This is a genomic window from Streptomyces sp. NBC_01750, from assembly GCF_035918095.1.
In the GTDB taxonomy this organism is placed as follows: Bacteria; Actinomycetota; Actinomycetes; order Streptomycetales; family Streptomycetaceae; genus Streptomyces.
The window spans coordinates 803,236-860,906 of record NZ_CP109137.1 but is presented as its reverse complement, the minus strand read 5'-3'; the positions used below and the strand labels follow the sequence as shown (position 1 = coordinate 860,906).

Here is a 57,671-nt window from a genome sequence, read left to right as displayed (position 1 = left end):
AACGGCATCACCCGCACCGTCCGCCGCTCCACCGGCTTCGCCGGGACCGGCTTCTCGCGGCCCTCGATCAGGACCAGGGAGGCCTGATACGCCACCGACAGCGTGTACGGAGTCTGGTGGAGCATGCCCCACAGCTTGGACGTCTCGTCGATGTCCATCACCGTCGGCGTGAAGCGCACCTTCTGCGGCGACTCGGCCAGATCACTGCCCGCCAGATACGGACGCTCCGCAGCGAGCTCGATCAACTCCTTGGGCAGCACCGGGATTTCGTGCAGCGTCCGGACCACGCACCCGATCAGCCGCTGGCCGACCAGCTCCGCCTCCTCCCCGTACGCGCTGATCAAATAGTGCAGATCCAGCGGCATGGCAGGGCGCTTGAGCAGTGTGCCGTCCGAAGCGCGCGTCGGCAGGTCGTGATGGCGCATCGAAGGGTTCGGCGTGACCTGGTAGAGGAAGACATTGATGGTCGGCTCGGCCGGCGGCTCGGCCGGCGGCTTACGAGTCTCCACCTTGACCGCGAGGTCCATCTCGGGCCCCAGATTGCTCTCGATCAGCAGTGCCAGGGCCTGGGTGACCGTCGCGAGGGCCAGTCCATTGCTCATGACGTCAGTCCCTCTTCTCGCCGCGCGACAGATAGTCGTCCAAGGTCAGTGCCGGCGCGCGCCGTCCGGTGTGGTCGGAGCGGCCCGTGGCGGGGCGGTTCGCGCCCGCTGGCGGTGCCGCGCTCACTTCCAGCCGACCGATCTGTACGTGTACGACACGCTCGGCCGGCCGGGGCGCGCGCCGTCCCAGTCCGTTCGGCGCGGCGCCGCGGGCGGTGGCGGTGTCGGCGCTGCGGGGCCTTGCCGGGGCGGCGGTGACCGGGGGAGCGAGGTCCGCGGTACGTGGCGTGGCAGCAGTCGGTGTCCACGGCTCGTCGGACCCCGTGGGAGCGGGCGACCGGCGGGCCGGGCGTGGAACGTCGTTGGCGGCAGCTCGCGGTCCGGGAGCCGCGGGCGCCGCAGGCCGCAGCAGTGGTTCCGTGGGAGGCACGGCGGCGACGGCGGGCCGTTCGGGCTCACCGCGCCGGGCCGCCTCGGTCCGTACGACCGTGTGCCGGTCGGTCCGCACCTCCCGCTCCTGACGGACCGACCCGGCCGGTCCGAAGGCGGGGCCCGGAGCGGACGGGATCAGTGAGGCCGGCGCGTCGGGCTCCGGCGGACCGCTCCGCACTGCCTCGACCCGCTCGAACGGGCCGGGCAGCCGCGGCCGGACCCGCGCCGTGCCACCGGCACCCCCGGTCACCGGCGTGTACCGGGCGAGCAGCCGGTCGAAGTAGTCAGGCATCTGCGCACAGCTCCAGGTAGTAGCGACGCCGCAGCGGGCTGAGCGCCAGAATCTCCGGCTCGTTCCACCCGTAGGCGGTGGCGAGCAGATGGACATCGAGCATCAAGTCCCGTGCCCAGGTGTCCAGTTCGGTCCACAGATAGGAGGTGATGTCCAGCTCGGCCGGGGTGGCCTCACCGCACTCGGGGCAGGCGACGTTCAGCGTCACGTCGGCCGCCGGGTCGGCGTCCGCCGCCGTCTCGGCGAGCCGTTGCTGGACCCGCTCCGGCAGGAGCGAGGCCAGCCGCTCCGAGGGAATCGCCTCACCGCCCCGTACGGCCGAAACCGTGCAGCGCGTCACCAGCAGCCGACGGGCCGCCGCCGGATCCGGCACCGCACCGGCCGCCGCGAGGTCGGCGACGGTGGGAAGCCGGAACTCCACCACCCAATCGTCCTCCTCCACTCGCAGCGGCCCGTCCGGTGTACGCGTCCTGGCGCCCAGCAACGTCGCGTCGAGGTCGAACTCCATGGCCTCGCCGCACGACGCACACTCGACACGCACCTGCATGCGCTCGCCGAACAGCGCCCGGCGCAACGCGAACAGGTCCGCTTCCCGCTCGCCGACCGGCATCGACAGCAACTCGTCGGTGCCGGCCCCCGGGCGGGCCGCCCGGTGCAGCAGCAGGGACCTCCCGGATTCGTGCTGTGCCAGCCCGGCCTCCCAGGTGGCGAGCATCCCGGCCGGCCCCGTCGGCGTCATCCCTCATTCCTCCGGTGCATTCCTCCGGGCTCAGGCCGGATGGGTGAAGGAGGGCTCGACCGGCTCCTCCACCTCGTAGTCCCGCTCCCAGCCCTCGCATTCGAGCTTGACGCTCTGGATGGCGACGGCGTTTGCGTTGGCATCCAGCTCACCGAGCACCTGGTACTCGCTGACCCAGGCCCGGTAGAGCTTGTGCGAGACGGCGACCTGCCCGGCCTCGTTGAGTACCTGGATGACGATGTCCTTGCGGAAGTCCCGCAGCGAGACCTCCGCGCCGAGCCCGGCGCCGACCTGCCACACCTTGTTGGCCCAGCGGTCGAACTCCGGGTCGTGGGTGACACCCCGCTCGAGCGTGACGCCTTCGAACTCGGAGCGGCCGGGTGACTTGCGCGGTGAGCTCGGGTCACCGCCGTGGCGGTGCTTGACCACCTCGGTGGTGCGCTTCAGAGGACTGATCTTGCTGATGCCCGCGACCGTTCGACCGTCCCAGAGGACCAGGAACTTGAAATTCTTGTACGGGTCGAAGCGATGGGCGTTTATCTGGAACTCAGCCATCGGTTTCCTTCGTGTTCCTTTTCCTTGGGTTACGAGAGGTCGAACTGCCCGGCGATCTGCTGGATCTTGACGATCACGAACTCCGCGGGCTTGACCGGCGCGATGCCGATCACGACATTGACCACTCCGGCGTCGATATCGGCGTCGGTGGTGGTGTCCTTGTCGCATTTGACGAAGTACGCCTCGCGCGGTGTGCTGCCCTTGAACGCGCCCTGCCGGAACAGGTCGTTGAGGTACGCCGAGGCCTTCAGCCGGATCTGCTGCCAGAGCTGCTCGGTGTTGGGTTCGAAGACGACCCACTGGAGACCGCGGTGGAGGCTCTCCTCGACATGCAGCGCGAGCCGGCGCACCGGCACGTACTTCCACTCGCTGTCGAGCGCGTCCGCGCCCTCGAGCGTGCGCGCGCCCCACACCAGCGGACCCACTACGGGGAAGGTGCGCAGGCAGTTCACGCCCAGCGGGTTGAGCAGCCCGTTCTCCCGGTCGGTCAGCTTGACGCTCAGTGACCGGACACCGGCCAGCCGCGCCTCGGTTCCGGCCGGCGCCTTCCAGACGCCGCGCTCGCCGTCGGTGCGGGCGATGACGCCGGCGATGGCACCCGACGGCGGGAAGGAACGAAGCCGTCCGGTGAGCGGGTCGGTGAGCTGCAGATGCGGGAAGTACAGGCCCGCGTGGCTGCTGCGTACGGGGTCGAAAGCGCCGATCCCGGCCCGTGCGGCATCCACGCTGCCCCAGGTCGAGGGCGAGTCGACGAGCAGGAAGACACGCCGCTCCCGGCAGAGCTGCTCGGCCGCCGACAGTACGGTGACCATGTCTTCGGTGGACTCGTACGCCGAAAGTTCGGGCAGGGCCAGCAGGTTGACGTCGTCCACGTCGCGCAGCGCCTGGACGCCCGTCTTGCGGGCCTCGCTGCCGATGAGGTCGCGCGGACCGGGCGGATCGCCGTCCTTGCCGCCCTCAAGCGGAAAGACCGGCGGGTTGACCGAGGCCTCCAGGCCCAGGTCGTTGGCGCACTCGCCGACGAAGCGGACCACGTCGTCGGGGTCGACGGATCCGGCGACGACCTGGATGCGCCGGCCGAAGGCGGTGACCTCGGCGCCGGCGAAGGCGTGCTTGCCGGGAGCGTCCGGCAGCGCGCGCAGCTTGCGCTCCAGCAGGAGGGCGAGCTCCGTGACGTTGCACGGCGGCTCGCCGTCGTGGTCGGGGTCGTGGAGCGTGAACTCGCGCTCCACATCGTCGATCTTGACCTTCAACTCGACGTTCAGGTTGGGCAGTCCGGCCGCGAAGGGCTTGGAGACAGTGCCGGAGGGGTCGGGCCGGCCCTCGTCCAGAGCCTTTACTCGGACGAGGGAGGAGCCCGCGTTGACGACGGTCTCCACGAAGCGGCCGTGGCCGGAGTTCATCGACAGACCGGTGAAGGACTCGCGGGTCCCGCCGCGCGCGTCGAGGATCTGGAGATTGAACGTCTCGTCCGGAGCCGGGGTGTCGTGGTCGACGGCCACCCGCAGGCCCGAGCCCCAGACTCCGGGCTCCTTGGCGTGCACTTCCAGCACCGGGCACTCGCTGTGCCCCTCGGTGGAGTTGAGCGTGACGCAGGCTTCCTCGCCGGTGCCGGCCTTGGCCACGCGGACGATCACCGCGACCGAGCCGCCGTTGCCGAAGAACTGGTGCACCGCGTAGCTGACGGCGCTCCGCGAGGTCAGTCCGCCGAAGCGACGCTCGAAGTCCGCGAAGCTGGTGATCCGCACCGGTTGATTGAGCGGCCCCCGGCGGGTGTGCCCCACGAACGCGGTCACCGAGGTGGTGACCGAGGCGACGGTACGGATGCTGCTGGGAAGTTCCTCGATGTAAACGCCGGGATAGCCCATGTGCGTCGGCATTCCCCCTCCATTCCCTTCGCGCACCAAGAGATGAGGAGGGGATGTGGACGATCCGCGCGTATGGGTTGAGCGTGCATACGCGCACTCCACTGCATTCCCCCGTCACACACCCCGTGCGATATCGGTCTCGCAGGGCCATCGGCATATGCCTGCGCGTGTGGCTCCTGATGCATGAGTGCCTCCAGGGAGTCTGGTTTGCCTCTCGACGGTGGGTCAAGAGACCGATTTGGTCATCCGGCCATCGTCGGCTTCCGGGGCGATGAGAGGTGATTTGACGTGCTGAGAGTGATATCGCTGACTACATATGAAGAGGAATTCACGAGGGCTTCACAGGAAAATTCGATCCGAGGTGGGAAACAAGCCGAATGAACGCGGCATCGGCGCGCCGCCTTGTGTCCCTTTGGTGAGGGATTGCCGCATTGTTCGACTGCGGGCCGGGAACGCGGCCGCGGGCGCCGGGAGAGGAAGTGGCCTACAGGGGTGGGGACTTGGATGCGGCTCCGACGGGCACATCGGGGTTGCGGAACCAGTCGCTCCGCACTGCCCGCTGAATGAACATCAGGACAACGCCGATCAAGATGGCACCTATGCCGATGACGGACACGCCACCGGTCTCACCGAACAGCGGCAGGTCGATGACGGTGGTTCCGTACTCCGGGTCGGAGTAGACGTGGAAGGCCGCGTAACAGAACAGGCCCAGCAGCATCAGGGCGCCGAGCGCGGGGAGGAGGCCCTTCATGAAGAAGTCGGTGGCGCTGCGGGTGAGGACTCTGCGGAAGTACCACACGCAGGCGAAGCCGGTCAGCCCGTAGTAGAACGCGATACCCAGGCCGACCGAGGCGATGGAGTCCTCCAGGACATTGCCGCTGATGGCCGTCAGCCCGGCGTAGAAGGCGATCGACGCCAGGCCCATGGTGACGGTCGACCAGGTCGGTGTCAGGAAGCGCGGGTGGACACGGGCGAAGACCTCGGGCAGTGCTTTGTGTGTGGCCATCGAGAAGGTGGTGCGGGCGGTCGGCAGGATCGTGGTCTGCGTGGAGGCGGCGGCGGAGGTCAGCACCATCAGGACCAGCATCTTCGCCAGGAACCCGCCGAATCCTTCCGTTCCGAACACTTCGTCGCCGAAGCTGCCCAGGACGTCGCCCGCGTTGTCGGGGTTGGCCAGGCCGATGCCCTTGTCGCCGATCCCGGCGAAGGCCTGGGCCGAGGTGGTCACCAGGACGTAGATGAGGAGCAGTAGAACGGTGGAGATGACGGCTGCGCGGCCGGGGGTGCGTTCGCAGTCGGCGGTCTCCTCGTTGACGGACACGGCGGTGTCCCAGCCCCAGTAGATGAAGACTGCCAGCAGGATGCCCTGTGTCAGGGAGCTGATGGAGCCGATCTCGAAGGGGTTGAACCAGGCCAGGTTCACGTGCAGCGATTCCGTCGGCGCGCTGTCGCTGTACACCTTCACCAGCGCCACGACGGAAAGGACGGCGAGGAGGACGAGCTCGATGCAGAGCAGCCACTTCTGCAGGGCCGCGGAAATCTCGATGCCGATGTAGCAGATGGCCGTCATCACGACGATCCAGATGACGCCGGCGAGAGCCGTCCAGCCGCGGCTGTCGGCCAGGCCGTCTGCTCCGACCAGCCGGAACCCGTACTGGCCTGCGATCTGCGCCAGGTTCGCCATCACGATGATGTCGGCGATGATGATGCCCCAGCCGCCCATCCACCCGGTATGCGGTCCGAAAGCCCGCGCTGACCAGGTGAAGGTGGTGCCGCAGTCCGGGTCCACGGCGTTCATCGCCTTGTAGGCGTAGGCGATGAAGAGCATCGGGATGAATCCCAGAATCACCACGACCGGTGACTGGAGCCCCACGGCGAGGACGATGAAGCCGAGCGTGGCGGCCAGGCTGTACGCGGGGGCGGTCGAGGCGAGGCCGATGGCCACGGAGGAGACGAGGCCCAGCGCGCTGCTCTTGAGCCCCTTCCCGCCCACCGCGGAGGACTGCGGAGGCGGAGGGTTGGGGGATCCGCCGAAGCCTGTTTGCATGAGGCGGCCTTTCGCCGACGGCCACGGGCAGCCCGCCGCCGGAGCGTGTACGGGCGTGCACCGCCATGTATCCGGGATACACCTGTTTGCCCTTGATCGAAAGCTGAGAGCGTCTCTCCGGCCTGGGCAGGTTCCGGCGCGAGTGGCCTCGCAGCTCCAGCGGTCGGCGCGTCCCCACTGCCCGTCGAAGAGCACCGGGAACGGTGACCGGCCCGAACCGGAGTGGTGAACGCGTGCGTGGAGCGGGCCGTCAGACCCGGTCGACCGCGCCGTGCGGCTCGAACCAGCCGCCGCTGCTGCTGTCCTGTGGCGCGGCCAGGTGCCTGGGCTGAGGCTCGGGATGGGGCCGCGGCGGCGGGAGGTCGAGCGGGCGTGTACGGGCGTCCGGATCGATCCAGGTCACGGACGGTGGATCGAGGAACTGCTCCGCGTGGGAGACGTATCCGCGCGGTTGCACCGACGCGGGCAGCGGATCGCGGATAAGCGATTCTGCAGGCAGACCGCAGTCGTGGAGCAGCTCGGCGGTCTCCTGTACGAACATCACGGGGCCGCAGAGGTAGACGGTTTCGCCGGCCCACCCGCGGCGCGCGCTCAGATTGCTGTGCAGACGTTCCGCGGCGCGTATCCGGCCCTTGCCCCGCTCCTCGTACCACCAGTAGGCGCTCAGATAGGGGCGGGCCCGCAGGAGGTCGACGAGAGAGCCGCCGTCGTAGAAGTCGGCCTCGCCGCGGGCAACGACGTCGATACGGATACGAGGCGCGGGCCTGCGGGTGAGTAACTCGTCCAGGACCGCCTTGACCGGAGCCCAGCCCGTGCCGGCGGCGATCAGTGTGACGGCCGGGGTGCCGGGCGGCGGGGTGAGCGCGGATCCCGAGGCGGCGCCCAGCCGCAGCGTGTGGCCCGGCACTGTGCCGTCGCACAGGACATTGCTGAGCAGCCCTTCGGCGACCCGGCCGATATGGAACTCGAGCACACCGCCGCGGCCGGGGCGGCCGGCCAGGGAGTAGGGCCGCCACACGCCCGGCAGATCCGGGTGCTCGATCGTGGCGTACTGGCCGGGGAGCCACGGATAGTCGGCGGAGGGGGCGACGCGGAGGACTGCCGTGTGACCGCCGTGCAGGCGGTGCGAGACGACAGTGGCCTCCCACCACGCAGGCTCGTTCGCGGCGAGCGAGCTCTGCGCTCCGCCGGTCATGGCCGCGGCGACGAATCCGTACACCCGCAGCCAGGCCTTCTCGGTCCGGTCGTCCCAGGTGTGTGTGCTGTGGTAGCGGATGGCGGCTACGAGGCTCTCGCCGACGGCGGTGTAGTCGTCGTCGGCTATCCCGAACTTGCGGTGATCCCGGCCGAGTCGGTTCAGGTGTGCGGGGAGTGCGGGGTGGCCGAGATGCTCCACGACGTGTACCAGCGCGGTGAACAGCCGCTCGTACTGGTCGTCCATCGCGGCGGGGAACAGCGGGCGCAGCCGTGGATGGTGGGTGAAGAGATGCGCGTAGAAGTAGCGCACCACATGGCCGGCCCTGAGTCTGATTCGCTCCAGGCTCGCTGTGACCACATCGATGTCGTCGTCCATGAAATCCCCCGCGCTCCTGCGATGCACTGGCCTGGCCGCGCAGGGTTCGGGGGCGGCAGGGCGGCGCGTCAGCTGAACGCGCGTCAAAAGTGCTGAGCGAGCGCACCGTATCAACTCATGGGCGGTGTCGAGCCGTTGTGGCGCGAATTATGTCTCGACTGGAACATTCCTCTTTCTGCCGGGACGGCGGCGGCGCCCGCGTCCTTATATGCCCTGCCAGCCGGGCTTGGCGGCGTAGGTGTCGCGGAAGTAGTCCGCGCGTTTGAGGCTCGAGGCCGCCGCCTCGTCGACCACGACGGTGGCGTGCGGGTGGAGCTGCAGGGCCGAGGCGGGCACCACTGCCGACAGTGGGCCTTCGACAGCGAGCGCGACGGCCTCGGCCTTCGCCTCGCCGGTGGCCAGCAGCACCAGATGACGGGCTTCCAGGATGGTGCCGATGCCCTGGGTGATGACGTGGTGGGGGACCTCGTCGAGGCCGCTGAAGAACCGGGCGTTGTCCCTTCGGGTCTGCTGGGTCAGCGTCTTGATCCGGGTGCGGGACGCGAGCGAGGAGCAGGGCTCGTTGAAGCCGATGTGCCCGTCGGTGCCGATGCCGAGCAACTGGAGGTCGACACCGCCGGCTTCGGCCAGCGCACGGTCGTAGGCAAGGCAGGCGGCCGCGACGTCCTCGGCGGCGCCGTCGGGGCCCATGAAGGAGGCATCGGTCAGGCCGAGTGGCTCGACGACCTCACGGAGGACCACCGAGCGGTACGACTCGGGGTGGCCGGAAGGCAGCCCTACGTACTCGTCGAGCTGGCAGATCCGGGCGCGGGAAGCATCCACGTGCGCGGCGCGCACCTTGGCCGCGAGGGCCTCGTAGATCGGCAGCGGGGTCGATCCTGTGGCCACGCCGAGGAGCGCGTCGGGCTTGCGTCGCAGCAGTTCGGCCATGGCTTCGGCGATGAGCTCGCCGGCGGCGGCGGAGTCCGGAACGATGACAACTTCCACGGAGATCCCTGTCTCGAGGCGCAAGTGGTGTAGACCAATCTACCTCGTGGGTGGGGGTGCTGTCGCGTGAAGAGTGTCCTTACATATGAATGCGCCCATGTGAATGCGCCCGCCACCGGCGACTGCACGGGGCGCGCGCGAGCCCGCGGCTTCGAAAGCCGTACCCGGAGTGAAACCTGCCGGAAATCCCCGGTGCGGCGGCGGTTCTACGCTCGGATGAGGAACCGCGGGGGACACGGGAGGTGAACGGGATGGCCGCCGGCCTCGGACCGCACGCGACGGACCGGAGCAGACTGCGCTCCGTGAGCGAGGGCGATGTGGAACTGCGCCACCATGTGGTGCACGGCTACCGCCGCGCCTACCGGATCGCCGGGGACGGCCCTGCCGTCCTGCTCATTCACGGCATCGGAGACTCCTCCGCCACCTGGGTCGACCTCATGCCGGGTCTGGCCCGCAGATACACCGTCATCGCGCCCGATCTGCTGGGCCACGGAGCCTCGGACAAACCCCGTGCCGACTACTCGGTGGCGGCCTACGCGAACGGCATGCGCGATCTGCTCGGCGTGCTCGGCATCGACCGGGCCACGCTCGTCGGCCATTCGCTCGGCGGTGGGGTGGCCATGCAGTTCGCGTACCAGTTCCCCGAGCGCACCGAACGACTGGTCCTGGTCGGCGCGGGCGGTGTCGGCGGGGAGGTCAATCCCGTCCTGCGAGCCGTCTCGGTGCCCGGCGCGGACCTCCTCCTCTCGGCACTTTCCCTGCCCGGGATGCGGCGGGCGACCGGCCTCTTCACGCGGCTGATCAGGCGGCTGGACACCGATCTCGGGCAGGACGCGCCCGAGCTGCTCAACCTGGTGGACGCGCTGCCGGACGCGACCTCGCGCAGCGCCTTCATCCGCACGCTGCGAGCGGTCGTCGACTGGCGCGGCCAGGTGGTGACCATGCTCGACCGCTGCTATCTGACGCAGGGAATGCCAACCCTGCTGCTGTGGGGATCGCGCGACGGCGTGGTGCCGATGCAGCACGCGTACGGGGCCCACGACGCCATGCCGGGGAGCCGCCTGGAGATCTTCGAGGGAGCGGGCCACTTTCCCTTCCACGCCGACCCGGCGCGCTTTCTGGCGCTGGTCGAGGACTTCATCGAGACCACGCGGCCGGCCGACTGGAGTACGGAGCGCTGGCGGGAGCTGCTGCGTTCCGGGCGCGAGGTCGAGGACATCCTGCAGCTGGCGAGCGAGCGCAGCGCGACCTGATCGGCAGGGACAGCCGGCAGGGACAATGGGCCGGTGATCTATCGCTACCGCGTACTCGGCACCACTCAGGCGCTCCGCCCGGACGGCACCGGCGCACCGCTCGGCGGTGCCCGACTGCGGGCGCTGCTGGCCGCGCTGGCCGCGGGCGGTGGGCGGACGGTGGACGCCGAGGAGCTGGTCGCCCAGGTGTGGGGCGAGGGCGAGGAGCGGCCCGCCGATGAGACGGCGGCCCTGCAGGCGCTGGTGGGACGGCTGCGGCGAACGCTCGGCAGAGCGACGGTGGAGTCCGGGCCCGGCGGCTACCGGCTGGCGGCGGACCGGGACGACATCGATCTCTTCCGCTTCGAGCGGCTGGCGTCGCAAGGGACCGCCGCACTCGATGCCGGGGACGCGGCAAGGGCGGCCGGTCTGCTGGACGAGGCCCTTGAGCTCTGGCACGGCCGGGCGCTCACCGATCTGCCCGGCCGGGACGGCGATCCACTGGCCGTGCGCGCGGAGCGGCGCCAATCCGAGGCGCGCCGCACTCGGCTCGCGGCCGAGGTGGAACTGGGCCGGGCGGAAGAAGCGCTCGCCGAAATCACGGCGCTCGCCGCCGCGGCTCCACTGGACGAACCGCTCCAGGCGCTCCGGATCCGGGCCATGCGGACGGCGGGACGGCAGGCCGAGGCGCTGCAGGCGTACGAGGACATACGGGTGCGCCTCGCCGATCAGCTCGGTACGGACCCCGGCGGCGAACTACGGTCTCTGCATGCCGAGTTGCTGGCCCATGACGCGCAAAAACCCGTCGCGCGAGGCAACCTGCGCGTCAGGCTCACCTCCTTCGTGGGCCGCGAGGTCGAACTGGCCGACCTCGCGGAGCAGTTGAGTGCCCGCCGCTTGGTGACCCTGCTCGGCCCAGGCGGCGCGGGCAAGACCCGGCTGGCCATGGAGTCCGCCGGAGCCGCGGCAGGGACATGGCCGGACGGGGTCTGGGTGGCCGAACTCGCACCGGTACGCGACGGAGAGACCGTTCCCGAGGCGGTTCTGACCGCACTCGGGGCCCGGGAGGCCCACGTGCGCGGACCGGCCGCCGCGGAGGCCACGACCCGCGATCCGCTGGCCCAACTGGTCGAGTACTGCGGACGGCGGAGGATGCTGCTCGTCCTGGACAACTGCGAGCATGTGATCGACGCGGCGGCCCGGCTGGCGGAGGCGGTGCTCACCGGGTGCCCGGGTGTGCGGGTGCTGGCCACCAGCCGTGAGCCGCTCGGCGTCCCGGGCGAAACCGTACGCGGCGTCGGTCCGCTGCCGCAGGACGTGGCGCTGCGGCTGCTCGCCGAGCGCGGCGCGGCCGCCCGCCCCGGTTTCCGTACGGACGACGACGCGGAGGCCTGCGCCGAGATCTGCCGCAGACTCGACGGACTGCCGCTCGCCGTAGAACTGGCCGCCGCCCGGCTGCGCGCCCTCACCCCGCGACAGATCGCGGACCGGCTGGACAACCGTTTCCGGCTGCTCAGCAGCGGGAGCAGAACCGTACTGCCCAGGCAGCAGACGCTGCGGGCGGTGGTCGACTGGTCCTGGGACCTGCTGGACGAGGACGAGCGGGCCGTACTGCGCCGGCTTGCCGTCTTCTCCGGCGGCTGTGCACTGGCCCAGGCGGAGGCCGTGTGCGGGGCGGCCGCCCTCGATCCCCTCGAGCCCCTCACCTCGCTTGTCGACAAGTCGCTGGTGGTCGCCGTCCCTGACGGTCCCGGCGGTCCGGACGGCATGCGCTACCGGCTGCTGGAAACCGTCGCCGAGTACGCGGCGGAGCGGCTTGAGGAGGCCGGTGAGCGGGCCGATGCCGAACGACGGCACATGAGCGCCTACCGAGAGCTGGTCCGCGCCGGCGATCCGGAGCTGCGCGGCCCGCGCCGGGCCGAGTGGCTGGGGCGGTTCGAGACGGAGCACGACAACGTACGCACCGCGCTGCGCACCGCCGTCCGCCTGTCGGAGGAGCAGGAGGCGCTCTGTCTGGTGCTGTCCATGAACTGGTTCTGGCAGCAGCGCAACCACCAGGCGGACGCCCGTACCTGGTCGTCGGCGGCCGCCCGGCTCGGCTCCGACCCTTTCCGGTCGCCGGTACGGGTCGCGGTGCCGCTGGAGGAATGCTGCACCGACGCTCCGCCGCCCTGGCCCGATGAGCAGCTGTGGGAGGCGCGGCGCGGGGTGCGGCTGATGGTGCTCGGGAGCAGCACGGACGAGGACACCGCCCTGGGCGATCCGCGGATGCAGGCGTATCTTCGCCGGATCGTCGCCGCCTACCGCCCGGGGCTGCCACAGATCTGCCGGCAGCCGGGCTCCATGTGGTTCTTCGCCCGGTTGATGACGGGCGAGTTCGACGGGCTTGCCGAGACCATGGACGCCATCGTCGCGAGCTGTGAAGAGGCTCATCGGCCGAGTCGCCCGGGTCAGGACTGGCATCTCGCTTTCGCGCTGCTGCTGCGGGCCAAGCTGCGCGGCTACCGCACCGGCGGGCTCGAACAGTCCACGGGCGACGCCGGCCGGGCGCTCGCGCTGTTCGAGACCGCGGGCGACCTGTGGGGTATTGCCGAGTCGCTGTCCGCCCGCGGGGAGGCGTTCGAGTGGCGTGGCCGGTACGAGGAGGCCGCCGCGGACTTCGAGCGGGCCATGCGGATCTCCACCCGGGTCGGCGCCCACGCCCAAGTGTCGATCTCCAAAGCCCAGTTGGCGTCGGTGCGACTACGGACGGCCAGGACCCCGGCGGACACGGAGCGCGCCGAGCGGCAGCTGGTCGAGGCGGTGGCGGAGTCCGGCGAGTTCGCGGCGGAGGCCCTCAGTACGGCCCGGATGCTGCTGACCCAGTACTACGGCCGCACCGGCCGCACCGGTCCGGCACGGGAACAACTCGTAGAGGCGGAGAACGAGTTGGCTACCGGCACGCCGGGACTCTTCAGTGGCATCCTGGCCGGGGTGTACGGCTGGCTCGACTGCATCGACGGGGAGTACGGACGGGCCCGCGGCCGGATCGAGGAGGCGGTGCGGCGGCTGGAAAGCCTGGCGTATCTGCTCGACCCGCAGCTGATTGTCGACCAATTCCTGTGTGCCTCATGGGCGATGGCGCATCTGGGGGCGGCGCGGGACGGGGCACGGCTGCTCGGGGCGTACGACCGGGGCAGCCGACAGCCCGGCGGTCTCGGCTTCCGGCCGTTCGCCGAGGAGAAGGAGCTCCGGCAGCGGGCGGAGTCCGACCTGCGTGCGGCGCTGCCGGGACAGACGTACGAGCGCGCGTACGCCGAGGGCGGCGGCCTGTCCGCACGGGAAGCCGCCGCCCTGATCTGACCGGCCTCGGCCGGCCGCCTGCGGCTGCCGGTCCGGTTGACCCACGTCGCCGGGGTCACCCGGCTGAACCCGCACATGGCCACCGTCACAGAGGGCGCCTACAGGCGACCGGCAGGCCGCCCGCACGGGTCTCCGCGGGCGGGCCGTCAGCGGAGCTCGACCAGGCGGGCGAAGACCACGACGTTGCCGTCGTACCCGGTCTTCTCCGTATAGTCGCCGCCGCAGGTGATGACCCGCAGCTCCGGCTCCGGGCCGTCCGCGTACACCCGTGCCGCGGGGAACTCCTTCTTGGCGAACACCTCGACGTCGTACACAGCGAACACGGCCCTGCGTCCGTCCTCGCGCGGGATCTCGATACGGCTGCCCGGCTCGAGGGCGCCGAGCTCATAGAAGACGGCCGGCCCCGCCTTGTTGTCGACGTGGCCGACGATGACGGACGTGCCCCGCTCGCCCGGGCTGACCGACTCCCGGTACCAGCCGGCGAGGTTGCGGTTCTCCAGTGGCGGGGGTTCCACCCAGCCGTCCGCGTCGAGGCCGACCTCGATCAGCGGGGCGTCCACCTTGACGGACGGGACGGTGATCCGTTGCGGCGCGGAGTGGGGCACCGGAGGGGGTGCGGGTGCGGGTGGCAGCGGATCCGCTGTGGCGTGCCGGACCGCGACTGCGGAGCCGGGCTGGGGCGGGCCGTCGGCGACCTGCGTGGTTCCGTTGCGCAGGAGGAACAGTCCGAGCAGCAGCACGCAGACGACCGTGAACCAGGCGCCGCGCCTGTCGTACGTACGCATAGCCCTTCCTTGTGCTTCCTCAGGCCCTCATTTGGTGCTCCGCCGCGCCTGACCCTCGGTGACCCGGGGCGGCGGAGCCGCTCTGTCACCCCCGGACGCTGTCACCGGCGCGGCGGCGCAGCAGAGAGACGCTGCCGCCGAGCGCGCCCGCGAGGAGAACGGAGCCGAGTGCGATCTGCGCGGGGCTCAGATCGGAGACGCTGCCGCCGGCGCCGCCCTTGACGCCTCCGTCGGGCTTCCCGTTTCCGGATCCGCGGTCGGGCTTTCCGTTTCCGGATCCGCGGTCGGGCTTTCCGTTTCCGGATCCGCGATCGGGCTTCGCCGTGCTGGTGCCTGCGTCAGGTTTCGCGGCGGTGCTGGTGCCTGCGTCAGGTTTCGCGGCGGTGCCGGTGCCTGCGTCGGGCTTCGCCGTGCCGGTACCTGTATCGGTCCCGGTGCTCATCTCGGTGGTGTCGGCACCCGTTCCCGTCGTGGTGCCGGCGTCGCTTCCGGTGCCGGCATCGGCCTCGGTGCTCATCTCGGTGTCGGTGTCGGTGTCGGCGTCGGTCCCGGTGCTCATCTCGGTACCTGCGTCGGCCCCGGTGGTCATCTCGGTGGAATCGGCACCCGTTCCCGTTCCGGCACCCGTTCCCGTTCCGGCACCCGTTCCCGTTCCGGCACCCGTTCCCGTTCCGGCACCCGTTCCCGTTCCGGTATCGGCTCCCGTTCCGGTATCGGTATCGGTACCCGTACCCGTTCCCGTCGCGGTACCGGCGTCTGCGCCTGTTGCCGTCCCGGTGTGCGAGCCGGCGCTGCCGGTGATGGTAAGGGGCGTGGTGCCCTTCTCTCCCTTGCAGACGAAGGTGACGTCGTACTCGGCATCGGGTTTGGCGTCCGCGGCGATCTTCGTGGTGGCGGGCCGGCCTTCGTTGAGAGTGACGGTCTTGAAGACGCCGGAGGAGGCCGTCACGGTCGGCGCCTCGCACTCGGTTGCATGGAGCGTCACGGTGCCGCCGGGCGCGACAGTCGCAGGGGAGGCGGTGAAATCGAACGACGTCATGTCGTTCCCGTCGGCGGCGGCCGGGGCGCCGATCGCCAGCGCGGCGGTGCCGATCAGTGCGAAGGAGGCGACACGTATCGCACGCATGGTGAATTCTCCGAATTCCCGAGGCGCAGCCACGGATGTATTCCGCGAAACGTAAGAAATACACCTCGATGGAGAAGACGCTATGAGTGCCCATGGGGGTGCCGCATGTGGCAGGGGCTGCCCGGCCCGGTGTGTCACCGCCGTCTGTCGCCGTGGCCGTGATGGTCGTGCCAGGTCACGCGGTATGGCCGGGCGCCTTGTCGATCCGTCGGGCGCGCAACTCCGAAAGGGTGACGGGGTCACTCCGGCGGGCTCTACGGTCCAGAGCCCGCCGGAGCAGGGCGGCCGGCCGCTGACGGGGCGTCACGGACGACTCGGTCACCTGCCCGAGCCCGACCCCTGCGCCCATCCGAGCCCGCGCTCGCTTCCGTAGAGACGAGCGGCATCGCCTCGGACGGCTTCCGCGGGCGTCACACCTTCCGGTACTCGTACGCCTCCGAGGCCGCCGCTTGGACCGCGTCCAGGTCGCCGCCCGCCGACGCCGTGACCACGGCGGCCACCGCGCCCTCCAGGAACGGCGCGTCCACCAGCCGTGTGCCTTCCGGGAGTTCGTCACCCTCGGCCAGCAGAGCCTTTACCGTCAGTACGGCGCTGCCCAGATCGACGAGCACGGCCACCCCCGTACCCTGGTCGACCGAGGCGGCCGCCGCCGCAATCAGCTCCGAGCTGGTGCCGAGGTCACCGTCCGTAGTGCCGCCCGCCGACGCGACGGGCGCCGTTGTGCCGCCGCCCGCGAGCCCCGTCGCCAGCTCGGCGACAGCCGCGGCCACCTCCCTGCTGTGCGAGACCAGCACGATCCCGACCGGCTTGGCGTCGCTCATCCCGCCACCTCCACCAGCGCGGCGATCAGCAGGGCCGAGGAGGTCGCCCCCGGATCCTGGTGCCCGATGCTGCGCTCACCCAGATAGCTTGCCCTGCCCTTGCGTGCCTGCAGTGGCACGGTCGCGAGCGCGCCCTGCTCGGCCGCCTCGCTGGCCGCCGCGAACGACGTGGTGGTGTCGCCGAGGGCCGCGACCGCCGGCTCGAGCGCGTCCAGCATCGTCTTGTCCCCGGCCTTGGCGCCGCCGAGCTGCGCCACCGCGGCCACACCCGTGCGCAGCGCCTCGGCGAACTGCCCCGGCGTCACCTCGGCGTCGTCGCCGAGCGCCTTGCCCGTACGCCGCAGCAGCGTCCCGTACAGCGGACCCGATGCGCCGCCCACCGTAGAGATCAACTGCCGTCCGGCCAGCGTGAGTACGGCCCCGGGGGTCGGCGGCGCCTCCTTCTCCAGGGCCGCCGTCACCGCCGTGAACCCGCGCTGGAGATTGCTGCCGTGGTCGGCGTCACCGATCGCCGAGTCCAGTTCGGTGAGACGGTCCGCCTCGCGGTCCACTGAGACCGCGGCGGCCGTCAGCCAGCGGCGGAAGAAGTCGGCGTCGAGCACATGAACTCCCTGTGATGAGTCGGGCGTGGACGGGTCAGCGACCCCAGCGGAGCCCGGGTGTCTCTACCGGCGCGTCCCACAGCCGCAGCAGCTCCTCGTCGACCTGGCAGAGCGTCACAGAGCAGCCGGCCATGTCGAGCGAGGTCACATAGTTCCCGACGAGGGTACGGGCCACGGCCACGCGATGCTCGGTGAGTACGCGCTGCACCTCGGCATTGAAGCCGTACAGCTCCAGCAGCGGAGTCGCCCCCATGCCGTTGACGAGCACCAGCACCGGGCCCGTCGGAGGCCGATCCTCCAATACCGCATTGACCGAGAAGTCCGCGATCTCCCGCGACGTCATCATGGCGCGCCGCTCACGCCCGGGCTCACCATGAATACCGATGCCCAACTCCAGCTCGCCCGAAGGGAGATCGAAGGTAGGACTGCCCTTGGCGGGTGTGGTGCCGGCGCTCAGCGCGACACCGAAACTCCGGGAGTTCTCGTTCACCTGCCGGGCGATCGCCTCGACCCGCTCCAACGGCGCGCCCTCCTCGGCGGCCGCGCCCGCGATCTTCTCGACGAACAGGGTCGCACCGGTGCCGCGGCGGCCCGCCGTGTACAGGCTGTCGGTCACCGCCACATCGTCGTTGACCAGGACCTTGGCGACACGTACCCCTTCATCCTCGGCGAGCTCGGCGGCCATGTCGAAATTGAGGACGTCGCCCGTGTAGTTCTTGACGATGAACAGCACCCCCTCGCCGCTGTCCACGGCAGTGGCCGCCCGCGCCATCTGATCGGGGACGGGAGATGTGAAGACCTCTCCGGGGCAGGCGGCGGCGAGCATTCCGGGGCCCACGAACCCGCCATGCAGCGGCTCGTGCCCCGAGCCGCCACCGGACACCAGCCCCACCTTCCCGGCGACGGGCGCATCGCGCCGTACGATCACCCGGTTCTCCACGTCCACGGACAACTCGGGGTGCGCGGCCGCCATGCCACGGAGTGCATCCGCGACAACGGTCTCCGGCACATTGATGAGCATCCTCATGACTACCTCCAGGTGAGATCGGCAGGTGAGCCGCCGGCCAGGGGCTTCGCTGTCGGGCTGGGGAACTGTCGGCTTAAGTCCAGTATCGACGGAACTCTGTCCCGGGTCACGGACAACGACGCCGGGTCCGGGCAACCGGCCGGCGCCGACAGCGGGCCGGGCCGCTCCGGGCCGGGACGGCGGTGGACAGCGGCGGAGCCGCCCGTGGTACGTCTCGACGGCCGGGCGCCGCCTCCATAGGCCACCTACCGTGGTGTACAGGAGGGAGCCGAAGGCGGCTGGGGCCATGACGTGCGGCTGCCGAGCCCTGCCGGTCCTCTCGCCGCCGCGCAGTCCGGGGGCAGGCCGCGCAGTCTGGAAGAAGGAGAGACACCATCCCGGGCCCCTGCTGCGGCCCCGAGGGACGGAGACAGCGATGACCACGGTGGCCCCACTGCTGAACATGCTGCCGCCGGAAGGCCGCGACAGGATGATGGAACTCGCAACGGAAACGGCGTTCGCGGCCGGCACACGCATCTTCGAGGAGGGCTCGCGCGCGGATCGCTTCTGGATCATCCGCACGGGATCCGTCGACCTCGACATGCACGTTCCGGGACGGCGCGCCGCCTTCGTCGAGCAGCTCGGCCCGGGAGATCTGCTGGGCTGGTCCTGGCTCTTCCCGCCGCGCAGCTGGCATCTGGGCGCCGCGGCGGCCACCCCGGTCCGGGCGCTCGAATTCGACGCCGCGAAGGTGCGAGCCCTGTTCGATGAGGAGCCGGAGCTCTACCAGGCGCTCACACTCCGTATCGCGGAGGTGATCGCACACCGGCTCCAGTCCGCCCGGGGCCGCCTGCTCGATCTGTACGGACCCGCCGGCGGCGGAAACCTGCGTCGCTGACGGCCGCACCGTGCCGGCCGATGTCCGCTTCAGCACCGGCCTCCGTCCACGAGGCCGCCGCGGCCTCATGGACGCCCGGGCAGCAAGGGGCCGAAGGTCCGCGGCGAGGGCCGAAATGCCTCGCTTCGCACCGCAGCGGGCGTGTCCCGCAGGGGCGTCGGTCCGGTGCCGCACCGTACTGGGGAAGCGGCTGGGCCGGGTCGAAGTGCAGCCTGGCCCGTACCGTGTCGGGTCCACGGAACCGTGAGGCGAAGGCGACCAGCTCACAGCTGTTCCTGGGCCGGCAGTCGACCGCACGACCGTCGATGCTGGTGAACGAGACCGACACGGCGATCTCCCGGTCCATGCGGCCCTGGTCGGCGCGCCTTCGATGCTGCTGCGGTCATGGACGACCTTGACGACCGCGCCCGCCTCGGACCCGACGGTGACGTCGCCGTCAGATGCGGGACGACGGCCGTCCGCGAATTCCGCGGGCGGCCGTCGTTGTTCAGCGGGTCGTTCAGCGGGTCGGTCAGCGGGTCAGACGGTGATAATGGCCGGGTCGCTCACGCCGGGCTGCCCGTTCTCGACGTGTCCGGCGAACCGGCGCAGGAATGTGCTGTCCTTGTCGGACACCACGGTCAGGTCGTACCAGCGCCTACTGGCGCGCAGGTCCACCGTGTGCACCACGCGCGAACCCTTGCGCACCGTGAATGTCTCGCGCTTCCCGCCGTACGCGTTGGTGACCTTCACGTGGCAGTCGACGCTGCCCCCATTGGTCATCGTCAGCTCGAGACAGCCGCCCGGGACATGGCGGGCCGTCACCTCGGGGCCCGCGGTTCTACCGGGTCCCCTGAAGGTGCGCAGAAAGCCGTTCGGGCCGAACACCGAGAGGTCGTACACGTCCTTCGAGTAGGCCGTGTTCCAGGTGTCGGAGAGCTTCTTGCCGGCTTCGGCGGTGTACGTCCACGGTCCGTCCGTGCGGTTCGCCGACGTGACGGAGAAGCACGCGCCCGCCGTTGCGCCGCCGCTGAAGGTGAGTGTGAAGCGGCCGGTCGTCGGCGTCGCGGCCCCGTCGACCAGCGGTGCGTACGGCAGCGGGCGCGCGGGCCTCGAACCCCGCTCCTGCTTGGGCAGCACCGGGTTGGCAGGCGGCTTCGGCACGTAGCTGGGGTGCCGCTCGCGGTCCGGCGGCTCGTACCCGTCGGTGCCGGGGAGCGAGGCGGGCCCGGTGTCCTTGAGACGGAAGTCGAAGGCCGAGGCGAGGTCGCCGCAGACGGCACGCCGCCACGGTGAGATGTTCGGCTCGCCCACGCCGAAACGGCGCTCCATGAACCGGATGATCGAGGTGTGGTCGAAGACCTCGGAGCACACGTAGCCGCCGGTGCTCCAGGGGGATACGACGAGCATGGGCACACGCTGGCCGAGACCGTAGGGTCCGGCGGCGTAGTTGCTGTTCCCGCCGAAGTGGTCGAGCTTGGCGTCCACGGTGGACAGGCCCTGGGCGGCGGAGGCCGGCGGGTAGGGCGGGGTGATGTGGTCGAAGTAGCCGTCGTTCTCGTCGTACGTGATGAACAGCGCGGTCCTGCTCCACACCTCGGGGTTGGCCGTGAGCGCGTCCAGCACCTGCGAGATGTACCAGGCACCGTAGTTGGCGGGCCAGTTGGGGTGCTCGCTGAAGGCCTCGGGCGCCGCGATCCAGGAGATCTGGGGGAGCTTTCCGGCCTTCACATCGGCCTTGAGTATGTCGAAGTAGCCGTCGCCGCCCTTCGCGTTCGTGCCGGTGCGCGCCTTGTCGTGGAGCGGATCGCCGGGCTTGGCATTGCGGTACTTGTTGAAGTACAGCAAGGAGTTGTCGCCGTAGTTTCCGCGGTAGGCGTCCTCGATCCAGCCCCAGGAGCCGCCGGCGTCCAGGCCGTCGCCGATGTCCTGGTAGATCTTCCACGAGATCCCGGCCTGCTCCAGCCGCTCGGGATACGTTGTCCAGTCGTATCCGGCCTCGTCGTTGCCGAGTACGGGCCCGCCGCCCTTGCCGTCGTTGCCGGTGTGCCCCGTCCACATGTAGTAGCGGTTGGGGTCGGTGGCCCCGATGAACGAACAGTGGTAGGCGTCGCACACGGTGAACTTGTCGGCGAGCGCGTAGTGGAACGGGATGTCCTCGCGCGTCAGATACGCCATCGTCCCCGCGGATTTGGCGGGAATCCACTGGTCGTACTTGCCCTGGTTCCAGGCCTTGTGGCCGCCCTGCCAGTCGTGGTTGAGCCCCTCGATGAACTGCATGCCGAGGTCCTCGGCGTCCGGGCGGTAGGGCAGTACGTCCTTGGTGCCGTCCGACTGGTGCCAGACCGACTTGCCGCCGGGCAGTGTGACGGGACGGGGGTCGCCGAAACCGCGTACGCCCTTCAGCGCGCCGAAGTAGTGGTCGAACGAACGGTTCTCCTGCATCAGCACGACGATGTGCTCGACGTCCTTGATGGTGCCGGAGCGGCGGCTGGCGGGGATGGCGGCGGCGCGGTCGATGCTGCCCTCCAGGGCCGCGAAGCCAGCGGTCGCGCCTGCGATCTGGAGGAAGCGACGCCGATTGAGTTCAGGCATGAGAGTGGGCACCTCTTGGAGTGAGGAGACAGAAGTGAGCGGAGTTTCCAAGAGGAGCGAGCGGAAAGGAAGGGGCGGTGTCGTCTGTGTGACAGCACGACGTACGCGCCGCGAACAGCGCAGCCGGTCCCCTGTTGAGGCCGGACGGCGCCTGATGGCGCCGTGGCCGGGAAACCGGCGGCGCGGCGCCGGCGCCACGGTTCGGTGGTCGGCCGCGACGAACGAACTCGCGGATCCATGGCCGACGCGACACCGCCTCGGTGGTCAGGTGCCGGAGGAGGAGCTCCCGGGCGGACCACGGCCTTGGGCTGTGGTCCGCCGCGAACGCCGTTGAGCGCGGACGCCACATCGACGCCTTGCTCACCGGACGTGGCGGCCGGGAGTCAGAGCTCCGGCACCTGAGGAGTCACTGCCAGGGAGAAGGAGTGTCCGGCCGGGTCGGCATAGACGCGTACATCGCGCGGGCCGCCGTTGTCCTTGGTGTCCACCGGCCGGGCGCCGAGGCTGATCGCCTCGCGTTCGGCCTCGTCCATGTCACCGCGGGCCACCAGGATGCGCAGATGCGACTGCTGGGAGTCCTCCGGCCGTGGCCAACTGGGTGGCGCGTAACCGTGATCCTTGCGAACCGCCAGATGTACGCCGTCGTGACCGATGACTTCCACGAAGTCGGGGTCGTGCCCGATGCGCAGCTCCGCGTGGAGCAGGCCGGCATAGAACTCCGCCAGCTCTGCGGGCTCGGCACAGTCCAGGACGAGGACACTCGTTTTTTCGACCGTCATGGGCTGTCGGGTACCCGTGGCCCTCAAGAGCACACCGCGTTCATGGCGCGGGCGTTCAGCGCCGTTCGACGGGGTCCTGGTGGACCGGGCCGCTCTGCCGCAGTACTTGGTCCGCGTGCTGATGGGTGAGCGCCGCGAAGGTTCGGGCCTCGTTGAGAACATCGCCGCGCTCGCGGACCATCTGGTCGTAAATCGGCGAACCTGGGGTATGGGACTGGGAGGACACGCTTCGGGATCTCTTTCAGTGTCGGGCAGTGAACAGACGGGGCGCTCCTGCCCGCAAGGGCGCCGATCATGCTGAGTGAATGGTGTGGCAGGGCCCTGGTTACTGAAAGTAATCACACGAATGGCGGGTGTGAATGCGCCGCGCGAGAATGAACGGCCGGGTGACGCTCTTTCGAGCGGGAGCCCGCTCCGATAGTCCGCCCTTGTGGCCCGACGCCCGCTGGTGCTTTCAGTCAAGGAGGGCACTGATGTTGATGCCGGATGCAGGTGTGATCGCCGGGCTGATGGCCCGCTACCGGGCTCAGGAACGCCTCGTTCTTGTCGCCCCCCACGACCCTCGTGCCCGGAGCCGCTTCGAAGACACCGCGTACACCCTGTGCGTGCTGATGGGTGAGCGCACGGCCGCCGAGGCCGTCATCGCGGCGGAACGCTACATCGCGCAGACCCGGCCGAATCAGCGGCCCGTGCAGCGGCAGACCGCACCCCGGCGGTGCTAGTTCCTCCTCGGGCTGGCCGCGTCGGCCCGGTCGGGCAATAGTCGAATGGACCGGAAGAACGTCAGGAGGCGGGAGAACCCCATGGTGTCGGGAGTAGCCGGGCAGCCGCCGGGGGAGGGTGCGCCCGGCAGAGGGCGTCTCCGTGTCGAAGTGAGAGCGGGCGCCGACGCCGTCGTACTCGTACTCGACGGCGAACTCGATCACGACACCGCCCTGCCGCTGCGTGAGGCACTCGTCGAAGCCGTGGAGGCACGAGCCGAGCGGATTGTGGTCGACTGCGCCGACCTGCGGTTCTGCGACTCCACCGGCCTGAACGTACTGCTGCGGGCGAGGCTCGCGGCGAGTGAGGCGGGTGGCCGCGTGGAGCTCGCCGGGCTGCGACCACCGGTGGCGCGCATGTTCGACATCACGGGCGCGCACGCGGTGTTCCGGGTGTACGCCACTGTCGACGAGGCGCTGGCGGATCAGCGGCCGAAATAGCGGAGGAGCCGATGGGCATGAGCCTCCGCGGGCAGGGGCAGACCCGACGTCTGGCGCTGTTCGGGACCAAGGGGGTGGTGAGCCGCTGCCGTGACTTCACCAGAGAGGCGCTGGAGGACTGGGGCTGGATGCCCGCCGCGGCGGGGGCCCAGGCGGAGGAACCGGCGGAGGAACCGGCGGCGGGAGAGGCGGAACTCGTCGAGGACGTGCTGCTCCTCGTCTCCGAGGTGGTCACCAACGCCTGTCTGCACGCGGGCGGGCCGACGGAACTGGTGCTGATCCATGCCGGCGAACGGCTGCGGATCGAGGTCGCCGACGCCAGCCCGGAGTCTCCGAGGCCCCGGCCGCCCCGAGACGCCTCTCAGCCCGGCGGCCACGGTCTGATCGTGCTGCAGCGGCTCTCGCGGAGCTGGGGCTGGGCCCCGCGCGGCGGCGGCAAGGTCGTCTGGCTCGAGGTCAGCTCTCCCTCGGGCGCCGAGCCGGCTCGTCCCACCCGGAACCGGTAGTGACTCGTCGTGCCCGGAACGGTTGGTCGCCCTGGGGAGCGCGTCGTCGAGCAGCGCGGTACGAAGAGTCGCGTCCCGGTTCTGATGCTTTGATGTCGGTTTATGGGGCACCGGCAGGATATGGATCGGGCACAGAAAGAGCGGCGAGCGACCTACAGCCGCCGATTTCCGCTGGGGGGCGGGCCGGGCGTGGTGGGTCAGTGCCGCGACCTGACGCGGCAGGCGCTCGACGAGTGGTTCAGCCTCTCCGGCCCGGCCGGGAGCGTCGTACGAGGTGATGTGCTGCTGCTTGTCTCCGAGGTCGTCACCAATTCCTGTATGCATGGTGGGGCCCCGTGCGAGCTGAGGCTGGACCGGACCCCCGGGCGTCTGTGGGTCCAGGTCAGCGACACCAGTCAGGTGCGGCCGCGGCCTCATGGCCCGCACCGTGCGGCCCGGTCTTCGGGGCATGGCCTCTATCTGCTCGAGCGGCTCTCCGCCGGCTGGGGATGGGTGCCGCGCGGAACCGGCAAAGCGGTCTGGTTCGTGGTGGCCGTCCCCGAGTGACCGGGCGGCGCGTGCGGGACCGGGCCGTCCCCGAGTGGCCGGGCGGCGTCTGCGGGACCGGGCGGTGTCGGCGCGGGACCGGGCGCTGCCTTGGTCACCGGAGGATGTGTGCCTGCTGCCCCGGGTGTCCGGACCGATACCGCGTGCCACAGTGGGAAGAGCCGTTGAGACCGCCACGCCGCGGCATCTCACGGCACGGCGACGCAAGCCACGACAGCGCGAGGTCAGCGATGGATGTGCCTGCCCACACGCCTGATCCCCAGCAGGCCCGGCTGCCCGCAGAGCTGAGCGAGGAAGGGCTCAGGAAACTGCTGGCCGGGCTCACAGCCGTACGGGACGGTGACCTCTCGGCCCGGCTTCCCGAGGCCGAAGGGCTGCTCGGCGAGATCGCGGTCATCTACAACGGCATGGTCGACCAGTTGACGCTGGTCACCTCCGAGGTCACCCGGGTCGCCCGGGAGGTCGGCGGACAGGGACTGCTCGGCAGTCACGCGCAGGAACCGCGCGTCAGTGGCGTGTGGCAGGAGCTCACCACCGGCGTCAACACCATGGCGGACAACCTGACGTCCCAGGTCCGGTCCATCGCCCAGGTCGCGACCGCCGTGGCTCGCGGCGACCTCACCCAGAAGATCAGGGTGGAGGCGCGCGGGGAGATCCTGGAGCTCAAGGAGACCATCAACACGATGGTGGACCGGCTGTCCTCGTTCGCGGAGGAGGTCAGCCGGGTCGCTCGCGAGGTGGGAACGGACGGCAAACTCGGTGGTCAGGCCACCGTCCGAGGAGTGTCGGGCACCTGGAAGGACCTGACCGACAACGTCAACTCCATGGCGACCAACCTCACCAACCAGGTTCGCAACATCGCCCAGGTCACCACGGCCGTCGCCGGTGGCGACCTGACGCGCAAGATCGATGTCGACGCGCGGGGGGAGATCCTGGAACTCAAGACCACGATCAACACCATGGTCGACCAGCTGTCCTCCTTCGCCGCCGAAGTCACGCGGGTGGCCCGTGAGGTCGGCAGCGAAGGGCGGCTGGGAGGCCAGGCCGAGGTGGAAGGGGTTTCCGGTACCTGGAAGCGGCTCACCGAGAACGTCAACGAACTGGCCGGCAATCTGACCCGCCAGGTGCGTGCCATCGCCGAGGTGACCAGCGCGGTCGCGGAAGGCGATCTCACCCGGTCCATCACGGTGGAGGCCCCCGGCGAGGTCGGAGATCTCAAGGACAACATCAACGCGATGGTGGAGTCGCTGCGGGCGACGGTCCGGGCCAATGAGGAACAGGACTGGCTCAAGACCCATCTGGCCCGCATTTCGAGCCTCATCCAGGGGACTCGAAGCCTCTCCGCGGTTGCCGAGCTGATCATGACGGAGGTGCCCCCGCTCGTCTCCGCCCAGTACGGCGGCTTCTTCCTGACCGGGGACGAGGGCCGTGGAACAGAGCTGGTCATGATCGCCGCCTACGGTGCGCCCGACGACCCGGCAGCAGGACCGCGCCGTTTCCTGCTGGGCCAGTCGCTCGTCGGCCAGGCCGCGCAGAGCCGCCGGACCATCACCGTGGAGGACTTGCCGCCCGGCTACGCGACCATCGTGTCCGGCACCGGCCGTATGGACCCCAGCAACCTGATCGTGCTGCCGATCGTCGTGGAGGAGCAAGTGCTCGGCGTCATCGAACTGGCAGCGCTGCGGCCGCTGACCGACATCCACCGGGACTTCCTCGACCAGTTCATCGAGACGGTGGGAGTGAATGTCAGCTCGCTGATCGCCAATGTGCGTACGGACGAACTCCTGGACCAGTCGCAGCGGCTGACGGCCGAACTCAGCGCCCGCTCCGGAGAGTTGCAGGCGCGTCAGGAGGAGCTGCAGCGCTCCAACGCCGAGCTGAAGGAGCAGGCGGCGCTGCTGGCGGACCGCAACCGGGACATCGAGCGCAAGAACCTGGAGATCGAGCAGGCCCGCCAGGAACTGGAGGCCCGCGCCCAGCAGCTCTCCCGCACCTCGATGTACAAGTCCGAATTCCTGGCCAATATGAGCCATGAATTGCGTACACCGCTGAACAGCCTGCTGATCCTTGCCCAGTTGCTCGCGCAGAACATCGAGGGGAACCTGACGCAGAAACAGGTCGACTACGCCGAGGTGATTCACTCCGCGGGGTCCGACCTGCTTCAGCTGATCAACGACATCCTGGACCTGTCGAAGGTCGAAGCCGGAAAGATGGACATCCACGCCGAGCCGTTCGCGCTGCACCAGCTCCTGGAGTACGTCGAGGCGACTTTCCGTCCGGTGGCGAGCGAACGCGAGCTGGAGTTCCGCGTGATCGAGACGCCGGGACTGCCCGACGAACTCGTCACCGACGAGTCCCGGCTCCGGCAGGTGCTGCGCAATCTGGTCTCCAACGCACTGAAGTTCACCGAGCAGGGCAGCGTCGAACTGCGCGTCCGCCCCGCCGCGGGTGACGAGCTGCCCCCTGCCCTGTACGACCGCGGTCCGGTTGTCGCCTTCCGTGTCACCGATACCGGAATCGGCATCCCGGCCGACCGTCTGCAGAGCGTGTTCGGAGCCTTTCAGCAGGGCGACGGCACTACATCCCGCCGCTACGGCGGCACCGGCCTCGGACTGTCCATCAGCCGGGAGGTGGCTCAGCTCCTCGGCGGTGCCATCGTCGCGGAGAGCGCCGTGGGCCGGGGCAGCTCTTTCACGCTCTACCTGCCGGCGCGCGCCCCGGCGCTCCATCAGCGATCGCTCGACGGTACTCAGGAGGACTCGGACGCTGTGCCCAGCGGCGGCGAACCGGCCATCGGACACACGGTGTTGGTGGTGGACGACGACACCCGGAACATCTTCGCGCTGACCCAGGTCCTGGAACGCGAGGGAATGCTCGTGCTTCAGGCGGACAACGGCAGAGCCGGGATCGATCTGCTCATGGCGCACGACGAGGTGGATCTCATCGTGATGGACGTGATGATGGCCGGGATGGACGGCACCGCCACCATGGCAGCGATCAGGGAACTGCCCCGCTTCGCCGATGTGCCGATCATCGCGGTCACCGCCAAAGCCATGCCGGGTGACCGCGCCAAGGCCCTGGCCGCAGGGGCCAATGACTATGTGGCCAAACCCGTGGACGCGGACAATCTGATGGCGAGAATCCGAATGTGGCTGGCGCGCGGCGGCTGAAGGCGAGGGGCGGCGCCCTGCCCGACAACGGCCCGGCAACGGCCCGTCAGGGGTCCGCGCAGACGCGGACCGCGATGAGACTCGTGTCGTCGTCCGTGTCGCCCGTGGCGCCGCTCAGCAGCCGGTCGGCCTGCTCCTCGACCTCGCACGAGCTCAGCTTCTCCGCCGCCAGCCGGAGTGTGGCCAGACCCTCGTCCAGTCCGTCATGGCGGCGCTCGATGAGTCCGTCCGTGTACAGCAGCAGTGTGTCGCCCGGCAGTAGCTGCGTGGTCGTCTCCCGGTAGGCGAAGGACGGCACAGCCCCCAGCAGGATGTCCCGTGGCGGATCGAGCAGCCGCGCTCTGCCTTCGCGTACCAGCAGCAGCGGCAGATGCCCGGCGCTCGCCCAGCACAGCGTGCGGTCGCCCGGATCGTAGAGCGCACAGACCGCGGTGGCGGTCGGGTGGCCCTGCGTGCTCAGTGTGACGTCGTTCAGCCATTCCATGAGCCGAGCGGGGGTGTGCCCGGTGAAGGCCAGTGCCCGCAGCGCGTTCCGCAGGGCGACCATTCCGGTGGCGGCGTCGATACCGTGCCCCGCTATGTCGCCGACCGCCACCAGCACCTTGCCGTTGGGCAGCGGGACGACGTCGTACCAGTCGCCGCCCACGCGGTATTCCTGAGCCGCGGGCCGGTAGCGGGCCGTGGCCTGCAGTCCGGGCAGCCGCTGAAGGGCGGGCATCTCGGGGACGATCGCCTGCTGGAGCTGGAGAACCAGCCGGTGCCGCAGCGCTGCCTGCGCCTGTACCGCGGTGAGCTGGTCGAACGTCGCGCTGAGGGCGACCTCCGTATGGAATCCCGCGGAGACGTCCTGGTAGACGCCGGTGATTCCGGTGAGGGCGTCCTCATCCATGAGGGGCTCCGCGGCGATACGTACATGTCGCAGTCCGCCGTCGTCACGGATGAGGCGGATGACCGCGACCGCGCCCTTGCGCCGCTCGGTCAGGGTCGTGAGAAGTTCGGCCAGATCGTCGCCGTCCTCCGGGTGCACACGGAACCTCAGGTTGGCGAGGGGGATCGGTTCCGACTCCCGGTCGATGCCGAGAATTCCGTACGCCTGTTCACTCCACGTCGATGTGCCCCTGGTGAGATCGTCCTCGAAAGGCGCGACGCCCTGCAGCTGGCCCAGCGCACGTATGGCGGACATCCGCCGGTCGCTGTCGGTGTGCCACAGCACGGCGGTGCGTTCGGCGCCGACCGGCAGGACCCGGACGTCGAGAAGAGACGTGCGGGCGTCCGCGCCGTGCTCCGGCGGCAGCCTGGCCGCGCGCTGAAGTGAGGTGCCGGAGTGCGCGCGCTGGGAGAGAAGCGCGAGATCGGAGTAGTGCCGGGGCAGCGCGACTTCGAGGGGCTGCCCGGTCTGGTGTGTCCCGCCGAGAGCTTCGGATGCCGGCTCGTTGAGGTGCTCCACCGACAGCTCCGCGGTGGCCGGATCGCGGCGCAGGATCATCGCGGGATGGGCCAGCGCGTCGACCAGGTCGTCGAGGAGCGGTGACGATGACGGTTCGGCGTCCGTGGCGTTAAGGACCCTCGCCGCCACTTCGATCACGTCGGTGAGCGCCCGCCGGACGCCTTCGTCAAGATCCGCGCGGCCCGGCCAGACGGCGAGAGCCAGCCCTACGGTCGTGCCCCTGAGCCGCAGCGGGAGGACGGCACGGGCAGCTTCGGGGCCGGGGCCGGGCAGCGCCACATCCGGTGACGGCCCGGAGGGCAGCCAGACCGGCGAGCCTTCTGCGATGACCTGCTGGAACAGCGCCGGGGCCGCCGGCGGGATCCACTGCCACCGCGCCGCTTCCCCGGCGCTCACCCCGGCGTGTCCGGCGAGGCTGAGACAGTCGGATTCTGTGAGCCGCCACAACCAGAGGCTCTCCACCCCGAGCGGGCTCATGCCGCCCTTCAGCAGGGTGTCCGCGGCCTCGCTGACGGTGTCGTTCGCCTCGGCGGCGGTGGCGACGCGGCGTATCCGGCGGGCCTCGGCAACGGCTTCTCGGCCACCGGCGGGCGTCGCGGGTGGCGCGACGGCCATGGTTCCCGCCGCGCTGTTCACGATGTCCGCGGCGAGATCTTCGGTGCTCAGGCCGGTTGCCCCGGCGAGCCGCACGAGGTGTTCGGCCGCCTCGGCGGGAGACGCCTCCAGCTGGGTCACCAGGATCCCGGTGGCCAGGTCGATCAGATGCCGTCGGGTGAGTCGCTCGCGGAGAATGGCGTTCTCGGCGGCCAGGCTGTCGACCGCTGCGGACAGTTCTTCGCGCCCGCCGCCCGAAGCCGGAGGCTCCTGCGCAGGCATGGTCACGACTACTCCCATTCCAGGCAGACAGCGCGAAGTATCTGATCGCGCCCGATCTGGATTCTACGCGGACCTCCCTTGCCAGGCAGCCGGCCAGGACCCGGTTTTCCCGCTGCGCCGCAGGTCACACTGGTCGGTACCCGGCCGCGGCGGTATACGGCGCAGCGCAGGTTCGTGGGTCTGAAGGTCCTCAGGGGTGTCGCACGCCCCGTCACTCCCGACGGTGGTCGGGCAGGGCCGAGAGCGCGGAGCGCAGTGCCGCCCGGATCGGCTCGGCAGGCGGTTCTCCTGCGACGCCTTCCACGATGTGCTGCGCGATATCGCGGAGTTTGATGTTCGTGTGCTGGGAGACGCTCACCAGCACTTGCCAGGCCTGGTCCGGCGTGCATGAGGCGGTCGCCATGATGACCCCGCGCGCCATGTCGATCACCGGGTGCGTGCTGAGCGCGTGGCGCAGACCCGCCAATTCCTCCCGCAGCGCCTGCACTTCGAGGTTCGCGCCGACTACGCGGTACTGCGTCTCGTCCGAGGCCGCCCACGCCGCGGCAGAAGTGCTCCGGGGGGCGGATCCGGTGTCGTCCATCCGCGTCATGCTCATGCTCCCTTTCGGCTCCCGGGGCCGGTTGGCACGCCCTGCGCCTCCGCCACGCTGCTGCCCTGAGAACCGGGCAGGACACGTGATCGCGGGCTGCCTGGCCGAAGGAAATCCCTCCGAGCGGCGTTTCGGGCGCCGTGATCGCGGTACTGGACCAGGACGTTCTCTGCGTACGAGGGAACGGAGGCGCCGGTCCAGTTGGGCCCATCAGCTGCCGGCGCCGCCCCATGCCGTGGTGGCGGTTTGTCCCGGCGCGTTGCGGTTTGACGTATTCCGGGTGCAATCTGATAGTGACCCAGAAGCGACAAAGGCTCACTCTTCGTACTCGGGGTTCCGCATGCGAATGGGTGAAGCCGTCGCGGTGAGGAGCCACGGTCATGAACGTTCCGGACACCTGCCGCTACAGCATCGAAGTGTCGGCATCAACCGAGCGGATCCCGCAGATCCGGCGCATTCTCGCAGCGCACCTTCGGTACTGGAGCCTCGAGCCCCACATCGTGCCGGTCTGTCGTGCCGTCGACGAGCTCGTCGGCAACGTCGTACAGCATGTGCCGGGCGACAAGACGTGTGTGGTGGAGCTGCGTTGGACCGGGAGGCACGTGATCGCGTCCGTGGCCGACAAGGACCACCGGATGCCCCGGATCCACACGTCCTCCCCGTCGAAGGGCGGACTGGCCACGGTCGCTGTCCTCAGCGACAGCTGGGGGACGTGCGGCACGGCCACGGGCAAAGTCATCTGGTTCAGCAGGCGCGCGAAGGCTGCGCAGCGCGTGGCTGCGAAGCGGCCGGCACCGATGCCGTTGTTGCGCGAGTTCAAGCCGCTGTCCTCGAGCTCGCCGGTTCCTGGGGACGTTGTCGTGGCAGGTGGCGAGCCCGCTGTGGCGGCGCGCGTCTGAAGCGCATGTCCGAAGGGCCGATGCCCAGATGCATGGGGCTCGTACACGTATGAGACTCGTTCACGCATGGCTGGTCCCGGCGCGGGTACTCGGTCGCGACCAGCCGTTCGTACCGAAAGGTGAGTCATATGGGTCTCGGTGGGTGCATCATCCTGATCGCCGCAGGAGCGATTCTCACGTTCGCCACAGACTGGAAGGTGCAGGGCGCCAACCTCGACGTGGTCGGCCTGATTCTGATGGCCGTCGGCATCATCGGCGTCGCCACCTTCACCAGCATCGCCAAACGTCGTCGTGTCGTCGTGCCGCCGGCGACGCCGGTGATCGATGAGGAGCGAGGCCGCCGCTACGAGTGACGGTTCCGGTTTGGCGCGGTGGCCCAAGAGGCATCCGCGCCGGGCCGTTCGCCGCACCACCCCTTCCCGCAACACACCTTCCGCACCACACCTGCTCCCGCACTGGAGTCGATTGTGAGTCGTAGCCGTGTTGTTGTCGTCGGAGCCGGGTTCGCCGGCTTCCAGGCCGCTCGCGCTCTGTCCCGGACCGTCCGGGACCGGGCCGAGATCATCGTGCTCAACCCCACCGACTACTTCCTCTATCTGCCGCTGCTGCCACAGGTCGCCACGGGGATCCTGGAACCGCGCAGGGTGACCGTCTCGATCCCCAACGCCCTGCCACGGGTACGTCTGGTGCTCGGCGAGGCCACCGGGGTCGACCTGGCGGAACGGAAGGTTCACTACACCGATCCCGAAGGCCGTTCCGGCGCGCTCGCGTACGACCGCTTGGTGCTTGCCGTCGGAAGTGTCAACAAGCTGCTTCCCGTGCCCGGGATCGCCGACCACGCGCATGGCTTCCGTGGTCTGCCGGAGGCGCTGTATCTGCGCGACCACATCACCCGCCAGATCGAGATGGCCGCCGACGCCGCGACCGCCGAGGAGAGCGCCTCCCGTCGCACTTTCGTGGTCGTCGGCGCCGGCTACACCGGCACCGAAGTCGCCGCCCAGGGAAAGCTGTTCACGGACGAACTGACACGTAAGCGGCACACCGGGGAACGGCACGGCCGGGCCCGCTGGCTGCTGCTGGACGTCGCCGACCGGGTGCTGCCCGGGCTGGACCCCAGGCTGTCCTCGACGGCCGACCGGGTACTGCGCCGTCGCGGCGTGGACGTGCGCACCGGGACCTCCGTCAAGGAGGCCACCCATGCCGGAGTCCAGCTGGACGACGGGGAGTTCGTCGACACGAGGACGCTGGTCTGGTGCGTCGGCGTACGTCCCGACCCGCTGGTGTCCGAGGTCGGACTGCCGGTCGAGCGCGGCCGTCTGGTCGTTGACTCCCGGCTGAACGTGCCCGGCCACCCCGAGATCTTCGCCTGCGGCGACGCGGCGGCTGTACCCGATCCGACCCGGCCGGGGGAGTACACGCCGATGACGGCCCAGCACGCCTCCCGGCAGGGCAAGCTGGCCGGACTCAATCTCGCCGCCACTCTCGGCCACGGCGAACAGCGCAGCTACGAACACCACGATCTGGGCTTCGCCGTGGACCTCGGCGGGGTCCAGGCCGCGGCGAATCCGCTGGGCGTCCCGCTGTCGGGACCGCTCGCGGGCGCCGTCACCCGCGGCTACCACCTGGCCGCCATGCCGGGGAACCGGGTGCGCGTCGGCGCCGACTGGCTGCTGGACGCGGTTTTGCCGCGCCAGTGCGTCCAGCTGGGCCTCGTCCACTCCGAGGCGGTTCCTCTGGACAGCGCCTCGCCGGAACTCCCCCGACTCCCGGGAGCTCCTCCCAGGCAGTGACAGGTGACCAATGCGCTCGACCAGGCACGTACCGAGTCCTGGCCGGAAAGGGACGGTGGGGACGCCGGGGAAAATGATGAACGGCGGCCCTCAGGGCCGCCGTTCAACATGTGATTCTTTTCCGCCGGCTGTCCCAATGGAACCTTGTGCCCGTGGGTGTCTTACTGCGATCACAAATCCGAGAGGCAATTGGCGCTGGCCCCAGCTCGTGTTTGGTCGCCATGACTCGGGGCAGACGCAATTCGTGCTTCGGACCGGAGGCACGTCCGTGGGAGTTGCACGGCGCGCCCCCTGGACTGGCTGCGCGTGCATTCGTCATTCCGGCGGTGGCAACCGTTCCGCACTGTTGAGGGAGTGGCAGCGCATCATGCGTACACACACGAGCAGGAAGCATCCGCACGACGATGCCCCCGACACCGCAGCCGAATTCGACCGACTGGCGCATCTGCCTGAGGGAGCCGAACGCGAGGCCGTACGCCCGCCTGCGGAAGCCGTCAAGCCCAGGCTGCGGCGATTACCGGAGCGGGAACGGAGAATCCTCTACATGCGGTTCTTTCGCGATATGACACAGCGCAGTATTGCCGAGGACCTCGGCATCTCCCAGATGCATGTGTCACGGCTGATCAGCAACTCCTGCGAGCGACTTCGCCGCGAGATCATGCAGGACGCCGCATAAGGAGTGCGATATAAGGGGAACGTGCCGCACGGACACGATGGAGGCGCCCGGTGATGCAACAAGGCGGAAACGGTCTCCAGCGCGGTCGGCACGAGACGCCGGAGGAACGGGCTGACCGGCTGTGGGGTGAACTGCTGCAGGAATTGCGGGTCGCCCAGACAGGTGTGCAAGTCCTGTTCGGATTCCTGCTCACAGTGGCGTTTCAGGCCCGTTTCGCCGGCCTGTCCGACACCGACCACAATATCTATACGATGACCATCCTGCTGGGGGCGGCGACGACCGGAGCGCTCATCGGGCCCGTGTCCATCCACCGGCTACTCGCCGGCCGGCGGCTCAAACCGGAGACAGTCCAGTGGGCCTCCCGTCTGACGGTTGTGGGACTGTTTCTGCTGCTGTGCACGATGGCGTCGTCGCTGCTGCTGATTCTGCGGCTGGTCGTGGACGACACACTCGCCCTGTGGCTGGTGGTCGGCATGGTCGTCTGGTTCGTCGTCTGCTGGATCCTGCTGCCGCTCTGGACCCGCGCCACGAACCCGGCCAGGGAGTGACGGCGACGCATCAGTCCGCCGGAGCCTCCGTGATGTCGAGAAAGACATGATCCGCCTGCGGCCAGGCCGTTGAGATCAGCCGTTTGATGCGTACGCAGACCAGCTCGACCTCCTCGCTGTCGAAACCGGGGGTCAGATCGACCCTGGCGGCCACCAGCGTCGAGTCCAGGCCGAGTTGCATGGTCAGCAGCGCGGCGACATTGTCGATCTCGGGCTGGTCGTCAAGGAGTTCACGGATACGGTTGCGCAGCTCCGGTTCGACCGCCTCGCCGATCAGCTGGTCGCGGGCCTCCCTGCCGAGCCGGTACGCGACGTACACGAGCAGCAGGCCGATCGCGATCGATGCCGAGGCCTCCCAGATGACCTTCCCGGTGATGAGGTGGAGCACCATGCCGGCCATGGCGAGCAGGACGCCCAGCACTGCGGTGCTGTCCTCCGCGAGAACAGTCCGCAGGGCGGGGTCGCGGGCTCCGTCCTTCTGTTTGCGCAGCTGGTGCACGGCACGGAGCAGCGAGGCGCCCTCGGCGAGCAGGGCCACGGTCAGGACGGCCAGCCCGGCGACATAGCCGGCGTGGGACTCCTGCTTGTCGGCGCCCAGCGCATGGAAGCCCTGGTAGAAGGAGAAGCAGCCACCCATGACGAATATCCCGACGGCGGCGAGCAGCGCCCAGAAATAGCGTTCCTTGCCGTATCCGAACGGATGGCGGAGATCCGGCGGGCGACGACTGCGGCGGACCGCGAGAAGAAGAAACACCTCGTTCATGCTGTCGGCGGCCGAGTGAGCGGCCTCGGACAGCAGCGCGGGAGACCCCGCGGCGACTCCGCCGACGGCCTTCGCCACCGTGATCACCAGATTCGCGGCGAGCGCGACCAGCACAGTGACGCGGGTCTTTCCGTCGGATTCCTTGCGATTCATTTCGGTCACCGAATGCGCGGGGTCCTCGGGGGTATGACATGTGGCTGTGCTTGTACTTGACATGCTGAGCTTCGTCCCTTCTGTGCCCTTTCTCGGGGCGGGTACCCGCGACCGCCTTTCCCGAACGCCCGTCGTGGTGACGCGAGTCAAAAACGTGATGGGTGGGGCGGGTGCACACCCGAGGGGGCGTGGCGGTACTGTGCGCGCACCGCCAGATGGGTGGCGCGGCAATCGTGGAGGAACGAGTGACAACAAACAACAGATCGTGGCGGCGCGCAGGCGCCTTCGCAGCGGTCGCGGCGGCCGGAGTGTTCGGCGTCGGCCTGGCGGCCGGAACCGCCCAGGCGCACACCCCGGAGTGGAAGGTGACCTGCACCGACGTCACCGTCCACCTCACCGCCTACAGCTCCAAGGACGACAACACCGTGACCGTCACGGTGGACGGCAAGGACCTGCTGCCCACCGAGACGTTCAGGGGAAGCTTCGACAAGAAGCTCGAGCTCCCCAAGCACGACAAGGAGCTCTCCCTTCGCCTCGTCGTGAAGGCGGGCGACAACGACAAGTTCTCGCGCGACCTGACCGAGACGGCGCCGGTGTGCGAGAACAACACCCCCAGCCCGACCCCGTCGGAGACCCCGAGTTCCACTCCCTCGCCGAGTGAGACGCCGAGCGACACGCCGAGCACGGCCACCAGCTCCGCCGAGGTGCCGCCGGCTTCGGCCGAGCCCAGCTCCCCCGGTGACCTGGCCGAGACGGGCTCCTCCAGCTCCACCCCGCTGATCGCCGGCGCTGCCGCCGTCGTCATAGTCGCGGGTGGCGGCATCATGTGGGCCGCGCGCAAGCGGCGCAGCGCCCAGCACTGACTTTGGCGGGCTGCCGCGGCATGAACCGCGGCGCGTCACCGGTGCGGGTGCACACGGGGAGGGCGGGCCGTCGGTTGACGGCCCGCCCTCTCTGCGTCGTTGTCAGGCCGCGGCAGCAGGCGTGTAGTGAGCCGCCTCGTCCCCCTCGACGACCCGGCTGAGACGGCCGTCGACACCGACCGGGACATCGCCGGCAACCGTCACCCGGTGCAGCAGACGCGGCAGATCGCCGTAGTCGTCGGGCGCGTAGTGCTGGGTGCTGCGGTTGTCGAAGAGGACCAGGTCACCGGGGGCCCAGCTCCAGCGGACGACATTCTCCGGGCGGGTCACGTACGACTGCAGGATCCGCAGGATGTCGCGGGACTCGGACGGCGAAAGGCCCACCAGACTCTGCGCGAAGCCCCCGATGAACAGACCGCGCTCGCCCGACTCCGGGTGGACGCGGACCACCGGGTGTTCGGTGCGGTACTTCGTGGAGACGAACTGCCTGCGGTGCTCGGCCGCCTTCTGCGACCTCGGCTCGGCGTAGTCGTACGCATTGGTGTGGACGGCCCACAGCCGGTCGGCCAGTTCGCGCAGCGCCTCCGGCAGATCCCGGTAGGCTGCTGCGGAGTTGGCGATCAGGGTGTTGCCGCCGTAGGGCGGGACCACCAGGCTGCGCAGCGTGGACGCCTTCGGCGGCGTGCGCAGGAACGTGACGTCCGTGTGCCACTGGTTCGCGCGGATGCCCTCGTCCCCGTCCACCGGGAGGATGTGCGGCTGGCCCTCCACGGAAGGCACCGTGGGGTGCGCGGTCGTGAGATCGCCGAAGAGCGAGGCGAAGCGTATCTGTGCCGCGTCGTCGAGCTGTTGGCCGCGGAAGAAGAGCGCCTTGTGCTCCACCAGCGCCGCGTTGATCTCGGTGACGATGGCGGGGTCGAGGTCGGTGGAGATGTCGGCGCCGAGGATCTCGGCGCCGATGCGGCCGCCGATCCGGCGGATGTCGAAACCGGTGCTGGTCATGCGGGTGCTGCCTTTCTCTGGGCGGATGAGTGAACGGGGTCGGTGGACGTCAGTGGGCAAGCGCGGGCCGGCCTGCGGGTCGCTCCAGCCCGTAGCGGTCGCGAAGGGTGCGACCGCTGTACTCCGTACGGAACAGGCCGCGCGCCTGCAGCAGTGGCACCACCTGGTCGACGAAGTCCTCCAGCCCGCCCGGCAGATACGGCGGCATGATGTTGAACCCGTCCGCCGCGCCCTCGGTGAACCACTGCTCCAGCTGGTCCGCGATCTGCTCGGGGGTGCCGGCGAAGACCCGGTGGCCGCGGCCGCCGCCGAGGCGGGCGATCAGCTCCCGGATGGTGAGCTGCTCGCGCCGGGCGAGTTCCGCCACCAGCGTGAAGCGGGACTTGTTGCCGTTGATGTCCTGCTCCTCGGGGAGGTCGGGCAGCGGACCGTCGAGCGGCAGGCCGCTCAGATCAGTGCCGAGCATCCCGGACAGCTGCTGCAGCCCGTACGCGGGGACCTGCAGGTCCGTCAGCTCGTCCTGCAGCGCCAGGGCCTCGGCCTCGGTCGCGCCGATGATGGGGCAGATCCCCGGGAGGATCTTCACCTGGTCGGCCCTGCGGCCGTACTTCGCAAGCCGTGACTTGAGGTCCTTGTAGAAGGTCTGGCCGTCGGCGAGGGTCTGCTGGGCGGTGAACACCGCCTCCGCGTACCGGGCGGCGAACTCCTTGCCGTCCTCGGAGGAACCGGCCTGCACCAGCAGCGGATGGCCCTGCGGCGAGCGCTGTACGTTGAGCGGCCCGTCGACCCGGAAATGCTTGCCGCGGTGTCCGATCGGCCGCACGGCGCCGTCCTCCGTGTAGACCCCGCGTTCGCGGTCGATGACCGTCGCGTCGTCACGCCAGCTGTCCCACAGCTCCTTGGTCACCTCCAGGAACTCGGCGGCCCGCTCGTAGCGCAGAGCGTGCTCCAGATGCTCCTCGCGGCCGAAGTTCCTGGCCTCGGCCTCATTCCCGGAGGTGACGATGTTCCAGCCGGCGCGCCCGCCGCTGAGGTGGTCGAGCGAGGCGAACTTCCGTGCCACATGGAAGGGTTCGTTGAATGTGGTGGAGACGGTGGCGATAAGACCGATGTGCTCGGTGGCAACGGCCAGTGCGGACAGCAGAGTGAGCGGCTCGAAACCGCCGACCGCGTTGAAGCGGGCATTTCCCCACAGGGCGACGCCGTCCGCGAGAAACAGCGAGTCGAGTCTGCCGCGCTCTGCGGTACGGGCCAGCTCCTGGAAGTACGAGAGCTCGGTGATCCGGTCGGGCCGGGTGCGCGGATGGCGCCACGCGGCGTCGTGATGGCCGGCGTTCATGAGGAACGCGTTGAGATGGAACTGGCGGGGGGCGTCGGCGGACATGGGCGGATCCTCAGTTTCCGGTCGGGGTGCGCCAGGACGTGAAGCGGCGCTCAAGAGCCACGAGCAGCTGGTTGAAAGCCACGCCGATGGCGGAGATGGTGATGATCCCGGCGTACATGTCGGGGATCGCGAAGTTGAACTGTGAGGCGTTGACGAGATAGCCGAGCCCGGCCTTGGCGCCCACCATCTCGGCGGCGACGAGGACCAGGATGGCCACCGCCCCTGCCATCCGGATGCCGGTGAAGACGGTCGGCACGGAGGCAGGCAGGATCACCTTCTGGAAGATCCTCGGAGCGGGCAGGTCCATCGACCTGGCCAGCCTGAGCAGCGTTGGATCGACGCTGCTCACGGCGCTGATGGTGTTCAGCAGAATCGGCCAGGTGCAGGCGTACAGGACGATGGAGACCTTAGAGGTCTCGCCGATGCCCAGCAGCAGGACGAAAACCGGCAGCAGGGCGAGCGCGGCGGTGTTGCGGAAGACCTCCAGCAGTGGCCCGAGGAGTTGCGCGAGCGGCCGGTACCAGCCGATCAGCAGGCCGAGCGGTACGGCGATGACGACCGCGAGAGCGAAGCCGGTGAACGAGCGCTGAAGGCTGGCCTGAGTGTGTTCGGCGAGCTGGCCGTCCAGGAGCAGTTGCCACCAGGCGACGGCGACCTCCGAGAACGGCGGCAGGAACGTCCGGTCGACCAGGCCGAGCCGGGGGGCGCTCTCCCACACCGCGAGCAGCGCGGCGATAGCGGCGGTCCGGGTGAGCAGGGTCAGCAGGATGCGGCCGGCGCGGCGGACCGGGGCGGGCAGTGCGCGGGTCCGGAGCGGTGGGGGCGGTGCGGGGTCGGTGTCCTGCGCCGCGCGGTTCACATCGACGGCTGTCGCGGGCGCCTTCTCGGTGACGATGCTCATAGCGTTGCGGCCTCCCTCTCCTCTTGCTGCGCCCGGCTGACCTCGTCGCGCAGCAGGTTCCAGATCTGATGGCGGTGGTGTGCGAACTCGGGGCTGGAGCGCGGGTCGGTGTCGGCGCCGCGGTCGCCGAGGCCGATCGGCACCACCTCCTTGATCCGGCCGGGACGGGAGGTGAGGACGGCGACCCGCTGTCCGAGATGGACCGCCTCGTCGATGCCGTGCGTGATGAAGACGATCGTCTTGCCGGTGCGCTGCCAGATCCGCAGCAGCTCGTCCTGGAGCGACTCGCGGGTCTGCGCGTCGAGTGCGGCGAACGGCTCGTCCATGAGCAGCACATCGGGGTCATAAGCGAGGCTCCGGGCGATGGCCACACGCTGGCGCATGCCACCGGAGAGCTCGTGCGGATGCCGGTCCTCGAAGCCGGAGAGCCCGACGAGCGCCAGATACTCCCTGGCCCGCTCGGCCCGCTCGCGGCGGGGCACCCGGGTGGCTTCCAGGCCGAACTCCACATTGCCCTGCGCGGTGCGCCAGGGGAGCAGGGCGTACTGCTGGAAGACGATGCCCCTGTCCAGGCCCGGTCCAGTGACGGGCGCGCCGTCCAGCAGGATCTCACCGCTGGTGGGTTCGGAGAGCCCGCCGAGGAGATCGAGCAGGGTGGATTTTCCGCAGCCGCTCGGGCCGACGACGACCACGAACTCACCGGCGGCGATATCGAGATCGATCCCGTCGAGCGCGGTGACCTGCTGCTGTTTTCCGCGTACGGGGAAGGTCTTGCCGACACCCCGGAAGCTGATTTTGGCGGTCATGGGATCAACCCGCCTTCTTGACACTGTTGTTGAACTCGTTGGTGTAGAGGTCGGGGACGCCGACCCGGCCGGACTTGAGGTCGCCGCGTTCGGTGAGCCAGTCGGCCCAGACCGACAGTTCCTTCTCCTCGATCCGGCCGCCCGGCGCCGAGACGCCGTAGGAGCGCCAGTACTTGAGCGCGGCGGCGCTCTCGTTGCGCTTGCGCTTGGCGACTACCTCGGTCATGTGTGCGACTACCTCGTCGCGCTGCGTGGTACGGGCCCAGTCCAGGGCCTTGCCCACTCCGGTGACGAAGATCCGTGCGGTCTCCGGGTTCTGCTTGATGAATCGCTCGGTCAGGACGTACGTACCGGCGCTGAAGGCCCCGCGCAGGTCGTAGTCGCTGAAGAGCTTGCGTACGCCCCCGGCCTCCAGCGCCTTGTCGCGGAGAATGCCGCCGAGGACGGCCACGTCGATCTGGCGCTGGCGCAGGGACTGTTCGGTGTTGACGGGCGGGATGACGATCCGCTCGACCTGCTCGGCCTCGGCCCGGCTCAGCCCGTTCTTCTTGAGGTAGATGTCGAGCATCGCCTCGTGGTGGGCGCCGAGGGTGTTCATGCCGACCTTCTTGCCGATGAGGTCGCGGGGCGTACGTATGGCGCTTTTTTCGGTTACGTAGAAGCCGCTGTACGCCTGCTTGTCGGAGCCGTAGTAGCTGACGACGGCCTTGATGGGGGCCTTGCGGGCGGCGAGCTTGACGACGGCTCCGTTGAAGGCGCCGCCGAAGTCGGTCTGCCCGGACGCGGCGGACTGGATGTCCTGCGGGCCGCTGATGGTGTTGCCGACCCACTTGAGCTTCAGATCCTCCAGGTAGCCGAGGGACGCGGCGAGTTCGGCCGGGCTGACCTGGCCGACCGAGCCCTGGTAGCGGAGCGTGCCGGTGTTCCGCGTGCCGCTGCCGACCGCCGTGCCGCAGCCGGCCGCCGCCAGTGCGGAGATACCGGTGAGGACGAGGAAGTTACGTCTGGTTGTGGTGTGCACGTCGGATTCCTTCAGTGGCTGCGGGCGGCGGAGGTCGCCGCACCGGGGGCGGGGGACTGGGCGGGGGAGAGGGTCCGGGAGGGGAGTGACTGGATGAACTCGTCGACGACGTCGAAGAGCCGGAGTTCGGCCTCGGGGCGCAGATGCGCACCGCCTTCGGGCAGCCGCTCGACATGGCTGTCGAGGAGGAAGGAGCCGCCGACGACATGCCGGGCCCCGAGCGCCGAAAGGACCGGGCGCAGGGCGTAGTCGATGGTGAGTACGTGGGCCAGGCTGCCGCCCGTGGCCAGCGGCAGAACCGTCTTTCCGGCCAGGCCGGACTGCGGCAGCAGATCGAGGAAGGCCTTGAGCAGTCCGGTGTAGGAGGCCTTGTAGACGGGTGTGGCCACGATCAGACCGTCCGCGGCGGCGACCTGCTCGGCCGCCGCTCGCAGGGCGGCCGAGTCGGACCGGCCGGCCAGCAGTTCGGCCGCGGGCAGCTCACGCACCTTCAGATGGCCCGCGTCGAAGCCGGTGACGGACAGTCGCTCAACCGCGTGCTCGACCAGCAATTCGGTGCGCGAGTTCACGGATGGGCTTCCGGAAACAGCCAGGATGGAGGTCATCAGTTATTCCGTTTCGGGGTACGCGAAGATGCCTGAAGCGTCGCGCTGAAAAGGCGTGCGATACGTTCAGGAAAAGGGATTGAAGAGAATCGGAAGGCTCCTTTACGGGCCTTGCCGTGAGAATTTCCGCATGGGCGGGGCGGAGGCGCTCAGCCTGACCGTGACCCTCTGAAGAGAGGGCTGGACGCCGGAAGGGAAGTCAGCTGGGAGTGTTTCAGCGGCCAGCGGCACAGAGTGCGCTGGCGTGCCGTCGAAGATCGACGTGCAGGCGCGATACGAGAATGTCAGCTTGACTCACACCGGAGAGAATGGCAGCGACTTCCGGTCACGTCAATGTCCCTCGGAAATCGTCTCGCATGGTGAATTGTTACAGCTTTCTTTCGCGAATATGGCGCGTGCGAGCGACCGATGCGGGCGCGAGAGGGAGAACGGCCGGTGCCCGGGCAACCGGGCCCCACCGGCATGATCACTTGATCTCCGGTGCGCCAATGGGAGTGTCACTGCCTGCGCTCCCCTACTGTTCTTCCCATCGTCCCCGCTGCCCCCTGGTGTTGCTGTACGAGGGCCGCGATGCTGTCCGCAGACAGCGCTTACCGCGCGCTCAACCAGCCTTATTCCAGGAGTAGTTGTGGGCCTTGGCAGAGCAAGACGGTCCGTCGTGCTGGTCGCGACGGTGTCCGCGCTGACGGCGGGGGCCATGTCCCCGGCCGTCGCCGATTCCACCCCCGACCCCCGCCCCCGAGACTCCGCGGAAGTGCTGCGGCCCGTCGCGCCGCCGCCCGCGAGTGGTGCGGCCGGACGGCCGAGATCCATCGCCGACGGCGACGGCATCGAGACCGCGCGCAGTTCCCGGCCGATCGCTCCGGGCGTCAGCCTCACTTCCTACGACCGGCTCGAATCGGACAAGTGGCTGCGCGTCGACGCGCTTTCCGTCGATCTCGACGGCAGCGGCGTGCAGGCCGACTACCTCTCCTCCGGGAAGGTGGCCGACCGCCGCGCCGTCTCCGAACTCGCCGCACAGCACGACCCCGGCAAGGGACGGCGCACGGTGGCCGCGATCAACGCGGACTTCTTCGACATCAACCAGACCGGCGCACCGCAGGGCCCCGGCATCAAGGACGGCAAGGTCACCCACTCGCCGGCCACCGGCGCCAACCGCGCCGTCGGCATCGGACCGGAGAACGCCGGACGTGTCCTGCGGCTGTACTTCGACGGCACTCTCACGCTGCCTTCCGGTGCGCACCCCCTGACCGCGTACAACGCCGCGAACGTCCCGGCCGGCGGGATCGGCGCCTACACCGCCGCCTGGGGAACCGCCGACCGCGCGCTGACCGTCGACGCCGCGACTCCCGTCGCCGAAGCGGTGTTACGGGATGGCAAGGTCGTCGCCGTCACCGATCGGCCCGGCACCGGGCCGATCGCCGAGGACACCACTGTCCTGGTCGGGCGGGAGGCCGGAGCGGGGCTGCTGGCGGCGCTGCGCCCGGGCGACGCCGTGTCCCTGGAGTACCGGCCGCGTACTGAGAGCGGGCCCGTCCCGCGGACCGCCGTCGGCGGCCGCGAACTCCTCGTCGTCGACGGCGTACCGCTGAGCCACGAGGGCGAAGGCAACAACACCGCCGCCCCCCGTACCGCCGTCGGCTTCTCCAAGGACGGCCGTGCGATGCAGGTCATCACCGTCGACGGGCGCCAGGCCGACAGCGGCGGAGTCACCCTCACCGAACTCGGCCTGATGATGAAGAAGGCCGGCGCGCACAGCGCACTCAACCTGGACGGCGGAGGCTCCTCGACACTCGTCGCCCGCGAACCCGGCAGCGACGTTCTCCAGTTGGAGAACAGCCCCTCCGACGGCAGCGAGCGCACCGTCCCCAACGGCCTCGCGCTCACCGCGCCCGACGGCAGCGGCCGGCTGCGCGGCTTCTGGGTCGAGCCCCGCACTCCCGCCGGGAGCGCCCCCACCGCCGACCCGGTGAAGGGCGGCCACCCGGAGCGGGTGTTTCCCGGCCTGACCCGCCGGCTCACCGCCGCCGGTTACGACGAGACGTACGGACCGGCCGCCGGAGCACCGCACTGGCGGGCCGCCCAGCCCTCGGTGGGCCGGGTCGACGACCACGGGACATTCCGGGCGCGGCGCAGCGGTACGACCGAGATTCGCGCCGAACGTGCGGGCGCCCATGGCAGCACCGAGCTGACCGTGCTCGACGACCTGGCCGGAATCGAGCCGACCACCAAGCGGGTCGGCCTCGCGGACGCGAGCGCCACCGGCACCTTCGGCATCCTCGGCCTCGACGCCCAGGGCAACAGCGCGCCCGTCGAACCGGCCGATGTCCGACTCGCCTATGACCACACGCTGTTCGACGTCCGCGACGACGGCCGGGGCTCGTTCACCGTCACATCCCGCACGGGCAGCGGCGCCGGACGGATCACGGCGACGGCCGGGGGCGTCACCACTGTGCTCGCCGCCGGCGTCGGACTCGCGGAGCAGCCGGTCTCCGGCTTCGACGACGCCGCGTCCTGGACCTTCAGCCAGGCCCGCGCGAGCGGTTCGGTCGCGGCGACGCCCGAGGGACAGAGCGGCACCGGCCTGGAGCTCACCTACGACTTCACGCAGTCGACCGCAACCCGGGCCGCCTACGCCAACCCGCCGCGGCAGATCGCCGTCCCGGGCCAGCCGCAGTCGTTCACACTCTGGATCAAGGGCGACGGCAAGGGCGCGTGGCCGACGCTGCACCTCAAGGACGCCGCCGGCTCCGATCAGTTGCTGCGCGGACCGTTCATCACATGGACGGGCTGGCGGCAGGTCACCTTTGCCGTGCCGCCGGGGGCCGCGATGCCGCTGTCGGTGCAGCGCTTCTATCTGGCCGAGACCGCGGCCGCCAAGCAGTACACCGGGAAGATCGTGATCGACGGCCTGACCGCGCAGGTGCCACCGACGGTCGTGCTGCCTCAGCAGCCGCGTACGGCCGATCCGTTGATCGACCCGGCGGCCGAGACCGGGGGCAGGGACTGGCAGTTCGCGGTCATGTCCGACGCGCAGTTCGTCGCCCGCGACCCGGACAGCGCGATCGTGGCGCAGGCGCGCCGGACGCTGCGCGAGATCAAGGCGGCGCGGCCCGACTTCCTCATCGTCAACGGCGACCTCGTCGACGAGGGCTCTCCGGCGGATCTGGCCTTCGCGCGCCGCGTGCTGACCGAGGAGCTGGGGGACGAGCTGCCCTGGTACTACGTGCCGGGCAACCATGAGGTGATGGGCGGCAAGATCGACAACTTCATCGCCGAGTTCGGGCCCGCGCACCGGACGTTCGACCATCGCGGTACGCGGTTCCTGACCCTGGACACCTCGAGCCTGACCCTGCGGGGCGGCGGCTTCGACCAGATCAAGGCGGTGCGCGCACAGCTCGACGCGGCGGCCGAGGACGCGAGTATCTCGTCGGTGATGCTCGTCGAGCACGTCCCGCCGCGGGACCCGACCGTCCAGAAGGGCAGTCAGCTCGGCGACCGCAAGGAGGCGGCGCTGATCGAGCAGTGGCTCGCGGATTTCCGCCGTACGACGGGGAAGGGCGCGGGTCTCGTGGGAAGCCATGTCGGCGTCTTCCACGCCGACCATGTGGACGGCGTGCCGTATCTGATCAACGGCAACTCGGGCAAGGCCCCGGCGGGCCCGGCGGACGAGGGTGGCTTCACGGGCTGGTCGCTGGTCGGCGTCGACAAGGTGTCGCGCGGTGAGCAGCTGACGGGGCGGCTCCGGCCGTGGGAGGGCCGCCCGGACTGGGTCTCGGTCCAGACCCGGGCGCACGTCGACGGCCTGGCCCTGGACGCGCCCGCCGCACTGAAGCCCGGCCAGGCCGCGGACGCCCGGGCGACGGTCACGCAGGGTGCGCGGAGGGTGCCGGTGGCGTTCCCGCTGAGCGCGGACTGGACGGGCTCGCCGAACCTGTACATCGGCGCGCCCGAGGACGCCCGCCACCGTCATGCCGCGGCGTTCGACCCGGTCTCGGGCAGGCTCACCGCGCTGCGGCCGGGGACGGTCACGCTGGCGGTGACGGTGGGCGGCGTCACGCAACGCAGAGAGATCCGGATCGCGGCGGAGGAGGTGGCTTCGCACCGGGCGGCGTAGGCCCGCCGTGGCCGTGCGGCCCGCTGTGCCCACCGGGCCGCACGGTGAGCGGACCCCACAGCCGCTCGCCGTGCGGGAAGCCCCCGGGGCGGGCAGCCTTGGTCGTGAGCGTTGTGGCGGGAGGAGGTGGTTTCCCTTGGCGGATCCGCCTGCCACCGGGGTCACCCCGCCGGACAGCGCAAGCGAGGGTTCCCACCTCCTCCTGTCCCGGGCACTGGCGGGGATGATGGAAGACGTCCAGGCTCACTCCGGCGCCGTGTACCTGCTGTCGCCCCACGAGCAGGTGCTCGAAATGGCCGTCATGGCCGGACTGCCCCGGTCCTTCGCGGCGCCCTGGGAGCGGATCTCGCTCAGTTCACCCATCCCCGTCGTCGACGCCCTGCGCGAACGGCGGCTGATCTGGGTCCCCGGCGAGGAAATGGCGAGCCGCTATCAACGCGTCGCGGTGGTCCTGCCGTATCAGTTCGCCCTCGCCGCCCTGCCCATCGCGATCGACGACACCGCGTACGGAGCGGTGTTCGTCACGTGGCCCGGCTCCCATCCGCCGGAGATCTCCGACGCCGAACGCGGCCGTCTCACCGCGGCCTGCGACCGCCTCGCCCTGCTGCTGCGCCGGGCCACGGAGGCGGGCCGCCCCTTCGTCCCCGAGCCCGACTTCCCCGGACCGGCAGCCGTGGCGGGTACGACCGGCGCGGCCGAGGCCGTACACATGCTGGCGCGGATGCCGGACGGGATGTGCTCGCTGGACGTGGACGGGCGCGTCACCTACGCCAACCCCGCCGCCGGTGAGCTGGTCGGCGCGCCGGTGGCCGAGCTGCTCGGAACCCAGCTGTGGTCCGCGCTGCCCTGGCTGAACGACCCGGTGTACGAGGACCGTTACCGGGCGGCCCTGATCAGCCAGCACACCACCTCGTTCGTCGCGCTGCGCCCGCCCCAGGACTGGCTGATGTTCCGGCTCCACCCCAGCCGGAACGGGATCAGCGTGCACATCACCCCGGCCCGCGGAACGGTCCGGGAAATGCCCTCCGACGCGCCGTCCCAGCCGGCGCGGCTGGTCGGCATCTCCCACATCCTCAACCTGGCCAGCGCGCTGACCGAAGCGGTGGGCGTGTCCGACGTGATCGAGCTTGTCGCCGATGAGATCATGCCCGCTGTCGGGAGCCGGTCGCTGGTCATGCTCGCGTCCGAGTCGGGGCGGCTGCGCGTCCTGGGACATCGCGGCTACGAGGACGCGTCGGTCGTGGAGCGGTTCGACGGCATGCCCCTGCTTGCCCAGACGCCCGGCGTCCAGGTGCTCTCGAGCGGAGTTCCGTCCTTCTTCGAGTCGCGTGCGCAGCTGGAGCGCATCTACCCGGGGCGCTTCGCGACCCGGGACGGCATGGCTGCCTGGGCCTATCTGCCGCTGATCGCCTCCGGACGCTCCGTCGGCACCTGGGTCCTCGGTTACTCGCAGCCGCACCACTTCTCCAGCGAAGAGCGCGCCGTGCTCACCAGCCTCGGCGGTCTCATCGCCCAGGCTCTGGAGCGGGCCCGGCTCTATGACGCCAAGAACTGGCTGGCCCACGGACTCCAGTCGGCACTGCTCCCCAGCTCGCTGCCGGAGCTGCCCGGTCTGGAGGTCGCCGCGCGGTATCTGCCCGGCACCCAGGGCATGGACATCGGCGGCGACTTCTACGACCTGATGCGCACCCGCGATGCGGCGGCCGCCGTCATCGGCGATGTGCAGGGCCACAATGTCACCGCCGCCGGGCTGATGGGCCAGGTCCGCACAGCGGTCCGCGCCTACACGGCGGTCGGCCAGCCGCCCGGCCAGGTCATGGAGTCCACCAACCGGCTGCTGATCGAGCTCGACGAAGACCTGCTGGCCAGCTGCGTATACCTGCATCTGGACCTGTCACGCCACCGTGCCCTGCTGGCCCGCGCAGGACACCCTCATCCGCTGCTCAGCGATCCCGACGGCCGGGTCCACATCCTGGAGCTGGCCGGCGGCCCGCTGCTCGGTATCGATCCGTCGGCCGGCTATCCGACCACAGTGGTGCCGCTGCTTCCGGGATCCGTGCTCGTCCTGTACACGGACGGACTGATCGAGGTCCCTGGGGGCGACATGGACGAGGCCCTGGCGGATCTGGCCGCGGAACTCGGACGCGCCACCGACCAGCCATTGGAAGCCGTGGCCGACCGTCTGATCGGCCGGGCGACGGGCAGCCGTGAGCGCGGCGACGACGCGGCGTTGCTGCTGCTCCGCTCCGAGCGCTGAGCAGGACCGCTGGCGGCCGCGCCGGAGCCGTCTGATACGAAGGCCGGGCGATCACGCACGACCATGCACGCCGAGCACCACTTGGGAGCACCATGACCGCCGCACGCCTGAGCATCCTCTATGTCACGGATCTCGGCTATGAGGCGAAGGGCCGCCGCTACTGCGGCGAGGACATCCGCCTCTCCGGGCGCCTGCGCGAGGATTTCGACATCGCTCTGTGCCATCCGCTCGACGCCGCGCGCCTGATGGGCTCCTTCGACGGCGTCGTCGTACGCAACAGCGGTCCCGTGCTCCACTACCAGCGGGAGTACGACGCCTTCCGTGCCCTCGCCCGCCGGACCGGCGCGCGCCTCTACAACCCGCCGACGGGCCGCGCCGACATGGCGGGCAAGCAGTATCTGGTGGAGCTGAGCGCGGCCGGGTTTCCTGTGATACCGACCGTGGACCGTGGCGAGGACCTCGCACGGCTGCCGCAGGCCGTGGAGTACGTCGTCAAACCCAAGACAGGGGCGGACTCGATCGGGATGGAGTTTCTCCCCCCGGACCGCCTCAGCGAGGCCGTGCACGGCGACGTCCTGGTGCAGCCGAGGATCCCGTTCCGCTACGAGGTGTCGTTCTACTTCGTCGACCGGGACTTCCAGTACGCCCTGTATGCCCCGCGCCCGGAGCGCCGCTGGGAACTGGAGCGGTACGAGCCGGGCCCGGCGGACCTGGAGTTCGCACAGCGGTTCATCGACTGGAACACCCTGGACCACGGCATCCAGCGCGTCGACGCCTGCCGGGCTCCGGACGGGGAGCTGCTGCTGGTCGAGCTGGAGGATCTCAATCCGTATCTCTCGCTGGATCTTGTGGAGGACTGCGTCCGTGAGGCCTTCGTCGCCCGGATGAAGGCCTCACTGCGCGATCTGCTCGGCTGAGCTCAAGCGCCGAGGCCGCCCGCGAGTCCGAGTTCGTGCGCGAGTCCGAGTCCGAGTTCGCGCTCGTGGAGCGGTGCGAAGAACCGGGCCACGTCCGCGTCCGTCACCTGCGCAAGCTCCGCGGGCGACCAGCGCGGCCTGCGGTCCTTGTCGATGACCTGTGCCCGGACGCCTTCCACCATGTCGGGCGAGGAGAAGGCCGCGCACGAGACGCGGTACTCCTGATCCAGGACCGGTTCCAGCGCGCGGAGTTCACGGGCCCGGCGCAGCGCGGCGAGGGTCACCTTGAGCGAGGTGGGCGACCTGCTGAGGATCGTTTCGGCTGCCTCCTTCGCCGCCGGATCGCCGCGGCCGAGCAGCCGGTCGAGGATCTCCTCCACGGAGCCGGCGGCGTAGCAGTCGTCGATCCACTTGCGGTGCCGGGCCAGTTCACCTTCGGGGGCGGGCTCGGCACACCGCCCCACGGCCTCGGTCACGTCCAACTCGGCGAGCGACGCGGTGAGCTCCGCCAGCCGCCGCGAGGGTACGAAGTGGTCGGCGAGCCCGCACAGCAGCGCGTCGGCCGCGCCCACGGCCGAGCCGGTGAGCGCCAGATGGGTGCCGAGCTCGCCGGGCGCCTGAGCCAGCAGATGCGTACCGCCCACATCCGGTACGAAGCCGATGCCCGTCTCCGGCATGGCGACCTTCGACCGCTCGGTGACGATTCGTACGTCGCCGTGTGCGGACACGCCGACACCGCCACCCATCACGATGCCGTCCATGACGGCTACATAGGGCTTGGAGTAGCGGGCGATACGGGCGTTGAGGCGGTACTCGTCCCGCCAGAAGTCCAGCGACGCGCTACCGCCCGCGAGGGCGTCCGCGCGGACGGCGCGGATGTCGCCGCCGGCGCAGAGCCCGCGCTCTCCGGCTCCGGTGAGGACCACGACCTCGACGGCAGGGTCCTGTTCCCAGGTGGCCAGCGCCGTATCGACGGTGCGGACCATGGCGTGGGTGAGGGCGTTGAGGGCCTGGGGACGGTTGAGGGTGATGTACCCCGTGTGGCCCGCGGTGCGCAGCAGTACGGAGTCGTCGACGGCCATCGGGTTCCTTCCGGGGCATGGATCTTCTCGTCTCATCCTCGCTCACCCCGGCGACGGCCCGGGCTGAGGGGCCGGGACCGGGAGGCCGGGCGGATGGCAGGGCCGTCGCCGGGGCGGTGAGGGGCCGCCCGGCGTGCCTTCTTGTCGGCACTCTTCCCGGCAGTCCGACCAGTCGGTACGTTCTGGGGGAGCCGGGTACCGGCAGGCCGGGAAACCGGCCCGAGGCGACGGAGGAGCCCATGCCAGAGAGCGAAGCGCAGATCGACGGCCACTGCGACGAACGGTTCCGGGCCGTCCGTGCCGCCTTCGAGGAGAACTTCCGCGAACGCGGCGAACTGGGCGCGGCCGTGACCGTGCTGATCGACGGGGAGCCCGTGGTCGACCTGTGGGGCGGCTGGGCCGACTCCGCGCGCAGCCTGCCGTGGCAGCGCGACACCCTCGTCAATGTGTGGTCGACGACCAAAGGTCCCACGGCGCTGTGCGCGCATCTGCTGGCCGACCGGGGTCAGCTCGATCTGGACGCGCCGGTAGCCACCTACTGGCCGGAATTCGCCGCAGCCGGCAAGGAGGCCGTCCTCGTACGCCATCTGCTCTCGCACCGCGCCGGCCTGTCAGGACTGCGCGAACCGCACACGGTCGCCGAGCTCTACGACTGGGAGCTGACCACGTCGCGGCTGGCGGCCGCCGAGCCCTGGTGGGAGCCGGGTACGCGGTCCGGGTACCACGCCATGACGTACGGTTTCCTGGTCGGTGAGGTCATCAGGCGCATCACCGGACAGCTTCCGGGAGAGTTCCTGCACCAGGAGGTCACCGGACCGCTCGGCATCGACTTCACCATCGGACTGCCGGAGAAGGAGGCCGCGCGAGCCGCCGAGCTGGTGCATCCGCCGGCCGCCTCGAGCAGCGAACAGGCCTCCGTCTTCGCCCAGTTGCAGCCCGCCGCCCTGGCGGCCCTGGTCAACCCCATCGTCTCGGCCGCCGACGCCAACACCCCCGAGTGGCGCGCCGCCGAGATCCCCGCGGCCAACGGCCACGGAACGGCCCGCGCGGTCGCCGCCCTGTACGGAGTGTTCGCCGGGCGCGGAGAGTCCGGGGGCCGGCGCCTGCTGTCGCCCGAGTCCGCCGAACGCGTCCGCGAAGGCCAGGGCCGCTGCCGGGACCTGGTGCTGGGCGCGGGCTTCGAGCACGAGACGGAGGTCGGGCTGGGCCTCTGGCTGAGCGGTGAGAACGGTTCGTACGGCCCCAACCCCCGGGCGCTCGGCCACGACGGCTTCGGCGGCTCCTGCGGACTGGCCGACCCCGAGGCCGGTATCAGCCTGGGATACGTGATGAACCGCATGGGCCCCAACATCGCCGACGACCCGCGCAAGATGGCGTTGATCGACGCCCTGTACAAGTCGGTGGAGCTGCCTGGCTAGGCGCCCCTCTCCGCGGTCCGGCCCTTCCGGATTCTTGCAACACGTTCTACTGTGTGCGCCGCGCGCAACGGGACGGACCGCGAGACTCCTGGAGGGGCCGTGCACCTCGAATACACGCCTGAGCAGCAGCAGCTGCGTACCGAACTGCGCACCTACTTCGCCGACCTGGTGCCCGACAACGGCTACGCCCGCTATGCCGACCCCAGCGCGCAGAAACGCTTCTACCGCGAGACGATCCGCCGCCTCGGCACGGACGGCTGGCTCGGCGTCGGCTGGCCCAAGGAGTACGGCGGCCGCGGTCTCAGCCCCATGGAACAGTTCATCTTCTTCGACGAGGCCGCCCAGGCAGGCGTACCGCTGCCGTTGATGGCGCTGAACACCGTGGGCCCGACGATCATGCAGTTCGGTACGGACGAGCAGAAGGCGTACTTCCTGCCGAAGATCCTCTCCGGGGAGATCGACTTCGCGATCGGGTACAGCGAACCCGACGCGGGCACCGACCTGGCGGCCCTCAAGACGCGCGCGGTACGCGAGGGCGACGAGGACACCGGCCACTACACGGTCAACGGCCAGAAGATCTGGACCACCAACGGCGACACCGCCGACTGGGTCTGGCTCGCCGTGCGCACCGACCCCGACGCACCGCCCCACAAGGGCATCACCATGCTGCTGGTCCCGACATCCGACCCCGGCTACTCCTGCACCATCATCAACACCCTCGCCTCGCACGACACCACCGCCAGCTACTACGAGAATATCCGGGTACCCGCCTCCCGCCGCGTCGGCCAGGAGAACAAGGGCTGGCGCCTGATCACCAACCAGCTCAACCACGAACGCGTCACCCTCGCCGCCCACGGCACCATGGCCATCCGCGCCCTCCACGACGTCCAGCGCTGGGCCGCCGACACCAAGCTCGCCGACGGCCGCCGCGTCATCGACCTCGGCTGGGTGCGCAAGCGACTCGCCCAGACCCACACCAGGCTCGACGCGATGAAGCTGCTCAACTGGCAGATGGTGGGCGCCGTCGAGCACGGCAGCCTCACCCCGCAGGACGCCTCCGCCGTCAAGGTGTACGGCTCCGAGGCGCGCCGTGACGCCTACGCATGGCTGATGGAGGTCGTCGGCGCGGCCGGTGCCCTCAAGGAGGGCTCGGCCGGGACGGTCCTGCACGGCGAGCTGGAGCGCGGCTACCGATCGGCCGTGATCTTCACCTTCGGCGGCGGCAACAACGAGATCCAGCGCGAGATCATCTCCTGGATCGGACTGGGGATGCCGCGGGTACGACGTTGATATGATGCCGCCCGCAACCTTGCCTGGCACGGACCGGACCGCCCCGGCGACTGGAGCGCGGTCACACGAGGATTCCGTGACGGGCACACGGCTACCTGGTGGGCGGCCGACGCACAGCTGGGCTGGTGGGGACCGGATGGCACCACGCGCCTGGTGGTGGCCACCACCGACCCGGCCACCCTGCAGCGCGCAGTCCACCTGGTATCTGGCCACCGACCTGCCCCGGCCCGGCGGACCACGGGAGGCGGACAGCCCGCACCCGGCAGCCGACCTGGCCGAAATAGTGCGGATCGACGGCATCCGGCACTGGATCGAGCAGAGCTACAAACAGGTCAAGGACGAACTCGGCTGGGCCGACTTCCAGGTCCGCTCCGACACCGGAGCCGGTCGGGGTGAAGTGCACGTGGAAGCGCGGGTGCCTGGCAACCCAGCTCTTGATGTCCGCAGCGTTGTGGGTGGCGTAGTTGTCGCGGACCAGGTGAACATCCAGCTGAGCGGGTACGGCCTCGTCTATCGTGACCAGGAACTTCTTGAAGTCGATTGCCCTGTGGCGGCGGTGGAGTTCGCCGATGACGGTGCCGTCGGCGATGTTGAAGGCGGCGAACAGGCTGGTGACGCCATGGCGCACCGCCATGGCGCCGGACCGGCGTGGGCCCGGCCGCGATCGCCGGCGCAAGCCCGGTTCACAGGGTCGCCGATCCGCTGACCTTCCAGATTCGGGTCGCCACTTGGAGGTTGAGACGGCTCTCGACGTCGTTCAGCCTCCGGCCGCTGACCTCTTGGATGCGTTGCAGCCGGTAGCGCAGGGTACTGCGGTGGATGGCGAGCGCGCGGGCCGTCTTGTCGTAGTTGCCACCGCAGTCGAAGTACTGGGTGAGCGTGGGCACGAGATCGGTTCCGTGCGCGACGTCGTAGTCCAGGAGATGGCCGAGCCATTCGCGGACGAACTGCTCCACCTCGCGGCCGTCGTCGCCCCGGGCGAGGATGCGGTAGAGGCCCAGCTGGTCGAAGTCGGTGGCACCGTACGGTGGCTGGGAGCGCCGGCGGACACTCAGCGCCCGGGTGGCCTGGTCGAAGGACCGGGGGAGGCCGTCCGTCACCTCACATGGACCGCCGATGCCCACGGCACCACGCCGGGAGTCCAACTCGCCGGCCACGGCCTCGTACAGCGCCGCGCCGCGCGGCTCCCCCTGGACGATCAGAACGGCTGTCTCCGAGCGGCTGGCCAGCAGCGACCGCATGCCCAGCGCCTGGGCGGCACGGGAGACCGCCCGCATGAACCGCTCGTTCGCGGGCGTGTCCTGCCACTGCACGACGGCCACATGGTGCATGCCGTGCAGGTCATGGCCGAGCGCTTCCGCCCGGGTGTACGTAGCGCTGTCGTCGGTGCCGGTGATGAGATCGTTCACCAGCTCGCGCCGCAGCCGCAGTTCGACTTCCGCGAGGCTGCGGCGGTGGGCGAGTTCGAGGGCCAGAGCGGTGCACGCGTGCTCGAGAGTGAACTCCTCGGCTTCCCCTGCCTCGGTGGCGGGGTCGATGAGGGCGATCGTTCCGAGGATCTCGCCATGGTGGCGGGCCAGTCCGACGAGCCGGTCCTTGTCGCGGACGGGGCTCAGCGCGCGCATGGCGTCCTGGAGGAACTGCTCCCGCCGCAGCGGTTCGGGCTTGCCGCAGGCGGGGGCGCCGGGCCCTGCCCAGGCCAGCAGGTTCCCGAAGCGGTCCTCGACGCATGCCGGCAGGCCGGTCAGCTGGAAAACCGCACGGGCGATGCCGTCCTCCCCGTCGTCGGCCACGCTGGTCCGGGCGAGGACCTCATGGACGGTGCGTTGTTGCTCCAGTTCCGCCACCAGCGCCGTGAGCCGTTCGTTGGTGGCTTCGCGCTCCTCCTTCACCCGGAGCGTCTGCCAGGCATATTCCCGGTCGCGGCGGCGGGAGTCGGCGTTGTAAAGGGCGGCTCCGGTGGGCTGGGCAAGCGCGTAAACCAGGAAGCGTTGGTCGTCGGACGGCGGCTTCTCCGCACTGACGACGAGGTAGCCGATCAGCCCGCTGGCGCAGCGCAGCGCGACCGCCCACCCCCAGTCCTCCTCCCGGAACCGGACCGGCCCGTCCTCCCCGCCCAGTACCGTGAACTGCTCATCCGCCCGGGCCATGTCCCGCCGGGCGTGCCCGCCGTCGGCTTTCGGGTCGGTGACCGCAGCCAGCTGGAAGCGTCCGTCCTTCAAGAGGTAGCAGGCCTCGGGCCGGCACGGTCCGAGCCGGGGCACCGTGGCCATGGCAAGGCGCAGGATCTCGGCCTCTTCACGCCCATCGAACATCACCATGGCCAGAACGAAAAGTCTGTACAGATGCGCCAGTTGCTCCCGGCTCCATGAGGCCGGAGCGGTGACGGGCGCCTGGGCCCGGACGCTGCTCGTCCCCCTGTTACGGAGAGTCGGGCGAGCCAACCCGCGGGCGCCGTTCTGTACGCCATGCATAACTCACAGCGTACCTTTTGCACTGTTTCTGTGCTCTTCGGCGGTTGGCCCGCTTCGCCTATTCGGTCTGGTTGATCACTGGGGTGCCGCCGATGCCGAAGGCCAGCCGCCAGCCCAGGTCGGCGGCGAAGAGGCTGGTGTCGAGGAAGGCCAGAGCGGCCAGGCTGCCGATCGCCGCGCCGGCCCAGTAACTGCCGTTGATGGCCAGGTCGACCTGGCCCCGGTTACGGGCGGGAATCAGCTCGTCGATGGCCGAGTTGATCGCTGCGTACTCCCCGCCGATACCCATGCCGGTGAGGAGCCGGAAGAGGAAGAAGTACCAGGGCTCCTGGGCGAACGCGGTCGCTACCGTCGCCAGGATGTAGACGCCCAGCGTGACCATGAAGAGTTTCTTCCGCCCGAACCGGTCCGTGAGGCGACCGAAGAGCAGAGCGCCGATACATGCCCCCGCCACGTAGATGGCGGCGGCGGATCCGATGTCAGCCGTGGTGAGGGAAATTCCGCTGCCCGGCTCCGTCATGCGGGAGGCGACGGCTCCCACAATGGTGACTTCCAGCCCGTCGAGGATCCTGACGGTGCCCAGGCCGATCACGATTCTCCAGTGGAAGCGGGACCAGGGCAGCCGGTCGAGACGGGCCGGGAGACGCGTGGTGACGGTGCGCGGCTCCGAGGTGGTGGTCATGCTCTCAACCCCCACGTGTGGTCGCGGTCATGGGGCGGCCGGACACGCCGGAATGCCTCGCTCCGAATAGGCTGGTGAGCCATGCTGCGCTGCCGCCTTCTCGGCCATCGCTTTCGCTTCTCCAGCGACGGCGACACCATGCACTGGCAGTGCGTACGCGGCTGCGGCGCGGGAGGAACCAAGAGTTATCCGTCCGCGGAGGACGCACAGCGCTACGCTCGCGCCTTCGATCATGAGGACAGTGAGGATCTCGGCCGCCGCGCTCCGCTGGTGGGGCTCTTCCCGCTGCGGCTGTACCGGGCTCTGCGCATGCGCCGCCACAAGCGAGCTTCGGGGCCGACGCGCTGACGCGTCGTGCTCGTCGTGCGTCGCGATGGCGTCCTCGGCAGCCTTCAGGCTTTCCACCAGGCGGTTTTCACCGAGAACGGCGCGTCGACGGCGATCCCGGGCGGGCCGGTCCGGGGGCACGCCCTCACCTCACATCCCCATAGAGCCGCAGCGAGAGGCGGCTGCAGTGAGATGACGGCCTTGTCATACTTTAGTCATTTCGAGGAGTCCGGTACCCGCTGAGAGTTGGGTTCTCGGTCGCGCGGATCTCTCCGAGGGAGCCACGCACCGTCCCGGGTACGGGCGCTGTGGCCGTTCCCGGGACTTCCCGCTGGGCGCAGGAGGTCCCGGACGTGCCCGCTCCGGCGCCGTGCCCTGCGCCCGCGGGTGGAGTGCCGGACGCATCTTGGCTCTGCCAGGGGCAGGCGCCGGGGTCGCCCGCTTGCGACGCTGTGCACAGCGCTGCCTGAGACAGGGGCGGCCGGCATCCTGACGGCCATGCTCCCCGCGCCTTCGTGGGCGCCCGGGTGCGGATGCGGGCCGGCCCCGGTCCGGCAGCGTGTGGCACGGCAGCCTCGCCGACCATTGGCCGGTTGCGTGATCGACGACCGCTCTTCCGGTCCGGCTCGCGAGCTGTGAGGTGGCCGGCGAGCTGTGCCGTGGCCGGAGCCCGGCCGAGAAGTACAGGCGGGGAGAGGTCGAGCGACCCCGCGGTCCGCAGGCCGGCGCCGCCAGGAGCCACCGCCGGACGCCCGTCGGGCCGACCCCTCGGAAGGCCTTCACAAGGCCGCGACCCAGTAGCCCCCGTGCCCGCAGGCGGACCGCTGGAGGGAATTTCGACCCAGCAGGATCAGGCACCGAGGGCCCCTCAGGAGACAGGCTGGACGGAACAGTACCTGCGAACCCTCACAGGCGCCGACGCTTTCGTGCACCGACACCGAAGGAGAGGCCGATGGCTGATCAGCCTCGCCGGACAGTTGCTTCCTATGGGACGTACGCCGAAGCGGAACGCGCCGTCGATCACCTGTCCGACCAGGGATTCCCCGTGGAGCGGACGGCGATCGTCGGGCAGGACGTGCGCTTGGTGGAGCAGGTCG

At 69.9% G+C, this 57,671-nt stretch carries 48 protein-coding genes and 4 pseudogenes (2 of these 52 only partly in view); 22 read left to right on the top strand and 30 right to left on the bottom strand.

The features are described from left to right. The 8 genes from OG966_RS03820 to nagB all read right to left on the bottom strand — a co-directional run. Positions 1–602 carry the 5' portion of a DUF4255 domain-containing protein gene (locus tag OG966_RS03820; protein WP_326647920.1) on the bottom strand. Its footprint begins 385 nt before the window's first position, so 602 of the gene's 987 nt are visible here — the first part of the coding sequence; the start codon lies at positions 600–602; its stop codon lies off the left edge, out of view. 4 nt (positions 603–606) lie between these two features. Next, a complete protein-coding gene (locus OG966_RS03815; RefSeq protein WP_326647919.1) occupies positions 607–1,326 on the bottom strand; it encodes a hypothetical protein in 720 nt (239 codons plus the stop codon). Then, the gene (locus tag OG966_RS03810) at positions 1,319–2,065 is read right to left on the bottom strand and encodes a T4 family baseplate hub assembly chaperone (RefSeq protein ID WP_326647917.1); all 747 of its coding nucleotides are present in this window, start codon (positions 2,063–2,065) and stop codon (positions 1,319–1,321) included. The genes OG966_RS03815 and OG966_RS03810 overlap by 8 nt, the downstream gene beginning before the upstream one ends. Before the next feature lie 30 nt (positions 2,066–2,095). Further along, on the bottom strand, positions 2,096–2,620 hold the full coding sequence (locus tag OG966_RS03805) for a phage tail protein (protein ID WP_326647916.1): 525 nt from the start codon (positions 2,618–2,620) through the stop codon (positions 2,096–2,098). A gap of 29 nt (positions 2,621–2,649) precedes the next feature. Next, on the bottom strand, positions 2,650–4,500 hold the full coding sequence (locus OG966_RS03800) for a phage tail sheath C-terminal domain-containing protein (RefSeq protein ID WP_326647915.1): 1,851 nt from the start codon (positions 4,498–4,500) through the stop codon (positions 2,650–2,652). A 472-nt stretch (positions 4,501–4,972) separates the two neighbouring features. Further along, a complete protein-coding gene (locus OG966_RS03795; protein WP_326647914.1) occupies positions 4,973–6,535 on the bottom strand; it encodes an APC family permease in 1,563 nt (520 codons plus the stop codon). A gap of 250 nt (positions 6,536–6,785) precedes the next feature. Beyond that, positions 6,786–8,108 carry a globin domain-containing protein gene (locus OG966_RS03790; protein ID WP_326647913.1) on the bottom strand — a complete coding sequence of 441 codons (1,323 nt, stop codon included), beginning with the start codon at positions 8,106–8,108 and terminating at the stop codon, positions 6,786–6,788. A 204-nt stretch (positions 8,109–8,312) separates the two neighbouring features. Then, a complete protein-coding gene (gene nagB, locus OG966_RS03785) occupies positions 8,313–9,095 on the bottom strand; it encodes a glucosamine-6-phosphate deaminase (RefSeq protein WP_326647912.1) in 783 nt (260 codons plus the stop codon). Between the two features lie 251 nt (positions 9,096–9,346). Between nagB and OG966_RS03780 the strand changes: the two genes are divergently transcribed. Then, entirely contained in the window at positions 9,347–10,348 is a 1,002-nt protein-coding gene (locus OG966_RS03780; RefSeq protein ID WP_326647911.1) for an alpha/beta fold hydrolase, read from the top strand. Between the two features lie 33 nt (positions 10,349–10,381). After that, the gene (locus OG966_RS03775) at positions 10,382–13,669 is read left to right on the top strand and encodes an ATP-binding protein (RefSeq protein ID WP_326647910.1); all 3,288 of its coding nucleotides are present in this window, start codon (positions 10,382–10,384) and stop codon (positions 13,667–13,669) included. Between the two features lie 146 nt (positions 13,670–13,815). Here OG966_RS03775 and OG966_RS03770 read toward each other — a convergent pair whose 3' ends face one another. From OG966_RS03770 to dhaK, 5 genes are all read right to left on the bottom strand, one after another. Then, positions 13,816–14,454, bottom strand: a complete 639-nt coding sequence (locus tag OG966_RS03770; RefSeq protein WP_326647908.1) for a class F sortase — start codon at positions 14,452–14,454, stop codon at positions 13,816–13,818. Positions 14,455–14,539: 85 nt separating this feature from the next. Next, the gene (locus tag OG966_RS03765; protein ID WP_326647907.1) at positions 14,540–15,580 is read right to left on the bottom strand and encodes a hypothetical protein; all 1,041 of its coding nucleotides are present in this window, start codon (positions 15,578–15,580) and stop codon (positions 14,540–14,542) included. Positions 15,581–15,990: 410 nt separating this feature from the next. Continuing rightward, positions 15,991–16,401, bottom strand: coding sequence for a PTS-dependent dihydroxyacetone kinase phosphotransferase subunit DhaM (locus OG966_RS03760; protein ID WP_326647905.1), 411 nt, complete (start codon positions 16,399–16,401; stop codon positions 15,991–15,993). Then, complete coding sequence (gene dhaL / locus OG966_RS03755) at positions 16,398–17,003, bottom strand: dihydroxyacetone kinase subunit DhaL (protein WP_326647904.1); 606 nt, start codon at positions 17,001–17,003, stop codon at positions 16,398–16,400. Before dhaL ends, OG966_RS03760 begins: the two co-directional genes overlap by 4 nt. Before the next feature lie 34 nt (positions 17,004–17,037). Then, positions 17,038–18,030 (bottom strand): dihydroxyacetone kinase subunit DhaK, encoded by a 993-nt coding sequence (dhaK, locus tag OG966_RS03750; RefSeq protein ID WP_326647903.1) that lies wholly within the window; start codon positions 18,028–18,030, stop codon positions 17,038–17,040. Positions 18,031–18,445: 415 nt separating this feature from the next. Between dhaK and OG966_RS03745 the strand changes: the two genes are divergently transcribed. Next, complete coding sequence (locus OG966_RS03745; RefSeq protein ID WP_326647901.1) at positions 18,446–18,907, top strand: cyclic nucleotide-binding domain-containing protein; 462 nt, start codon at positions 18,446–18,448, stop codon at positions 18,905–18,907. Between the two features lie 519 nt (positions 18,908–19,426). On the opposite strand, the gene OG966_RS03740 is transcribed toward OG966_RS03745, so the two are convergent. The 3 genes from OG966_RS03740 to OG966_RS03730 form a co-directional block, all read right to left on the bottom strand. Beyond that, entirely contained in the window at positions 19,427–21,481 is a 2,055-nt protein-coding gene (locus OG966_RS03740; RefSeq protein ID WP_326647900.1) for a phosphocholine-specific phospholipase C, read from the bottom strand. 383 nt (positions 21,482–21,864) lie between these two features. Further along, the gene (locus OG966_RS03735; protein ID WP_326647899.1) at positions 21,865–22,260 is read right to left on the bottom strand and encodes a VOC family protein; all 396 of its coding nucleotides are present in this window, start codon (positions 22,258–22,260) and stop codon (positions 21,865–21,867) included. A gap of 55 nt (positions 22,261–22,315) precedes the next feature. After that, the gene (locus tag OG966_RS03730; protein ID WP_326647898.1) at positions 22,316–22,486 is read right to left on the bottom strand and encodes a hypothetical protein; all 171 of its coding nucleotides are present in this window, start codon (positions 22,484–22,486) and stop codon (positions 22,316–22,318) included. 247 nt (positions 22,487–22,733) lie between these two features. Here OG966_RS03730 and OG966_RS03725 point away from each other — a divergent pair, with 247 nt between their 5' ends. The 5 genes from OG966_RS03725 (at position 22,734) to OG966_RS03705 (ending at position 27,684) form a co-directional block, all read left to right on the top strand. Next, on the top strand, positions 22,734–22,982 hold the full coding sequence (locus tag OG966_RS03725) for a DUF5133 domain-containing protein (RefSeq protein WP_326647897.1): 249 nt from the start codon (positions 22,734–22,736) through the stop codon (positions 22,980–22,982). Positions 22,983–23,063: 81 nt separating this feature from the next. Further along, positions 23,064–23,462 carry an STAS domain-containing protein gene (locus tag OG966_RS03720; RefSeq protein WP_326647896.1) on the top strand — a complete coding sequence of 133 codons (399 nt, stop codon included), beginning with the start codon at positions 23,064–23,066 and terminating at the stop codon, positions 23,460–23,462. Between the two features lie 17 nt (positions 23,463–23,479). Further along, complete coding sequence (locus OG966_RS03715) at positions 23,480–23,968, top strand: ATP-binding protein (protein WP_406733088.1); 489 nt, start codon at positions 23,480–23,482, stop codon at positions 23,966–23,968. 189 nt (positions 23,969–24,157) lie between these two features. After that, positions 24,158–24,514: an ATP-binding protein gene (locus OG966_RS03710; protein ID WP_326647894.1), complete on the top strand. Its 357-nt coding sequence runs from the start codon at positions 24,158–24,160 to the stop codon at positions 24,512–24,514. Between the two features lie 230 nt (positions 24,515–24,744). Continuing rightward, entirely contained in the window at positions 24,745–27,684 is a 2,940-nt protein-coding gene (locus tag OG966_RS03705; RefSeq protein WP_326647893.1) for a HAMP domain-containing protein, read from the top strand. Between the two features lie 46 nt (positions 27,685–27,730). Here the strand turns inward: OG966_RS03705 and OG966_RS03700 are convergent, their stop codons facing one another. Both OG966_RS03700 and OG966_RS03695 read right to left on the bottom strand, forming a co-directional pair. Then, a complete protein-coding gene (locus tag OG966_RS03700; RefSeq protein ID WP_326655075.1) occupies positions 27,731–30,007 on the bottom strand; it encodes a SpoIIE family protein phosphatase in 2,277 nt (758 codons plus the stop codon). Between the two features lie 211 nt (positions 30,008–30,218). Continuing rightward, complete coding sequence (locus tag OG966_RS03695; RefSeq protein WP_326647892.1) at positions 30,219–30,599, bottom strand: ANTAR domain-containing protein; 381 nt, start codon at positions 30,597–30,599, stop codon at positions 30,219–30,221. 380 nt (positions 30,600–30,979) lie between these two features. On the opposite strand from OG966_RS03695, the gene OG966_RS03690 reads away from it, so the two are divergent. The 5 genes and pseudogenes from OG966_RS03690 (at position 30,980) to OG966_RS03670 (ending at position 34,512) form a co-directional block, all read left to right on the top strand. Further along, positions 30,980–31,498 (top strand): ATP-binding protein, encoded by a 519-nt coding sequence (locus tag OG966_RS03690; RefSeq protein ID WP_326647891.1) that lies wholly within the window; start codon positions 30,980–30,982, stop codon positions 31,496–31,498. A gap of 128 nt (positions 31,499–31,626) precedes the next feature. Then, on the top strand, positions 31,627–31,851 hold the full coding sequence (locus OG966_RS03685) for a DUF6458 family protein (protein WP_326647890.1): 225 nt from the start codon (positions 31,627–31,629) through the stop codon (positions 31,849–31,851). Positions 31,852–31,965: 114 nt separating this feature from the next. Continuing rightward, a complete protein-coding gene (locus OG966_RS03680; protein ID WP_326647889.1) occupies positions 31,966–33,288 on the top strand; it encodes an NAD(P)/FAD-dependent oxidoreductase in 1,323 nt (440 codons plus the stop codon). 487 nt (positions 33,289–33,775) lie between these two features. Then, a pseudogene (locus OG966_RS03675) lies at positions 33,776–33,964 on the top strand (sigma-70 family RNA polymerase sigma factor); the annotation flags it as partial. Positions 33,965–34,017: 53 nt separating this feature from the next. Further along, a complete protein-coding gene (locus tag OG966_RS03670; protein WP_326647888.1) occupies positions 34,018–34,512 on the top strand; it encodes a DUF6328 family protein in 495 nt (164 codons plus the stop codon). A 10-nt stretch (positions 34,513–34,522) separates the two neighbouring features. On the opposite strand, the gene OG966_RS03665 is transcribed toward OG966_RS03670, so the two are convergent. Then, complete coding sequence (locus tag OG966_RS03665) at positions 34,523–35,428, bottom strand: cation diffusion facilitator family transporter (protein WP_326647887.1); 906 nt, start codon at positions 35,426–35,428, stop codon at positions 34,523–34,525. A gap of 245 nt (positions 35,429–35,673) precedes the next feature. Between OG966_RS03665 and OG966_RS03660 the strand changes: the two genes are divergently transcribed. Then, positions 35,674–36,291 (top strand): LAETG motif-containing sortase-dependent surface protein, encoded by a 618-nt coding sequence (locus OG966_RS03660; protein ID WP_326647886.1) that lies wholly within the window; start codon positions 35,674–35,676, stop codon positions 36,289–36,291. A gap of 102 nt (positions 36,292–36,393) precedes the next feature. On the opposite strand, the gene OG966_RS03655 is transcribed toward OG966_RS03660, so the two are convergent. The 7 genes from OG966_RS03655 to OG966_RS40715 form a co-directional block, all read right to left on the bottom strand. Then, on the bottom strand, positions 36,394–37,293 hold the full coding sequence (locus OG966_RS03655) for a TauD/TfdA dioxygenase family protein (RefSeq protein ID WP_326647885.1): 900 nt from the start codon (positions 37,291–37,293) through the stop codon (positions 36,394–36,396). Positions 37,294–37,342: 49 nt separating this feature from the next. Next, a complete protein-coding gene (locus OG966_RS03650) occupies positions 37,343–38,677 on the bottom strand; it encodes an LLM class flavin-dependent oxidoreductase (protein ID WP_326647884.1) in 1,335 nt (444 codons plus the stop codon). A 10-nt stretch (positions 38,678–38,687) separates the two neighbouring features. Then, on the bottom strand, positions 38,688–39,578 hold the full coding sequence (locus OG966_RS03645) for an ABC transporter permease (protein WP_326647883.1): 891 nt from the start codon (positions 39,576–39,578) through the stop codon (positions 38,688–38,690). Continuing rightward, on the bottom strand, positions 39,575–40,384 hold the full coding sequence (locus OG966_RS03640; protein ID WP_326647882.1) for an ABC transporter ATP-binding protein: 810 nt from the start codon (positions 40,382–40,384) through the stop codon (positions 39,575–39,577). Before OG966_RS03640 ends, OG966_RS03645 begins: the two co-directional genes overlap by 4 nt. 4 nt (positions 40,385–40,388) lie before the next feature. Further along, positions 40,389–41,405 carry an ABC transporter substrate-binding protein gene (locus OG966_RS03635; RefSeq protein ID WP_326647881.1) on the bottom strand — a complete coding sequence of 339 codons (1,017 nt, stop codon included), beginning with the start codon at positions 41,403–41,405 and terminating at the stop codon, positions 40,389–40,391. Between the two features lie 11 nt (positions 41,406–41,416). Next, the gene (gene ssuE, locus OG966_RS03630) at positions 41,417–42,010 is read right to left on the bottom strand and encodes an NADPH-dependent FMN reductase (protein ID WP_326647880.1); all 594 of its coding nucleotides are present in this window, start codon (positions 42,008–42,010) and stop codon (positions 41,417–41,419) included. 214 nt (positions 42,011–42,224) lie between these two features. Further along, entirely contained in the window at positions 42,225–42,308 is an 84-nt protein-coding gene (locus OG966_RS40715; protein WP_351446407.1) for a putative leader peptide, read from the bottom strand. Positions 42,309–42,707: 399 nt separating this feature from the next. Between OG966_RS40715 and OG966_RS03625 the strand changes: the two genes are divergently transcribed. The 3 genes from OG966_RS03625 (at position 42,708) to OG966_RS03615 (ending at position 49,301) form a co-directional block, all read left to right on the top strand. Beyond that, entirely contained in the window at positions 42,708–46,127 is a 3,420-nt protein-coding gene (locus OG966_RS03625) for a phosphodiester glycosidase family protein (RefSeq protein ID WP_326655074.1), read from the top strand. Positions 46,128–46,350: 223 nt separating this feature from the next. Continuing rightward, on the top strand, positions 46,351–48,384 hold the full coding sequence (locus OG966_RS03620) for a SpoIIE family protein phosphatase (protein ID WP_326655072.1): 2,034 nt from the start codon (positions 46,351–46,353) through the stop codon (positions 48,382–48,384). A gap of 92 nt (positions 48,385–48,476) precedes the next feature. After that, positions 48,477–49,301, top strand: a complete 825-nt coding sequence (locus OG966_RS03615) for a hypothetical protein (protein ID WP_326647879.1) — start codon at positions 48,477–48,479, stop codon at positions 49,299–49,301. 2 nt (positions 49,302–49,303) lie between these two features. Here OG966_RS03615 and OG966_RS03610 read toward each other — a convergent pair whose 3' ends face one another. Continuing rightward, complete coding sequence (locus tag OG966_RS03610) at positions 49,304–50,383, bottom strand: enoyl-CoA hydratase/isomerase family protein (protein WP_326647878.1); 1,080 nt, start codon at positions 50,381–50,383, stop codon at positions 49,304–49,306. A gap of 239 nt (positions 50,384–50,622) precedes the next feature. On the opposite strand from OG966_RS03610, the gene OG966_RS03605 reads away from it, so the two are divergent. From OG966_RS03605 to OG966_RS40710, 3 genes and pseudogenes are all read left to right on the top strand, one after another. Beyond that, the gene (locus OG966_RS03605) at positions 50,623–51,801 is read left to right on the top strand and encodes a serine hydrolase domain-containing protein (RefSeq protein ID WP_326647877.1); all 1,179 of its coding nucleotides are present in this window, start codon (positions 50,623–50,625) and stop codon (positions 51,799–51,801) included. A 99-nt stretch (positions 51,802–51,900) separates the two neighbouring features. Further along, positions 51,901–53,091, top strand: a complete 1,191-nt coding sequence (locus tag OG966_RS03600; protein WP_326647876.1) for an acyl-CoA dehydrogenase family protein — start codon at positions 51,901–51,903, stop codon at positions 53,089–53,091. 3 nt (positions 53,092–53,094) lie between these two features. Beyond that, positions 53,095–53,497 (top strand): annotated as a pseudogene (locus OG966_RS40710) (IS701 family transposase); the annotation flags it as partial. On the opposite strand, the pseudogene OG966_RS03595 reads toward OG966_RS40710, so the two are convergent. From OG966_RS03595 to OG966_RS03585, 3 genes and pseudogenes are all read right to left on the bottom strand, one after another. Continuing rightward, positions 53,471–53,719, bottom strand: a pseudogene (locus OG966_RS03595) (transposase); the annotation flags it as partial. The pseudogenes OG966_RS40710 and OG966_RS03595 overlap by 27 nt on opposite strands. Before the next feature lie 55 nt (positions 53,720–53,774). Next, on the bottom strand, positions 53,775–55,412 hold the full coding sequence (locus tag OG966_RS03590) for a PucR family transcriptional regulator (RefSeq protein WP_326647875.1): 1,638 nt from the start codon (positions 55,410–55,412) through the stop codon (positions 53,775–53,777). A 241-nt stretch (positions 55,413–55,653) separates the two neighbouring features. After that, positions 55,654–56,247 (bottom strand): annotated as a pseudogene (locus tag OG966_RS03585) (MFS transporter); the annotation flags it as partial. A gap of 81 nt (positions 56,248–56,328) precedes the next feature. Here OG966_RS03585 and OG966_RS03580 point away from each other — a divergent pair. Together OG966_RS03580 and OG966_RS03575 are read left to right on the top strand one after the other, a co-directional pair. Then, positions 56,329–56,595: a hypothetical protein gene (locus tag OG966_RS03580; protein ID WP_326647874.1), complete on the top strand. Its 267-nt coding sequence runs from the start codon at positions 56,329–56,331 to the stop codon at positions 56,593–56,595. A gap of 931 nt (positions 56,596–57,526) precedes the next feature. Continuing rightward, positions 57,527–57,671, top strand: partial view of a general stress protein gene (locus tag OG966_RS03575; protein ID WP_326647873.1) — the 5' end (the start) only. 347 nt of this gene lie beyond the right edge of the window; 145 of the gene's 492 nt are visible here — the first part of the coding sequence; the start codon lies at positions 57,527–57,529; its stop codon lies off the right edge, out of view.

Bases quoted from the DNA above. Each gene is read 5' to 3' on its own strand.
- OG966_RS03815 (WP_326647919.1), bottom strand. From the start codon at position 1,326: ATGCCTGACTACTTCGACCGGCTGCTCGCCCGGTACACGCCGGTGACC.
- OG966_RS03810 (WP_326647917.1), bottom strand. From the start codon at position 2,065: ATGACGCCGACGGGGCCGGCCGGGATGCTCGCCACCTGGGAGGCCGGG.
- OG966_RS03805 (WP_326647916.1), bottom strand. From the start codon at position 2,620: ATGGCTGAGTTCCAGATAAACGCCCATCGCTTCGACCCGTACAAGAAT.
- OG966_RS03800 (WP_326647915.1), bottom strand. From the start codon at position 4,500: ATGCCGACGCACATGGGCTATCCCGGCGTTTACATCGAGGAACTTCCC.
- OG966_RS03795 (WP_326647914.1), bottom strand. From the start codon at position 6,535: ATGCAAACAGGCTTCGGCGGATCCCCCAACCCTCCGCCTCCGCAGTCC.
- OG966_RS03790 (WP_326647913.1), bottom strand. From the start codon at position 8,108: ATGGACGACGACATCGATGTGGTCACAGCGAGCCTGGAGCGAATCAGA.
- OG966_RS03780 (WP_326647911.1), top strand. From the start codon at position 9,347: ATGGCCGCCGGCCTCGGACCGCACGCGACGGACCGGAGCAGACTGCGC.
- OG966_RS03770 (WP_326647908.1), bottom strand. From the start codon at position 14,454: ATGCGTACGTACGACAGGCGCGGCGCCTGGTTCACGGTCGTCTGCGTG.
- OG966_RS03765 (WP_326647907.1), bottom strand. From the start codon at position 15,580: ATGCGTGCGATACGTGTCGCCTCCTTCGCACTGATCGGCACCGCCGCG.
- OG966_RS03760 (WP_326647905.1), bottom strand. From the start codon at position 16,401: ATGAGCGACGCCAAGCCGGTCGGGATCGTGCTGGTCTCGCACAGCAGG.
- dhaK (WP_326647903.1), bottom strand. From the start codon at position 18,030: ATGAGGATGCTCATCAATGTGCCGGAGACCGTTGTCGCGGATGCACTC.
- OG966_RS03745 (WP_326647901.1), top strand. From the start codon at position 18,446: ATGACCACGGTGGCCCCACTGCTGAACATGCTGCCGCCGGAAGGCCGC.
- OG966_RS03740 (WP_326647900.1), bottom strand. From the start codon at position 21,481: ATGCCTGAACTCAATCGGCGTCGCTTCCTCCAGATCGCAGGCGCGACC.
- OG966_RS03735 (WP_326647899.1), bottom strand. From the start codon at position 22,260: ATGACGGTCGAAAAAACGAGTGTCCTCGTCCTGGACTGTGCCGAGCCC.
- OG966_RS03725 (WP_326647897.1), top strand. From the start codon at position 22,734: ATGTTGATGCCGGATGCAGGTGTGATCGCCGGGCTGATGGCCCGCTAC.
- OG966_RS03720 (WP_326647896.1), top strand. From the start codon at position 23,064: ATGGTGTCGGGAGTAGCCGGGCAGCCGCCGGGGGAGGGTGCGCCCGGC.
- OG966_RS03715 (WP_406733088.1), top strand. From the start codon at position 23,480: ATGAGCCTCCGCGGGCAGGGGCAGACCCGACGTCTGGCGCTGTTCGGG.
- OG966_RS03705 (WP_326647893.1), top strand. From the start codon at position 24,745: ATGGATGTGCCTGCCCACACGCCTGATCCCCAGCAGGCCCGGCTGCCC.
- OG966_RS03700 (WP_326655075.1), bottom strand. From the start codon at position 30,007: ATGCCTGCGCAGGAGCCTCCGGCTTCGGGCGGCGGGCGCGAAGAACTG.
- OG966_RS03695 (WP_326647892.1), bottom strand. From the start codon at position 30,599: ATGACGCGGATGGACGACACCGGATCCGCCCCCCGGAGCACTTCTGCC.
- OG966_RS03690 (WP_326647891.1), top strand. From the start codon at position 30,980: ATGAACGTTCCGGACACCTGCCGCTACAGCATCGAAGTGTCGGCATCA.
- OG966_RS03685 (WP_326647890.1), top strand. From the start codon at position 31,627: ATGGGTCTCGGTGGGTGCATCATCCTGATCGCCGCAGGAGCGATTCTC.
- OG966_RS03670 (WP_326647888.1), top strand. From the start codon at position 34,018: ATGCAACAAGGCGGAAACGGTCTCCAGCGCGGTCGGCACGAGACGCCG.
- OG966_RS03665 (WP_326647887.1), bottom strand. From the start codon at position 35,428: ATGAATCGCAAGGAATCCGACGGAAAGACCCGCGTCACTGTGCTGGTC.
- OG966_RS03655 (WP_326647885.1), bottom strand. From the start codon at position 37,293: ATGACCAGCACCGGTTTCGACATCCGCCGGATCGGCGGCCGCATCGGC.
- OG966_RS03650 (WP_326647884.1), bottom strand. From the start codon at position 38,677: ATGTCCGCCGACGCCCCCCGCCAGTTCCATCTCAACGCGTTCCTCATG.
- OG966_RS03645 (WP_326647883.1), bottom strand. From the start codon at position 39,578: ATGAGCATCGTCACCGAGAAGGCGCCCGCGACAGCCGTCGATGTGAAC.
- OG966_RS03640 (WP_326647882.1), bottom strand. From the start codon at position 40,384: ATGACCGCCAAAATCAGCTTCCGGGGTGTCGGCAAGACCTTCCCCGTA.
- ssuE (WP_326647880.1), bottom strand. From the start codon at position 42,010: ATGACCTCCATCCTGGCTGTTTCCGGAAGCCCATCCGTGAACTCGCGC.
- OG966_RS03625 (WP_326655074.1), top strand. From the start codon at position 42,708: ATGTCCCCGGCCGTCGCCGATTCCACCCCCGACCCCCGCCCCCGAGAC.
- OG966_RS03620 (WP_326655072.1), top strand. From the start codon at position 46,351: ATGATGGAAGACGTCCAGGCTCACTCCGGCGCCGTGTACCTGCTGTCG.
- OG966_RS03615 (WP_326647879.1), top strand. From the start codon at position 48,477: ATGACCGCCGCACGCCTGAGCATCCTCTATGTCACGGATCTCGGCTAT.
- OG966_RS03610 (WP_326647878.1), bottom strand. From the start codon at position 50,383: ATGGCCGTCGACGACTCCGTACTGCTGCGCACCGCGGGCCACACGGGG.
- OG966_RS03605 (WP_326647877.1), top strand. From the start codon at position 50,623: ATGCCAGAGAGCGAAGCGCAGATCGACGGCCACTGCGACGAACGGTTC.
- OG966_RS03590 (WP_326647875.1), bottom strand. From the start codon at position 55,412: ATGGTGATGTTCGATGGGCGTGAAGAGGCCGAGATCCTGCGCCTTGCC.
- OG966_RS03580 (WP_326647874.1), top strand. From the start codon at position 56,329: ATGCTGCGCTGCCGCCTTCTCGGCCATCGCTTTCGCTTCTCCAGCGAC.